At 51.6% G+C, this 57,671-nt stretch carries 47 protein-coding genes and 3 pseudogenes; 27 read left to right on the plus strand and 23 right to left on the minus strand.

What is annotated here, in order from left to right; all coding sequences use genetic code 11:
* The first annotated feature begins 1,113 nt into the window (after positions 1-1,113).
* The 3 genes from ACCW76_RS18540 (at position 1,114) to ACCW76_RS18550 (ending at position 5,295) form a co-directional block, all read left to right on the plus strand.
* Positions 1,114-2,316 carry an AAA family ATPase gene (locus ACCW76_RS18540; protein ID WP_045816856.1) on the plus strand — a complete coding sequence of 401 codons (1,203 nt, stop codon included), beginning with the start codon at positions 1,114-1,116 and terminating at the stop codon, positions 2,314-2,316.
* A 35-nt stretch (positions 2,317-2,351) separates the two neighbouring features.
* Entirely contained in the window at positions 2,352-3,287 is a 936-nt protein-coding gene (locus ACCW76_RS18545) for a ParB/RepB/Spo0J family partition protein (protein ID WP_045816889.1), read from the plus strand.
* Positions 3,288-4,242: 955 nt separating this feature from the next.
* Complete coding sequence (locus tag ACCW76_RS18550) at positions 4,243-5,295, plus strand: RepB family plasmid replication initiator protein (protein ID WP_045816857.1); 1,053 nt, start codon at positions 4,243-4,245, stop codon at positions 5,293-5,295.
* 1,185 nt (positions 5,296-6,480) lie between these two features.
* Here ACCW76_RS18550 and ACCW76_RS18555 read toward each other — a convergent pair.
* The 3 genes from ACCW76_RS18555 to bdcA form a co-directional block, all read right to left on the minus strand.
* Positions 6,481-6,906 (minus strand): hypothetical protein, encoded by a 426-nt coding sequence (locus ACCW76_RS18555; protein WP_436339669.1) that lies wholly within the window; start codon positions 6,904-6,906, stop codon positions 6,481-6,483.
* 73 nt (positions 6,907-6,979) lie between these two features.
* The gene (locus tag ACCW76_RS18560) at positions 6,980-7,408 is read right to left on the minus strand and encodes an NUDIX hydrolase (RefSeq protein ID WP_436339672.1); all 429 of its coding nucleotides are present in this window, start codon (positions 7,406-7,408) and stop codon (positions 6,980-6,982) included.
* Positions 7,409-7,706: 298 nt separating this feature from the next.
* Positions 7,707-8,420 carry an SDR family oxidoreductase gene (gene bdcA, locus ACCW76_RS18565; protein WP_045816860.1) on the minus strand — a complete coding sequence of 238 codons (714 nt, stop codon included), beginning with the start codon at positions 8,418-8,420 and terminating at the stop codon, positions 7,707-7,709.
* 77 nt (positions 8,421-8,497) lie between these two features.
* On the opposite strand from bdcA, the gene ACCW76_RS18570 reads away from it, so the two are divergent.
* On the plus strand, positions 8,498-9,088 hold the full coding sequence (locus tag ACCW76_RS18570) for a TetR/AcrR family transcriptional regulator (RefSeq protein WP_436339674.1): 591 nt from the start codon (positions 8,498-8,500) through the stop codon (positions 9,086-9,088).
* Positions 9,089-9,225: 137 nt separating this feature from the next.
* Here the strand turns inward: ACCW76_RS18570 and ACCW76_RS18575 are convergent, their stop codons facing one another.
* On the minus strand, positions 9,226-9,993 hold the full coding sequence (locus ACCW76_RS18575) for an AraC family transcriptional regulator (protein WP_436339676.1): 768 nt from the start codon (positions 9,991-9,993) through the stop codon (positions 9,226-9,228).
* 107 nt (positions 9,994-10,100) lie between these two features.
* Here ACCW76_RS18575 and ACCW76_RS18580 point away from each other — a divergent pair, with 107 nt between their 5' ends.
* The 7 genes from ACCW76_RS18580 (at position 10,101) to ACCW76_RS18610 (ending at position 13,578) form a co-directional block, all read left to right on the plus strand.
* Positions 10,101-10,889, plus strand: a complete 789-nt coding sequence (locus tag ACCW76_RS18580; RefSeq protein WP_436339677.1) for a sulfite exporter TauE/SafE family protein — start codon at positions 10,101-10,103, stop codon at positions 10,887-10,889.
* A 96-nt stretch (positions 10,890-10,985) separates the two neighbouring features.
* Positions 10,986-11,195, plus strand: a complete 210-nt coding sequence (locus tag ACCW76_RS18585) for a hypothetical protein (protein WP_436339679.1) — start codon at positions 10,986-10,988, stop codon at positions 11,193-11,195.
* Positions 11,196-11,271: 76 nt separating this feature from the next.
* Positions 11,272-11,670, plus strand: a complete 399-nt coding sequence (gene fos, locus ACCW76_RS18590) for a fosfomycin resistance glutathione transferase (RefSeq protein ID WP_045833569.1) — start codon at positions 11,272-11,274, stop codon at positions 11,668-11,670.
* Between the two features lie 413 nt (positions 11,671-12,083).
* The gene (locus ACCW76_RS18595) at positions 12,084-12,359 is read left to right on the plus strand and encodes a hypothetical protein (protein WP_045816865.1); all 276 of its coding nucleotides are present in this window, start codon (positions 12,084-12,086) and stop codon (positions 12,357-12,359) included.
* A 212-nt stretch (positions 12,360-12,571) separates the two neighbouring features.
* On the plus strand, positions 12,572-12,817 hold the full coding sequence (ycgZ, locus tag ACCW76_RS18600; protein WP_045833570.1) for a regulatory protein YcgZ: 246 nt from the start codon (positions 12,572-12,574) through the stop codon (positions 12,815-12,817).
* A gap of 144 nt (positions 12,818-12,961) precedes the next feature.
* A complete protein-coding gene (locus ACCW76_RS18605) occupies positions 12,962-13,255 on the plus strand; it encodes a hypothetical protein (RefSeq protein ID WP_436339681.1) in 294 nt (97 codons plus the stop codon).
* Positions 13,256-13,314: 59 nt separating this feature from the next.
* Positions 13,315-13,578 (plus strand): biofilm development regulator YmgB/AriR family protein, encoded by a 264-nt coding sequence (locus tag ACCW76_RS18610; RefSeq protein WP_045816867.1) that lies wholly within the window; start codon positions 13,315-13,317, stop codon positions 13,576-13,578.
* A 27-nt stretch (positions 13,579-13,605) separates the two neighbouring features.
* On the opposite strand, the gene ACCW76_RS18615 is transcribed toward ACCW76_RS18610, so the two are convergent.
* Positions 13,606-13,806 (minus strand): hypothetical protein, encoded by a 201-nt coding sequence (locus ACCW76_RS18615; RefSeq protein WP_045816868.1) that lies wholly within the window; start codon positions 13,804-13,806, stop codon positions 13,606-13,608.
* A gap of 474 nt (positions 13,807-14,280) precedes the next feature.
* Between ACCW76_RS18615 and ACCW76_RS18620 the strand changes: the two genes are divergently transcribed.
* Positions 14,281-15,348 carry a hypothetical protein gene (locus tag ACCW76_RS18620; protein WP_436339683.1) on the plus strand — a complete coding sequence of 356 codons (1,068 nt, stop codon included), beginning with the start codon at positions 14,281-14,283 and terminating at the stop codon, positions 15,346-15,348.
* 576 nt (positions 15,349-15,924) lie between these two features.
* Here ACCW76_RS18620 and ACCW76_RS18625 read toward each other — a convergent pair.
* On the minus strand, positions 15,925-16,323 hold the full coding sequence (locus tag ACCW76_RS18625; protein WP_045816870.1) for an H-NS family histone-like protein: 399 nt from the start codon (positions 16,321-16,323) through the stop codon (positions 15,925-15,927).
* A 527-nt stretch (positions 16,324-16,850) separates the two neighbouring features.
* Positions 16,851-16,988: pseudogene (locus ACCW76_RS18630) on the minus strand (HipA domain-containing protein); the annotation flags it as partial.
* Between the two features lie 229 nt (positions 16,989-17,217).
* On the opposite strand from ACCW76_RS18630, the gene ACCW76_RS18635 reads away from it, so the two are divergent.
* The 4 genes from ACCW76_RS18635 to ACCW76_RS18650 all read left to right on the plus strand — a co-directional run bounded on the left by ACCW76_RS18635 (position 17,218) and on the right by ACCW76_RS18650 (position 21,787).
* Complete coding sequence (locus ACCW76_RS18635; RefSeq protein WP_436339685.1) at positions 17,218-18,447, plus strand: MFS transporter; 1,230 nt, start codon at positions 17,218-17,220, stop codon at positions 18,445-18,447.
* 26 nt (positions 18,448-18,473) lie between these two features.
* Entirely contained in the window at positions 18,474-19,535 is a 1,062-nt protein-coding gene (locus ACCW76_RS18640; RefSeq protein WP_436339686.1) for a sugar phosphate isomerase/epimerase family protein, read from the plus strand.
* Positions 19,536-20,687: a Gfo/Idh/MocA family protein gene (locus ACCW76_RS18645; RefSeq protein ID WP_436339687.1), complete on the plus strand. Its 1,152-nt coding sequence runs from the start codon at positions 19,536-19,538 to the stop codon at positions 20,685-20,687.
* 119 nt (positions 20,688-20,806) lie between these two features.
* The gene (locus ACCW76_RS18650; protein ID WP_436339689.1) at positions 20,807-21,787 is read left to right on the plus strand and encodes a LacI family DNA-binding transcriptional regulator; all 981 of its coding nucleotides are present in this window, start codon (positions 20,807-20,809) and stop codon (positions 21,785-21,787) included.
* Between the two features lie 4 nt (positions 21,788-21,791).
* Here the strand turns inward: ACCW76_RS18650 and ACCW76_RS18655 are convergent.
* Positions 21,792-22,097: pseudogene (locus ACCW76_RS18655) on the minus strand (sugar phosphate isomerase/epimerase family protein); the annotation flags it as partial.
* Between the two features lie 54 nt (positions 22,098-22,151).
* Positions 22,152-22,588, minus strand: a pseudogene (tnpA, locus tag ACCW76_RS18660) (IS200/IS605 family transposase).
* A 44-nt stretch (positions 22,589-22,632) separates the two neighbouring features.
* Between tnpA and ACCW76_RS18665 the strand changes: the two are divergent.
* A complete protein-coding gene (locus tag ACCW76_RS18665; protein WP_436339690.1) occupies positions 22,633-23,793 on the plus strand; it encodes an RNA-guided endonuclease TnpB family protein in 1,161 nt (386 codons plus the stop codon).
* Positions 23,794-23,956: 163 nt separating this feature from the next.
* Here ACCW76_RS18665 and ACCW76_RS18670 read toward each other — a convergent pair whose 3' ends face one another.
* The 11 genes from ACCW76_RS18670 to ACCW76_RS18720 all read right to left on the minus strand — a co-directional run bounded on the left by ACCW76_RS18670 (position 23,957) and on the right by ACCW76_RS18720 (position 44,039).
* Positions 23,957-24,367, minus strand: coding sequence for a sugar phosphate isomerase/epimerase family protein (locus ACCW76_RS18670; protein ID WP_436339692.1), 411 nt, complete (start codon positions 24,365-24,367; stop codon positions 23,957-23,959).
* Positions 24,368-24,576: 209 nt separating this feature from the next.
* Complete coding sequence (locus ACCW76_RS18675) at positions 24,577-26,322, minus strand: ABC transporter ATP-binding protein (protein ID WP_436339693.1); 1,746 nt, start codon at positions 26,320-26,322, stop codon at positions 24,577-24,579.
* Entirely contained in the window at positions 26,319-28,034 is a 1,716-nt protein-coding gene (locus ACCW76_RS18680) for an ABC transporter ATP-binding protein/permease (RefSeq protein ID WP_436339695.1), read from the minus strand. Before ACCW76_RS18680 ends, ACCW76_RS18675 begins: the two co-directional genes overlap by 4 nt.
* A 46-nt stretch (positions 28,035-28,080) precedes the next feature.
* Positions 28,081-29,178: an ABC transporter substrate-binding protein gene (locus ACCW76_RS18685; RefSeq protein ID WP_436339697.1), complete on the minus strand. Its 1,098-nt coding sequence runs from the start codon at positions 29,176-29,178 to the stop codon at positions 28,081-28,083.
* Between the two features lie 15 nt (positions 29,179-29,193).
* On the minus strand, positions 29,194-31,320 hold the full coding sequence (locus ACCW76_RS18690) for a TonB-dependent siderophore receptor (protein WP_436339698.1): 2,127 nt from the start codon (positions 31,318-31,320) through the stop codon (positions 29,194-29,196).
* Between the two features lie 150 nt (positions 31,321-31,470).
* A complete protein-coding gene (locus tag ACCW76_RS18695) occupies positions 31,471-31,776 on the minus strand; it encodes an isochorismate lyase (protein WP_436339699.1) in 306 nt (101 codons plus the stop codon).
* Positions 31,777-31,785: 9 nt separating this feature from the next.
* Positions 31,786-32,535 (minus strand): thioesterase II family protein, encoded by a 750-nt coding sequence (locus tag ACCW76_RS18700; protein WP_436339701.1) that lies wholly within the window; start codon positions 32,533-32,535, stop codon positions 31,786-31,788.
* Positions 32,535-33,602 (minus strand): hypothetical protein, encoded by a 1,068-nt coding sequence (locus tag ACCW76_RS18705; RefSeq protein ID WP_436339703.1) that lies wholly within the window; start codon positions 33,600-33,602, stop codon positions 32,535-32,537. Before ACCW76_RS18705 ends, ACCW76_RS18700 begins: the two co-directional genes overlap by 1 nt.
* Positions 33,595-39,000 carry an amino acid adenylation domain-containing protein gene (locus ACCW76_RS18710; protein ID WP_436339705.1) on the minus strand — a complete coding sequence of 1,802 codons (5,406 nt, stop codon included), beginning with the start codon at positions 38,998-39,000 and terminating at the stop codon, positions 33,595-33,597. Before ACCW76_RS18710 ends, ACCW76_RS18705 begins: the two co-directional genes overlap by 8 nt.
* Positions 38,997-42,392, minus strand: a complete 3,396-nt coding sequence (locus tag ACCW76_RS18715) for an amino acid adenylation domain-containing protein (protein ID WP_436339707.1) — start codon at positions 42,390-42,392, stop codon at positions 38,997-38,999. The genes ACCW76_RS18710 and ACCW76_RS18715 overlap by 4 nt, the downstream gene beginning before the upstream one ends.
* Complete coding sequence (locus ACCW76_RS18720) at positions 42,393-44,039, minus strand: (2,3-dihydroxybenzoyl)adenylate synthase (RefSeq protein ID WP_436339709.1); 1,647 nt, start codon at positions 44,037-44,039, stop codon at positions 42,393-42,395. It lies immediately after the preceding gene.
* Positions 44,040-44,341: 302 nt separating this feature from the next.
* Here ACCW76_RS18720 and ACCW76_RS18725 point away from each other — a divergent pair, with 302 nt between their 5' ends.
* Entirely contained in the window at positions 44,342-45,250 is a 909-nt protein-coding gene (locus ACCW76_RS18725; protein WP_436339710.1) for a helix-turn-helix domain-containing protein, read from the plus strand.
* Positions 45,251-45,342: 92 nt separating this feature from the next.
* On the opposite strand, the gene ACCW76_RS18730 is transcribed toward ACCW76_RS18725, so the two are convergent.
* A complete protein-coding gene (locus ACCW76_RS18730; RefSeq protein ID WP_436339711.1) occupies positions 45,343-45,630 on the minus strand; it encodes a DUF1330 domain-containing protein in 288 nt (95 codons plus the stop codon).
* A complete protein-coding gene (locus tag ACCW76_RS18735) occupies positions 45,630-46,310 on the minus strand; it encodes a GntR family transcriptional regulator (protein ID WP_436339713.1) in 681 nt (226 codons plus the stop codon). The genes ACCW76_RS18730 and ACCW76_RS18735 overlap by 1 nt, the downstream gene beginning before the upstream one ends.
* Positions 46,311-46,830: 520 nt before the next feature.
* Between ACCW76_RS18735 and ACCW76_RS18740 the strand changes: the two genes are divergently transcribed.
* The 6 genes from ACCW76_RS18740 (at position 46,831) to ACCW76_RS18765 (ending at position 53,363) form a co-directional block, all read left to right on the plus strand.
* Positions 46,831-47,433 carry an amino acid synthesis family protein gene (locus ACCW76_RS18740; RefSeq protein WP_045816877.1) on the plus strand — a complete coding sequence of 201 codons (603 nt, stop codon included), beginning with the start codon at positions 46,831-46,833 and terminating at the stop codon, positions 47,431-47,433.
* Entirely contained in the window at positions 47,405-48,232 is an 828-nt protein-coding gene (locus tag ACCW76_RS18745; protein WP_436339715.1) for an alpha/beta fold hydrolase, read from the plus strand. Before ACCW76_RS18740 ends, ACCW76_RS18745 begins: the two co-directional genes overlap by 29 nt.
* Positions 48,233-48,235: 3 nt before the next feature.
* On the plus strand, positions 48,236-49,177 hold the full coding sequence (locus ACCW76_RS18750) for a flavin reductase family protein (RefSeq protein WP_436339716.1): 942 nt from the start codon (positions 48,236-48,238) through the stop codon (positions 49,175-49,177).
* On the plus strand, positions 49,174-50,211 hold the full coding sequence (locus ACCW76_RS18755; RefSeq protein WP_436339717.1) for an LLM class flavin-dependent oxidoreductase: 1,038 nt from the start codon (positions 49,174-49,176) through the stop codon (positions 50,209-50,211). The genes ACCW76_RS18750 and ACCW76_RS18755 overlap by 4 nt, the downstream gene beginning before the upstream one ends.
* A gap of 11 nt (positions 50,212-50,222) precedes the next feature.
* Positions 50,223-51,689 carry an aldehyde dehydrogenase gene (locus ACCW76_RS18760; RefSeq protein ID WP_436339719.1) on the plus strand — a complete coding sequence of 489 codons (1,467 nt, stop codon included), beginning with the start codon at positions 50,223-50,225 and terminating at the stop codon, positions 51,687-51,689.
* A 276-nt stretch (positions 51,690-51,965) separates the two neighbouring features.
* Positions 51,966-53,363: a purine-cytosine permease family protein gene (locus ACCW76_RS18765; protein WP_436339720.1), complete on the plus strand. Its 1,398-nt coding sequence runs from the start codon at positions 51,966-51,968 to the stop codon at positions 53,361-53,363.
* Between the two features lie 493 nt (positions 53,364-53,856).
* Here ACCW76_RS18765 and ACCW76_RS18770 read toward each other — a convergent pair whose 3' ends face one another.
* Positions 53,857-54,879 (minus strand): aldo/keto reductase, encoded by a 1,023-nt coding sequence (locus ACCW76_RS18770; RefSeq protein WP_436339722.1) that lies wholly within the window; start codon positions 54,877-54,879, stop codon positions 53,857-53,859.
* Between the two features lie 105 nt (positions 54,880-54,984).
* Between ACCW76_RS18770 and ACCW76_RS18775 the strand changes: the two genes are divergently transcribed.
* The 3 genes from ACCW76_RS18775 (at position 54,985) to ACCW76_RS18785 (ending at position 57,115) form a co-directional block, all read left to right on the plus strand.
* Positions 54,985-55,896, plus strand: coding sequence for a LysR substrate-binding domain-containing protein (locus ACCW76_RS18775; RefSeq protein WP_436339724.1), 912 nt, complete (start codon positions 54,985-54,987; stop codon positions 55,894-55,896).
* Between the two features lie 348 nt (positions 55,897-56,244).
* Positions 56,245-56,490 carry an antirestriction protein gene (locus tag ACCW76_RS18780; RefSeq protein ID WP_436339726.1) on the plus strand — a complete coding sequence of 82 codons (246 nt, stop codon included), beginning with the start codon at positions 56,245-56,247 and terminating at the stop codon, positions 56,488-56,490.
* Positions 56,491-56,554: 64 nt separating this feature from the next.
* A complete protein-coding gene (locus tag ACCW76_RS18785) occupies positions 56,555-57,115 on the plus strand; it encodes a JAB domain-containing protein (RefSeq protein ID WP_436339727.1) in 561 nt (186 codons plus the stop codon).
* The last annotated feature ends 556 nt before the right edge of the window (positions 57,116-57,671 follow it).

Below are 57,671 nucleotides of genomic sequence, written 5' to 3' on the forward strand. Positions count from 1 at the left end.
CTTCATGGGGATGTCCTCATGTGGCTTATGAAGACATTACTAACATCGCGGTGTATTAATCAACGGGGAGCAGGTCATCCCCCCGATAACTCAGGATAAGATCTATCTAAAGAAATTATTTTTCTCAAGTTTGGAGCTGTATATAGATTTAAACATGCGTTTATTTGTAGATAGAGATTGACGTGGCCAGGGAAACAAGAAGCTGTTCGTTGTATCAATATCCTCCAAATAATGTGAGATGCAGTATCGTGAACTTGAGAACGCTAGTGAATGTGTAAGTGACAATGTATTAAGTTACATCCTGATAAGCTAACTATGGTTTCAGGAATTATGCAGATGTTCAGTTATCACAACATGTCGCATTACGTTTAAGTTGCAGTGTTTTAATCAGTTAAACCAGAACAGAATCTAAGTTCATTTTGTTGATCAATATGTAGTGCCATAAACAAAACATAAGGTTTTAAATTTAATAGCTCCACTTTTACTGAGCTATTGAGCTATTGAGCTATTGAGCTATTGAGCTATTGAGCTATTGAGCTATTGAGCTATTGAGTATGAAAGCATCATTTATATCTACCAATGTTAAAAACGTTCGCAGCAGGGAGCTAACAATTTATGGCTGGTGCCGGATGTCATCATTAAAAATGAGCAGAGGGAAGGGAAGGGAAGGGATAACACATTTTATCCGGCAATTCGTAAAGTGGTAAGCATAAGCGTTTTCACTGTGATCAATAAATACCACCTCTATGTATAACAAACCTCTTGCAGTTAAAGATGTGCAACTTCATCCCGGCGACAAGGCATTCTTGCTAACCCATTCAATTTCTGATTGAACCTATCCCAAGATTATTGCAGATAACCCGAATTAACGCCTTTTGTTTAAATATCATGCTAAATACGCTAGGGTAGGGGAGTTGGCTATAACACCACTCGCAAGGATTTGTCGGACCAAAAAAACAACAACATCTATGTGTCTGATTTTATTTAAATATATACAAACACCGCAAAATCACCCAATCATAAAAAAATCCACTTTTATTGATTTTTACCTAAAAACTGGCATGCGGAATCTTTTTTAGTACAATACAACAAATCATTATTATTGAGGTGCTTATGAAGCGTGATTACGGTGACGTGTTTGACATCGCCAACCGTGCGAATGGCATGCTGCACGGACTCAGCAGCCATATCGAGCAGCAGCGTCAGGAATTTAATCAACAAGGCTACTACCATACTTTTACCCGTAATGCCGTTGCTAACTTGCCTCTGCTGAGTAAGCATGCGGTTGCCGCAGCCATCAGTGAGATGGAAGAGGGGGGTTATACGTTTGGCAGAAAGCAGACGGGCAGCACATCTCAATATGCAATGAGCATTCAGAACGTTGTCGATATTTACAAACACCGCAAGGTGCCTAAATACCGCGACAAACATAAAGACCCCTTCGTTGTTTTTGTTGTGAATCTCAAGGGCGGCGTATCCAAAACCGTCACGACCGTGACCCTCGCTCATGGTCTGCGTGCTCACCCAGGCTTATTGCATAATGATCTGCGAATTCTGGTGATTGATTTGGATCCGCAGGCTTCCAGCACCATGTTTCTCAGCCATACCAACAGTGTCGGTTCCGTGCTGGAAACGGCTGCACAGGCGATGCTGAACGATGTCAGCACCGAGCAACTGCGTGAGCAGTTTGTGAAACCCACAGTGATGCCAGGCGTCGATGTGATGCCCGCCTCGATAGATGATGGTTTTGTCGCCAGCGACTGGGATGCACTGGTAGCGGAAAATTTACCCGGCATCGCACCATCGGAAGTCCTGCGCCGCAACGTCATTGATCGTCTGGCTGAAGATTACGATTTCATTTTTATTGATACCGGCCCACATCTTGATGCATTTATGCTCAATGCCATTGCCGCCAGTGACTTACTGCTCACGCCAACACCGCCGGCGCAGGTTGATTTTCATTCAACCATGAAATACCTGACGCGACTGCCCGAGATGCTTGAGCGGATTGAAAACGAAGGGATAGAGCCGAGATTGAAAGCGAATATCGGCTTTATGTCGAAGATGACCACCAAACATGACCATATTACGTCTCACAGCTATGCTCGTGAGGTGTTCACAAAATCGATGCTGGATGCGGTATTACCCCGCCTGGATGGTTTTGAACGCTGTGGTGAGTCATTTGATACGGTGATCAGTGCAAACCCAACTTCATATCCCGGCAGCGCCGATGCACTCAGAAAGGCGAAACAGGAAGCAGAGAATTTTTCACGCGCTGTATTTGACCGCATTGAATATATCAGGAGTACTAAGTGACCGAACCCAAATCACTCAAGAGAATTGGCCGCACCATGGGCCAGTCTCAGATGTCGAGCTTTATCAACAGCGGCAATCAGTCACGCGTATTTACCCTGAAATCCGGTAACACGGCGACATTCAGCCGCCAGCTTATCCCCAGCGGTGAAGTGGAAAGCAAAACCTTCGTGGATGCACAGGTGAATGGACGCGATCAGTCAGCACTCACTGAAGAATCAGTGAAAGACATCACGCGCACCATCGAATTGCAACAATTCTTCCCGGCGATTGGTCGCCTGGTGGATGGTCGCATTGAAATTATGGATGGATCTCGTCGTCGCGCGGCTTGTCTGTTTGCCGGGACGGGCCTCGAAGTTCTGGTGACCGAGGATGAAATCGATATCAGTGATGCCCGCCAGCTGGCAGCTGATATTCAGACTGCGAAAGAACACAATCTGCGTGAATTAGGTCAGCGTTTCCTGATGATGGAAGCCCAGGGCATGAACAAGACCGAGATTGCTAAAGCGGAAGGGATCTCTAACGCGAAAGTGACACGTGCTTTTCAGGCCGCATGGGTTCCTGCAGAGTTTATCGAGTTAATTCCGGTCGTTTCCGACCTGAGTATTCCGGACTATAAGCTGCTGCTCGATGTGGCAGAAGAAGCAAAAGCGGAGGGTGTCGCGGTCAAAGAGGTCGTCGCTCAGGTAAAAGAGCGAATGGATGACGATCAGGCACTGCAAAAGCTGGCTTCAGATGATCAGAAAACCCGGATCCTGTCGTTTTTCACCACCGCTAAAAAGCAGCTGGTGAAGCCGGTCAAAAACAAGAGCGTTACCACTGAGAAGTTTGGCCATTTTTCAGATCGTACCGCTTACGCTAAACGCAAAACTAACGCAGAAAAGCGTCATGTGCAGTATGAGTTCCATCGTTTGCCTGCCAATACGCTGGAAGAGATCGATATTGCCATCAAGGCGATCCTCTCTAAGCCCTGAATGGGTTCCAACTCCTAAGCAAGTCTTAAAATGGGCGTGGTTTACACGTCCTTTTTTTGTTGAATATCGTTGTATTAATCGTTTGGTCTTCGGCATTCCGTTGCAATATGTACCTCTAAAGCGCTTCAGCAGCGTTCTAAGCGATTTAAGTTCAATTCTCACACCTCACCAGATTAATCATCTCAACGTGCTACAGACACGCCACAGGCTGTAATAGCGAGCGTTTGAACTAAACCATGTTCAAAACCAAAGTCGCGCCCATGCAAGGCAGGAAGTTATACAGATTGATCCTTTCTCGGGATCGACGTCCAGAATTGAATGAAATCACCGTATTCCGTGTGAAACTTGCATAACAATCTTATTTATCACTGCTTTTTATCCCCTTTATCCACAGGCTCGATCCAATTATTCGATCATAATGAGATCCCATTGAGATCAAAGAAGATCCCGGATCGCTACAGGCCTTGATACCACTGGGCTGAAAGGGCCTTAATAACCGCTATAAAGAGTAAAGTAACCGCTGTAGAGAGGAGAATAACCGATGAAAAGAGTGAAATAACCGATGAAGAGAGTGACTGATAACCGCTGTAGTGAGCAGGCAAGGACAGAAGCTGTGCGTAACTGATCTCACTGTGTATAACTTTAATTCCCTGTCACCTGACTGGCTGGATATCAACCGGCGTTATCCGGGAAAGGTTATCCCCATTATTCACTGACCCGATCCAAGAATAGATCAACTTAAGATCATATAAGTTCCTAACAGATCCCCACTTCACTTAAAGCCTTGTACCACAAGCCCTAAAGGGGGGTTGATAACCGCTATAAAGAGTAAACTAACCGCTATAGGGAGTAAATTATCCTCTATGGAGAGTAGTCTAACCGATGAAGTGAGTGCTAGTATCCGCTATAGAGAGTAAACGCGCGATGTCCCTGTGTATAAACCGGATCCTCGAAAATGTCGGAAAATGAGCTAAAAAACAACAAGATAGTTGAAGCCTTTTCAGAAACAGATAAACGAACTGGCGAACTGGTTGTACTTACTCCCAACAGAGATAACACTGTTCAACCCGTTGCCTTAATGCGACTGGGCCTGTTCGTTCCTACGTTAAAATCGACCAATAACCGTAAAAACGACACGACAGCCGTCACGGATGTCACAAACGAACTTAAGTTACTGTCGCTCGTTAAATCAGAAGGTTATGAGAGGATCCGAATCATTGGCCAGCGACTCGATATGGACAATGATTTCAAGACGTGGGTCGGGATCATTCACGCGTTTGCGAAGTACAACGTCACCAATGACAAAGTGGTTTTGCCCTTCGTCGAGTTCGTTAAACTGTGTGGTATTCCTTCATCCCGATCTTCAGCCAAGCTGAGAGAGCGACTGGAAGCCTCGCTGATCCGCATTGCATCAAATACCATCCAATTCGGCACTGCAGACAAAGATGAACTCTACGTCACTCACCTTGTGCAGTCCGCTAAATACAGTGTTAAAAAAGATACGGTCGAGCTGCAGGCTGATCCCAAACTCTTCGAGCTCTATCAGTTTGATCGAAAGGTTTTGCTGCAGCTGCGCGCCATTAACGCGTTGGCGCGCAAGGAATCTGCTCAGGCGCTGTATACTTTTATCGAAAGTCTGCCTCCTAATCCGGCGCCCATTTCCATGGCACGCCTGCGCCAACGTCTGAATCTGACATCCCGTCCTATCACGCAAAATGCTACCGTGCGCAGGGCGATGGAGCAGCTTAAAGACATTGGCTACCTTGATTACACGGAGCTCAAACGCGGTAGCTCCGTGGTATTCCACATCCATTATCGCCGGCCAAAACTCAAACCTGCAGAGCTGCCACTCAAGCTCCCGGATATTCTCGAAGATGAGCTGGAACTTGATGATCCTATCGAGACCAATGATGTTGCAGCAGCCAGCGAGCCGCAGGGTGAAATGGTGATGTTGTCAAAAGCGGAGTTGAAGATCCTCGAGGAAATCCGCAAAGGTAAAGTGAAGTAGCCTCCCAATGCTGTCCTCATTTGATAACCGCTATAGAGAGTAAATACTCTCTATAGCGGTTATATGCTGCTGCAATTCACCCCGTTCACCGCCCACATTCACTACGAGTCAGAGATTTGTGACCCAGTAACCACTATAGAGAGTAACCATGTACTCTCTATAGTGGTTACTGGAAGTTGCTCACAATTTGCTTCTCTTTCAGTTCAAACGTGCAACTTGACTGCTTTCAGTGTGATAGAAGTAAGGCGTCTTCTGGTGAGCCCTTGTGCAATGATCCAGGATCGACCTCATATTTCAACAACCACTATAGAGAGTAGATACGTACTCTCTATAGTGGTTGTTCGATAAAAGTGACGTTATCACTTCTATCTTATTGAGTTGCTTGAGGATTATTGAGGGGATGTTTGTTGAAATTACCATCTGATTTATGTGCGACAGCGCTTTCAAATCCACATTTATTACTTATTTATCATTGAGTTATGCATAATCTCTACCAAATGCGACTCTCACTTGATTAGCTATCCACTATAGAGAGTAGTCACTCACTACAGTGGATAGCATTGCTGGTTGCATGAATGAGCGGTTTAACCAGAGATCCTGCTATCAGGCACGCTATTGAGGGGGATTTTGCATCTTTGAATAACCGCTATAGGGAGTGATTTTACTCTCTATAGCGGTTATCGGTTTTTTACTAAGTCAATATAACTATATAATAGTTATGGTTTATTTTGATTTATTGATTGATTTGATAACCGCTATAGAGAGTAAACTTTTAAAGGGATGCCCTTAGCGGAACACCCCGGTGATCCAACAGGGATCGCAGGATCGTTGGTGAACAGGGGGCAGGATCAAACATCCACTATAGAGAGTAGAAGTAACCACTATAGAGAGTAACTACTCACTACAGTGGTTATGTTCCTTCTACCCCCCTGGTGGTTACTAACCTCGCAGGCCTTGCTAATAGTGGAGTTAGTGATTGCTAACATCAATATAAAGATACGAACGTTTATGTACGGGAACCACGCATCATCCAGGGGGATTTGGCTATGAGAGGTGGACTTACTCTATATAGTGGTTGTTTCACAGGATCAACTTGCACCACGCGATCCTGATCACACATAGATCCCCTGCATATTGTGTTTGTTGTCTCTCATCATGACTGGCTGACCAAATGATGGGCAGGATTTACACCCTTGCTCTGTGCTTGTCCGAGTGAAGCTGAAAAATATAGACCGCCGTTAATGGCACGATCATCAGTGTGATTAACAACCAATACAGGATGTCGACCAGGCTTCGTAATCGAAAATTTAAACCATCAATTTTCTGCCAAAAATGTGCAGGTGCAATCCAGAGTCCAATGCGTTCAATGGCAACTTTGGCGAATGGAAAAAGGATCACCGTGATAACCAGTGGAGCATAGAACCACAAGGGTGAGCGGTCCTGCATAAAATTGATCGTCAGGATAAAGGGATAAAAACAGCCGGCCAGGGCGTTCTTGATGAAAGTCAGGCTGCGGAGGTACGTTAAAAAAGGGCTGTAATGTTTAACTGCATCAGTGGGTGTCCGCTGCGCCGGGTTACCACCGCGCGGTCTTTTCTTACGTCGTGACATGATAGGGCATTGGCTTCCTTGCTAGCGGCCAGGGGACTTGTTCCTGAATGGCAATAGGTTGGTGAACGTGGACTCAGTCCGCGCTTTGGCCCGCGTTCATTATTAGTGGGAGTATCTGCTGACCGGTGAGCGGCGCTAATGGCAGCGAAGCATCATCGGATGGATGGAACCAGGTGATCTCTTCAATCTCTGCGGCTGGCGTAATCATTGAGGTGGGGGCAAGAACCTTGAATATTTCAGCGATAAGCGTATGTCCTGGCTCATTCGCGGCTGTGTCGGTGAACTGACCTACATATTGCGTATCCTGTTCGGTGACACTGATTTGCAGTTCCTCTGTGAGTTCACGGATCAATGCAGCCACCGGTCGTTCAGTCGATTCGATTTTCCCTCCAGGCTGCATGAAATAGCGCGTATCGCGCTTGCGAACCAAAAGCATGCGCCCCTCCGCATCGATCATGATTGCTGCCGCAATGCGGATAACCTTGTCTGCGTTCATCATCATCCTCTCGTTGTTATCGCTTCGCCTTCAAACCAGGTTGGTGGAAGGGAGGGAGGAGTATAGCCTGGTTGAGAATGATTATTAATTACATGAGTAATAAATCTGTCCGCTTTACATCGCTGCGGCCTGTGAAGTGGATATCAGCCCTGAGGGTAAATGAATGTCATTCTCAATTATCAATGACTGCGACCCGCGTGATCCATTCCTACTGAAACAAGGGGAGCAGCCAGTGATATTGGCATTCAGCGACGTCTTTGTATCTAGCCCACTTCACATTGCCACACTTATCGCTATCGTCTTCCTATGCGCCAAATCCGCCATCAATCGTGTGCATGGCACCGGTCACAAATGAGGCTTCAGGACCGGCAATCCATGCAACCATTCCGGCCACTTCTTCAGGCTTACCGTGGCGCTGGATGGCCATGAAACTGTGCATAAGGTCTTTCATCGGCCCCTCTGCCGGATTCATATCCGTGTCGACAGGACCCGGCTGAACGACATTCACCGTAATTCCGCGTGGTCCAAAGTCACGGGCCAAACCGCGCGCTAATCCCTGCAGGGCCGATTTGCTGACGGCATAGGCTGCGCCTCCTGGCATTGGCATCCGGTCTCCGTTAACGGAACCGATGACGATAATGCGTCCCCCTTCAGGCATCTGACGGGCGGCCTCCACAGCAGCATGATAGGGTGCGTGAATGTTGATACGGAACAAATGGTCAATTGCATCACTTTCCAGCTCTAACGCATCACCAAATATCGCGACGCCTGCATTGACCACCAGCACATCAAGAGGCCCGGAATCGCGCACCAGTTTCGTCACGGCATCGCGATCGGCGCTATCCGCCTGGACAGCTTTACTGCCTGTGTCTTCGGCCAGTTTTTCTGCCACCTCACGCGAGCCAGCGTAGCTGAACACCACTGAAGCACCGTCGGAGGCAAAACGTCGCACGATTGCCGCACCAATACCCCGACTGCCGCCTAACACCAGAACCGATTTGTTGGTAAATACCGCCATTAGTGAGTCCTCAATTGTATTGTAGTGGTCATTACAATATTATTGAGCCAGTGAGGTTGTCAAAGGATTATGTAGTGATGACTACAAAAATTAACCGTACGCCAGGCCGCCCACGCAAGTTCGATGCGGAGCGGGCGGTGTGTATTGCGCAGAATTTGATTCATTCGAGTGGTTACGATGTGGTGAGTGTGGGGGATCTAACCAAAGCTTTCGGCATCAATCCACCCAGCTTTTATGCGGCTTTTGGCAGTAAACTCGGGCTGTACCGGCTGGTGCTGGATCGTTACGCTCAGGATGGGGCTATCGGTCTAAAGGCGCTGTTGCGTCATGACCGACCGGTGGCGGAGTGTCTTTCTGCGGTACTGGATGAAGCCGCAAGTCGCTATGCTGCCGATCCGGAAGCGACCGGATGCCTGGTTCTGGAGGGCATTCATTGCGACGATCTCTCTGCGCGCGAGGTGGCTTGTGGTTTTCACACGGCAGCTGAGAAGATGTTCCATGCCTATGTTGCCGAGCGCTACCCAGAACAGGCCGTGCGGATAACCGATTTCATGGTGACGATCATGTCGGGCCTGTCTGCTCGCTCACGGCAAGGTGCCAGTGCGGAGCGTTTGCGTGAGACAGCGCGTTTGGCCGGTCAGATGCTGGCTCAGTTGCTTCCGGTGTGATGAGGGTTTTGCTGTGATTGCTGGTGCAGTTGAGAAATGGACTTTCGTTTTGAACTCAAAGCCGATGGGCGTATGAATCGTAACGCTTGTCTTGCCGGAACCCAAGTGCCTGATGGGGATAACTAACGGAACATATCTTAAGCGGGATGATAAAACGAAGGTGGCTGGCCTGTTACACGGCGGAACATCGTCGCAAAAGACGAACCATTGTCATAGCCCAGCGATAAAGCGACCTCATTTACTGGCTTGCCCTTAATGAGCAATGACAGCGAGCTGACCACACAGGCTCGCTGACGCCAGGCAGAGAATGTCATGCCGGTTTGCTGCAGGAAATGGCGGCGAAAGGTGCTGGCACTCATATACATCGCCACGGCCCAGCGATTTGCGGGATCGTGGATGGTAGGAGCAAGCAGAAATGCCTGGCACAGCGCCAACAATGCGGGTTGTTGCGGCAGGGGAATGTCAAATTCTCGCGCAGGCATCGCTGCCAATTCAAGTAACAGCAAATTGATCAGCGCGCACTCGCGGTCACTGTCATAAAGCAGTGGCAATTCTACTGCGTCCAACAGCAACTGACGTAACAGGGGGGATACACTGATAACTTCGCAGCGAACACGGTCGCTTATGCATGCTGCGCAAGCGGGCGTGATATACAGACTTCGCGTCGTGACGCCGACAAATTTCACGGCATGCTGAGTTTCAGGGGGGATCCACACCGCATGCTGTGGCGGAACGACCCATTCTCCGTCATGGGTGAATACATGCATCTGACCCGTCGCGCCATAAAGTAATTGGGCCCGGCGGTGCTGGTGGGGAGCCAGCGTAAAACCATGGGCATAATCATTGCCGATCGCGACCACATCACGATCAGCCCAATCGAAATCGTCAATGCTTACATTACGCACTTCAGCTCCTCCTGACCGATTTGCAAGGGTAATTGAGCGCTACGAAAATGTGAAGTCAGTCATTTGGGAGATAGGCTATCTGTCCATTTTCGTAACGGAACATTCCCTTGAACGATATCCTCATTATTGCACTCGCAGGTTTTATCACTGGCATTACAACGGTGATGTTTGGCTTTGGTGGTGGCTTTGTTGTCGTGCCCTTTGTTTATCAGTTATTGCGCCGGCAGCCTGACATGGCAGGGGATGCGATGCATATCGCTGTCGCCACGTCGACGGCAGTCATGATCTTTAATGCTGGATGGGTCAGCTATCGAAACTGGCGCGCGGGAGCCATTTCAGTTCAGGCGTGTTTACCCCTTCTTTGGTACATTGCAATCGGCGCAGTGGCCGGGTCCTGGCTCGCCGGGCGATTAAGCGAAGAATGGGTTCGTTCACTTTTCACCCTCTATATGATGGTCACGATTGGTGATTGCCTGCTGCGCAAAGGGTTCTTCAGAGGTAGCACGCCGCGACGGCTTTCAAGACTCACAGTGACAGGCGGCGGGATACTCATCGGCGCTATTGCAGCGATATTGGGTGTGGGTGGAAGCGTCATGACGGTACCGCTGCTGCGGCGGCATGGCTATGCAATGCGTGAATGTATCAGCGCTGCCAATCCGCTTTCGCTGCCAGTAGCGCTTTGCGGCGCCTTAATTTATGCAATCGACGGCTGGCAACAAATCCCGGCAAAGGGTTTCCTGGGGTTTATAAGCCTGAAAATAGTGCTGCTACTGGTGATCACAGGACTTGTCGGCATCCTGACTGCACAGAGATACATTCCTGCCGTCCCGGATGTCTGGCATGCGCGAATATATGTGCTGCTACTGAGCATTGTGCTCGTGGCAATGGTGCTTTAACTGGATTCATTTTTGCAATGTAATAAAGCGCGCTACTGCATTTATGTTACAAAGGGCGATGTCTCATCTCTCTTAAGGTTAGCAAAGGAGTCAGTCATGTCTAAGCCAAACGAATACGCTGCAGGAAAAGCCATTTGCAATGAGATTGGCGGCGCGGTGCTGGAAGTTCTGAGCAGAAAAAATGAGTTTGCCGTTCAGTCACTGATTAATGTCCTGCAGGAAGCGCAACAAGATGGCCATCACTATGATGTCGAGCGTGAGCAGGGCATGGAGATGGCAATACGAATTCTGCAGAAGTTTGCTTAGCGACTCGCGTGACAAACGCTTTCCTTCCCAGCGCCTGTGCTAAATTAGCGCTACAAATTCTTGTTTTGAGTTCAACATGCTGACCGGACTGAATCACATCACCCTTGCTGTAAGCGATGTCTCTGCGAGTTTCAATTTTTATGTTGAGACGCTGGGATTCACTCCCCGGGCGCAATGGAAGAACGGCGCCTATCTCTCATTAGGTGAACTTTGGCTCTGCCTTTCACTGGACACCCTTTCGATTGGAAAAGATTACACGCACTATGCCTTCAGCATTGAAGACGAAGTGTTTGATGCTTTTACTGAGAGGCTGAAATCTGCAGGCGTCATAGAATGGAAGGTTAACAAAAGTGAAGGAAAATCACTCTATTTCCTCGATCCGGACGGCCATAAGCTGGAACTCCATGCAGGCGATCTGGAAAGCAGATTAAACGCCTGTCGGGCACAGCCGTATGACGAGATGACGTTTTACTGAGGAGAGAAGGCGCAGCCCGGAGTCATTACGTTTTGGCAGCGTCTCTGACGCCAGGCCACTCTCTGCCGCTACGACTAACCAAAAACACCCGCATACGCGCCGAAAGAGCACAGCCCGCAAAGCGTGATGGATAGTAATGTCGCAGAAATTGCGTACTTATTCATAATTTACCGCCTGAGAAATAAATGTAACCTTAGCCTGAGCCTGGCAGTGATTCACAGGATGTAAACCCTGCGAAGATCATTCAGATAAATCTATTGGATGTTTATAATCCCAGAACTGGCGTGTGTTGATATCAACAGATTGGCATCACTAAGCCTGAGCATCATGCCGCTTGGTTTAACGCAAATATCTCATCAGCTACAATAGATCCTGAGGACTCAGCGTAAGCCCGATTCTCAGGAGGTAATACAATGGATAATTCAGACAAAATTTTAGGCGAGGCTGCTTATCAGATTCTTGCCCGCCGTGAAAAAATCAGTGTTATACAATTAAATCAGGAACTGCATCGCATGGCCGAAGAGGCTGATACGCCAGAGCGTAAACAAGCCGTATTAGCTGCGATTGACTGGTTGAACGATTATCGACAGCCCTCGTCAGAAGATAAGCGCAGCCGCTCACCCTTGCGGCGTATGAGTGAGAGCTCAGATAGCATTACGCTATCGCCAATTGAAAATGTGAAAAAGTAGCCTGGGTTTTCAACACCATTACACTTTACCCATCAAAATGCTTGTGAGAACAGCGATTAAGATATTTCTGTTTCGACAGGTTATTTGTCTCCCGAGAGCACTTTTTGCAAAAAATCAGGCCGCCGTTATTGAATATATTTTTGTACAGTTATTTCCAATACTGTACAACTTTATCAGGCCATTTGCCTGGCCCAACATGAGAGGGTAAACACATGCGTCAGAATGGATACACTCCGAATTCGTCGGAAGCGATTGCTCAATATTTTAATAAAGCTTCTCTGCCCTCACAGCAAGAAACACTAGGTCAAATCGTGGTAGAGATCCTGCGTGAGGGCAAAAATCTGAATCGTAAATCTCTCTGCACCAAATTACTTCGCCGTCTGGAAACGTCAGCCAACGCTGAAGAAGAACATCACTATCATCAGCTTATTGGACTGCTTTTCGACCGCGAAGAGTAATTCCTTTTAAAGCCATAGTTGTACAACATGACCGTTCTGGATGTGCATGGCATATGAATGACTTTTGGCTCAGTGGCGGAATTGCAATTTGCAGTTTGTTTACAGTAAAAAATTGCCATGCAGATGCCGTTATCAGAGAAGTATATGAACAGAAGTGAACGCCAGCAGTTAATAGATGAAATCATCGGTGAAGCCACTCTGGCTCTGCTCCAGCGAGCGGGGCCTGTCTCTTTCCATGCACTCATCGAACAACTTCAGGTTATGGAAGGCCAGTCAGATGATACTTACAGGCGGCAATTGATCGCCCAGACCATTGCCGAGGTAAGAAAGAGCATTACCGAGGGAGAGCGGGCCAAACAACAAAGAGCTGAGGGAATCAATTCAGTCCAGTACCTGTACACGGACTCGCATCACTCAGGCAATAACAGAAAACACTGATTTTCAGGTTGATGGCAACCCTGTTTAATCCATGACAACATAAAACTCGGAAACAAATCATGCATACATCAGAAGACATTTTTTCTGCGCTTGCCGATCAGGAACTGGCTGAACGTTTCCGCCAGGCGGGTCCGGGTTTGAAAGATGAGGCCGCGGTGTTAGGCGCTATCATTCGTAATGTGTTGGCCTCGGAAGGACAGATAACGAACAAAGCCATTATCATCAGTTTAATCCGGGCACTGGAATCCGCACAGGATGATGCTGAAGCCCACACACTGCGTCAGACTCTTGAAATCGTCGTGGGCGTAACACCGGATGATTGATGGCTGATTTTTCATAAAGCGCGTCAATCAGTGCATCATTTTTGAAAGCAGGCGGATAAGGGTTTCGTATTTCTCTTTTAAAACTGAATCCGCTTCATTGTCTTTAAGTTTTTGCAGGGCCTGAGAAATCTCGTGTGCCTCAAAATCTAAGCCTTCCCGAATAAACCCTGACACAGTGGCCCCTAGCAGCGCTAATATCTCTTGTGTGATCTGCCCATCATGCTTCACCGCGACTCCACACTCTGTATAAAAATACAGTGTGGCATATCTATCTCACGCCTGAAACCCTTAAATAATTGAATGGCAGCCATTTCTGATTTTTAATTAATAGGTTATGGTCCCACTGTGTTGTAAATATTGAACTTATTCGTTATTAACGCTGCGCTTATAAAGTTTACAACTCTCCACGCCAATTCCAGCATTAATTACCTGAAATAATCACTTAAAGATAACTGCAACGTTTGATGCATTGACTAACCTGCAGTTGCAATTCCTCCCGTAAAACTTTCCCTCAAGGCCTCCTGGACATAGCGTTCAACAAACAGAAGGGGAGATATATTTAAATTTCATTTGCGTCAAAATTAATAATGATTATCATTCTCATAATGGCGGAGTTGAAATTGGCCCCATCCTCAATAAAGCCAATTAAAACCTGACACAGTATGTGATGAGTTCACCCCCCAGTTTAAAGATGGAGTGGTTATGAATGGAGAGAGCAGCACCAATCTGCACGTAGTGAACCCACAGACGGCCACCGCTATCGTTGCGTCATCACAACATGATGTTTGGCAACGTGCAGGGCATCAGGCTGCGCAGCGGTTACCGGCAGCTGCCGCGATCGCTGCTCTGGCGGCTTTTCAGACTGAGAGCGAGTCAATGGCACCGTTGATGATCTGGCAACGTCTGCATGAGCTGTCGTTTGTCTCTGCTCAGGGTTGGCTGATTGCTGATGCGCGTCAGCAGGCAGGCGTTGCCGACTGTTATCAATTTCTGCTGGAAAAATGGCACTGCATTCTGGAAGACGAAGGGATCGTGGAGCAGCGCGAGCAGCATTGGTTTGCCAGTGAATGCGCGCCCAGTCTGCACTCCATCGAACAACGTATCGACGATGGAAAAATTCGTCTACGCCGCTGTCTGGAGTGGCACGCTGAGGGAGAAGCCTTCCTCAACACGTTATTCGCAGACCCGCAGTCTCTTTGCGAGGTGATGCGCTATCCAAAGTTGGCACAGAACCCACTTTCATCGCATAAGGGCCGCCTCCTTTATGCCGCGATGCAGCCAGGTAGCATGTTGACGGAATACCTTGGTCAGATAGCCGCCTCACTGCTGCAAACGGCGACGCAAGGGAGTGATTGTCCGCAGGTGATGGAGATGGGTGCAGACACTTGCCATGATGACCTTCATCAGTTGCGGGATAGGCAAGGTTGTCCATCGGCACAGCTGGATGCCGTGCTGGCAACCGGCTTGCTACACACAGCTCATTGCCTCGATGACATTCTCCACGGCATCTGGCATGCATTAAAACCTGAGGGTGTACTGATTGTGGTTGAATCCACAGAGGATTCGGCGCTGAGATGGATAACCGCTGCTACGGTGCTGCAACAGGCAACAGAAGGGCACTCTCAGCCGGTTACGCTGTCTCTTTCACGTGAAACCTGGCTGCAGGCATTTGTGCGTCAGGGCTTCCTTCTGGTCGGTGATTGGCCTCAGCCGGGAACGGCACTCTCGTTTGCTGGTCAGCAAGTGTTTATGGTGCAGCGGCCCGGTTGAAGGAGTGATTATAGTGACTTCGTGTTTAGAATAACCACATTCCATCTTTCCTGGAGGCTCTTATCGTTCTGCGATAGATCCTCTGATTTTGATTAAGACCGAATGAATATCCTCGCTGGGCACCCCGATAAAACTCAATGCGCTGCGTACGCATGATTGAAAATCGGCATGGACAAAACGTGGTGAGGCAACACGATATGACTGCAGGCATAAGAAAGCACGTAATCAACTTATTAATAGGGTAGTGATGCGATCGCTCAAACTCGCAAGCCGTGCGATAGTTTTAATAATTTCGGCGCAGAGAGCTCATGCATTTAACCTGGCTTGAAGGCGAACTAAACCTGACAAAAAAACGCGTCATGGATGACCCTTCACTATTGCGTGTCGGTATAGTCACTCAGGGATGGGCGTTGTGAAGTTAACAATGACAATAGTTGATAGTTAACCCCGTCATTATTTTAATTTGGGGACTCATCAAGCGGGAAAGGGTGATGATATCAATCAGTGTTTATTTTATGGTGGGCTTAACACCCACCATAAATGTTCGATAACTCAAATTAAACGGGGAAAGCCCGATTAGATAAGAAAATCATCGAGAGATTTGCCGGCATCCACAGCGGCTTTAATCACTGCTGGCGTGCGACCCTGACCGGTCCAGTGCTTCTCAACACCTTCTTCCGTGTATTTATATTTAGCCGGACGTGGTGCACGTTTAGCGCGAGTTTTACCGGTTGGCGTTAATGCTCCCAGCAGTTCATTAGGGTCAATCCCATCTTGCAGCAGCAGTTCACGATATTTAGCCAGTTTTTCTTCTTTTTCACGCACGGCAGCTTCGCTAGCGTTGTTTTCTTCACGGCGCTCTGACACGACGACAGTGAATTTTTCCAGCATTTCTTCCAGATCTGCAAGCTGCACTTCACGTGCCTGCGCGCGAAGCGTACGGATATTGTTTAACGCTTTAAGTGAATCACTCATGAACTTCTCCTGAATATTTTGTCGCTGAACGAAATAAATTAAGTGGTGCAGTAGATAACAAATTAGGGAAGAGTATATCGATGTTACTCTCTTGGCAGAAGTACAACACATCAGATATCAAGAATAAAGCCCGGAAAGTGTCAATTTTTAGATATTTCTCAAAGTTCCGGGTTGTGGCCGGTGTTGAGACGTCGATAATTGACCACTGAACGCTATTTTAATCATCAGCGATTTGAGTATTTGGTTATATTTTTAAGTATGCAGGCTCAAAAAAGTTATGTTACCCGGTCACAACGTTCGTCACGACCCACCTTCCGGGAAAGCAAATGTTAATAATGACTTAATTAATGATCGGGCATAGCATTCCACCTTTGAAGTCACTTCACGATGCGCCACTGCTAATCATTTAATGGTCTGTAAGAGAGTAATGGCGGATAGTGTCGCAATGTTTGCCTGGTGAAAGGATGCTCGTGCGGATTTAAGACAGAGAATATCACGCAAGTAAGATGTTTATGTTTTTATGCGTGTCACTCTGGAAGAGTCAGATCGTAAGCCGGTGAGACTTGCCACTTTTCATTTTTATTGAGTGTGAAAGCGAAATTCCTCTCATGATCATCCTGGTTGTTCATGATGACGTTAAATACTCTACGACGGGCCTGGACTTCACGCTGTTTTGCGGAACGCGCCTATAGAGGTACGGTTGTTTTCAAATTCGAACAAACTCATCGTTAAGCGGTTTAGTCCTCAGAGGGTTTTCGTGGTCCCCCAAGCCTGTCACCAATTCTCCCTTTCCACCTTAGTCAAAATTTGTGATCAACCACTATGAATTCAATTTTGTAATCGATTACTTTTTATTTATCTACTTTTGTAATCGATTACTTTTGGGGGTTGGATATGGTTGCTGCGACACAAGGCACCGCGCAAGACCAGGCAATGCAGCGTATGCTGGTCCCACGGCTGTCACTAATGATGTTCCTTCAGTTCTTTATCTGGGGCAGTTGGTCGGTCACGCTGGGATTGGTGATGACCCAGCACAACATGTCCTTGCTGATTGGTGATGCTTTCTCGGCAGGCCCGATTGCTTCCATTCTTTCGCCGTTTGTTCTCGGTATGCTGGTGGACAGATTTTTCCCTTCGCAAAAAGTGCTGGCGGTAATGCATCTGGCCGGTGCGGTGATTTTGTGGTTCGTACCCCAGGCGATGATCGCCGAGAACGGTGCGCTGCTGAGCGGCTTACTGTTTGGCTACACGTTGTGCTACATGCCCACGCTGGCGCTGACCAATAATATTGCCTTCCACAGTCTCGCCAGCAGCGAGAAGAGTTTCCCGGTGGTGCGTGTATTCGGCACCATCGGATGGATTGTCGCTGGTTTGTTCATCGGGTTCACGGGGATTGCTTCCAGCGTCAGCGTCTTCACGGTGGCGGCGATTTGTTCCGTGGTACTGGCAATCTACAGTTTCACGCTGCCGCATACACCCGCACCCGCTAAAGGCCTGCCATTCAGACCGCGCGATCTGTTTTGTGCGGATGCGTTTGCTCTGCTGAAAATCCGTCACTTCTTCATTTTTTCGCTCTGCGCCACGCTGATTTCAATCCCGTTAGGTACTTACTACGCCTACACCGCCTCCTGGCTGGCCGATGCCGGGGTTGAAAACGTCAGCTCACTGATGTCCTTCGGACAGATGTCTGAAATCTTCTTCATGCTGGTGATTCCGCTGCTGTTCCGCCGACTGGGCGTGAAATACATGCTGCTGGTCGGTATGTGCGCCTGGTTTGTGCGCTACGCCCTGTTTGCCATGGGCATGGGCGAAGAGGGACGTGCGCTGATTTGGCTGGGGATTCTGCTGCACGGCGTCTGTTACGACTTCTTCTTTGTCGTCGGCTTCATCTATACCGACCGCATTGCGGGCGACAAAGTCAAAGGACAGGCGCAGAGCATGATTGTGATGTTCACCTACGGCATCGGCATGCTGCTGGGTTCGCAGATCTCCGGCGCGCTCTATAACCACCTGGTCGCGGGTCAGGTATCGGCCGCGAGTTGGGGCATGTTCTGGTGGATTCCGGCGATCGCGGCTGCCGTGATTGCCGTGCTGTTTATGTTCACATTTAAGTACCGCGATTAAGTGTTGGTTGTTACTGGAGGTGGTTTTTGAAAACGTTAAAAGGTCCGGGCATTTTCCTTTCACAGTTTATCGGCGCCGATGCACCGTTCAATTCACTGGAAGGATTAGCGAATTGGGCATCCTCGCTGGGCTTTCAGGCATTGCAGATCCCGTGCAATCACCCGGCAATATTTGATCTGCAACGCGCGTCCACCAGCCAGACCTACTGCGATGAGGTGCTGGGATTGCTGAAGCAGTATGGATTAAGCATCAGCGAGTTATCGACACATCTGGAAGGGCAGCTGATCGCCGTGCATCCCGCGCATGATGCCGCTTTTGATAATTTTGCACCGGCACACGTCCGCGGCAAGCGAGACGCGCGCACGGCCTGGGCAACTGAGCAGGTTAAACATGCTGCAGCCGCCTCCAGCAAGCTGGGGCTGACTGCCCATGCCACCTTCTCCGGCTCGCTTGCCTGGCCCTATGTCTACCCGTGGCCGCCGCATAACCCACAATTGCTGGACGAGGCCTTTAAGGAACTCGCCCGTCGCTGGCAGCCGGTGCTGGATGTTTATGATCAGCATGGCGTGGATGTGTGTTACGAATTACACCCGGGTGAAGATCTGCATGATGGTGTCACCTTTGAGCGTTTCCTTGCGCAGGTTAACCATCATCCGCGTTGCAATATCCTGTTTGATCCCAGTCATCTGCATCTTCAACACATTGATTACCTGCAATTTATCGATATTTATCATTCGCGTATCAAGGCCTTCCACGTCAAAGATGCGGAGTATCAGCGCAACGGCCGCAGCGGGGTTTATGGCGGCTATCAAAACTGGATCGATCGCGCCGGGCGTTTTCGTTCGCCAGGCGATGGGCAGATTGATTTCAAAAGCATTTTCAGCAAACTGGCGCAGTACGACTTCAACGGCTGGGCGGTGCTGGAGTGGGAATGCTGCCTGAAAGATGCGGAAACCGGTGCACGGGAAGGCGTCGAATTCATCCAGCGACATATCATTCCGGCCGCCAGCCGTGCCTTTGATGATTTTGCCGCACAAGATGACAGCGGCAGTATCCGCGTACAACTTGGACTTAAGGAGGAGTCGTAAATGATTAATGTCGGCATTATCGGCAGCGGATTTATCGGTCCCGCGCACATTGAGGCACTGCGGCGTCTGGGCAACATCAATATTGTGGCACTGTGCGACTCAACGCTGGAGAAAGCACAGGTCCAGGCGGCGAAGTTACACGTGCCGCACGCTTATGGTGACGTTGTCACCTTCTTACAGCATACGAACCTGCATGCTGTGCACAACTGCACGCCGAACCACCTCCATGCCGCTATCAATAAGCAGGTTTTACTGGCCGGTAAACACCTGTTCTCGGAAAAGCCTCTTTGTATGACGATGGACGAAGCCCGTGAATTAGTGGCACTGGCTGAACAGGCCGGCGTGGTAAACGGCGTAAGCTTTGTTTACCGACAGTTTGCCATGGTGCAGCAAGCCGCCAGCATGGTGCGCAGTGGCGAAACAGGCCGCACCTTTGCCGTCCAGGGCAGTTACTTACAGGACTGGATGCTGGAAGAGACCGATTACAACTGGCGTGTGGATGCAGATAAGGGCGGCGCATCGCGCGCGGTGGCAGATATTGGATCTCACTGGTGCGACACTATCCAGTTTGTCACTGGCCGCAAGATCGTGTCGGTCATGGCTGACCTCGCGATCGTCTGGCCAACACGCAAAGCTAATCTGGCCGGTCAGGCCACCTTCAGCGCGCAGGCGCAACAGGCGCAGTATCAGGATTGTCCGGTGAATACGGAAGATCTGGGCTTCGTGCTGCTGCGTTTCGATGATGGCAGTAAAGGCTGTTTAAGCGTGTCTCAGGTGGCGGCGGGGCGCAAAAATCGCCTCTATCTGGAAGTGAACGGCAGCCAAACCTCGCTGGCGTGGGATCAGGAAGTGCCACAGCAGTTGTGGATCGGTCATCGCCATCAGGCTAATCAAACGCTAACGGACGATGCATCATTGATGAACCGCGATGTTGCCACCCGTGCCCGCTTTCCCGGCGGACACATCGAAGGCTGGCCAGATGCTTTTCGCGCCATGATGCAGCAGTTTTATCAGGCGGTAGAGAAGGGTGAGATGCCCGCGCAAGGTGAACGACACTTTGCTGACTTCAGCGACGGCGCGCAGGTGATGGCCATCGTTGAGGCGATCGTACAAAGCCATCGCGACCAACGCTGGGTCGACGTCAGCCTTTGAGACGCAGGCGCGTTCCGGCGCGCCAGATCTCCCGTATCAGTCATCCCACCTAACTTATTGTCCCGCGTCGATTTATGGTAGCCTGCAATTCAGAAACTGACGCAGGAAGTTGAGTCATCATGTCCATTCAGAAAATCGCGAAGCTGGCCGGTGTTTCCGTGGCCACGGTGTCACGCGTGCTTAACAACAGTGACACCGTAAAGGATAAAAACCGGGATAAGGTGCTGGAGGCCATTAAAGCCAGCAACTACCAGCCAAATCTGTTAGCACGCCAGCTGCGCACGGCGCGGAGCTCAATGGTGCTGGTGCTGGTTTCTGATATCTCCAACCCGTTTTGCGCTGAAATTGTGAAAGGTATCGAAGAGCAGGCAGAACAGAACGGCTATCGCATTTTGCTGTGTAACTCCGGTTCCGACATCAATCGCTCCCGCTCAAGCCTGCAACTGCTGGCAGGCAAAATGGTGGATGGCGTGATCACCATGGATGCTTTCACCACGCTGACGGAACTGACACAGCTGATTGGCAACATGCCCTGGGTGCAGTGTGCCGAATACGCGGATGCCGGCGACATCTCCTGTGTGGGCATCGATGATGTCGATGCTTCGCGCCAGCTGGTGGCGCATCTGGTGGCCAGCGGACGTAAACGTATTGCCCTGATCAATCATGATCTGAGCTATAAGTACGCCCAACTGCGTCAGCAGGGCTATCAGCAGGAGCTGGAACAGCGCGGTCTGTCCTGGCAGGCGGTGAGTTACGCCAGTGATTTAAGCTACAATGCGGGTAAGCGTGCGATGGCAGCGTTACTCAACGCCTACACGCAGCCTGATGCGGTATTTGCCGTATCGGACACGCTGGCGGCTGGCGCGATGGCGGCTATCCAGTCTGCGGGATATCAGGTTCCGCGGGATATTGCCGTTGCCGGCTTTGATGGCTCGGAACTGGCTGAAATGATCTCTCCACCGCTGACCACCATCGCGCAGCCATCGCGCGATATTGGTCGGACTGCGTTCAGCCTGCTTCTGCAGAAGATTGACGATCCCCAATCGCAAACTGAACGCGTCATGATGGACTGGCACCTGATCGTGCGTGCCAGTGCCTGATCGATTAATGCGGCAGTTTTTCCAGCGCCGCCCGCAGATTCTGATGTGAAGTGGTGATAATGCTCCAGGCATCCTTCGGCTTGTCGTGCTCGATGATAAACCACTTCACGCCGCTGGCTTTGGCGGCAGGCAGAATAGTGTTCCAGTCCAGCAAGCCTTCGCCCAGCGGCGCAAAATTCATCTCATCGTCGCGGATGCCAATCGACGCATTATCCTTGGCGTGAATCGCATAGACCCGTCCCGGATAGGCTTTCAAGATGCGCGCCGGATCCTGGCCTCCGCGTGAAACCCACGCCGCGTCCATCTCCAGTTTAGCAAATGCCCCGTAAACCCTCGCCCAATCGGGCGGGGATATAAGGGGGAGCTAATCAGGGGTTTTCTGCGAGGCTACGTAAGCCTTCAATGTTTCAATTTTAGCGCCGCCAGCACTACAGGCGAAACAGGAGCGTGACCAGAGCACCCTGCTAGTACTCGCCTTGCGTAAATTTGTATTCAGAATGCGCACACGGCGGCTACTGATCGACTTCAAATTATTCACCAGCACACTAATAGACAGTTTCGGCGGGTACGCTATCAAAACGTGAACGTGATCCGCTTCCCCGTCCATTTCTAAAATCTCAATTTCCCGCTTTTCCGCGGTGCTTTGAACGCTTCCCGTATCTGCTGGATCATCATGCCGTCGTAAATCTTACGGCGGTATTTCGTCGTAAATATCAGATGCACGACCCGTTTACTGACGCTATGGCGGCGTGAGAGATAACCCGCAAATGTCTGGTTATGTATAGCCCATTGAACACGCATTCTGCCGCACGTAAAGTGAGCGACAATTCGCTATGGACCTGAAAATGAAGAGAGCAACCAAAGTACGCATTTATCCCACCGCAGAACAAGCCGCATTCTTAAATGCGCAGTTCGGCGCGGTGCGCTTTGCCTACAATAAAGCCCTTCATATCAGCCGTCATATGTACCAGCATCACGGCGTTTCCCTCAGGCCAGTCCGTGATATAAAGCCGTTGCTGGCCGTGGCGAAGAAGTCACGTCGCTATGCCTGGCTAAAAGAATATGACTCTCTGGCGCTCCAGCAAGCGGTCATTAATCTGGACCGGGCGTTTGCTAACTTCTTTCATAAACGGGCCGGATTCCCCACTTTCAAAAGCAAACATGGCAGGCAATCCAGCTACCATCCCAACGGGAAGGTTTTAACAGACGCTATCCAGTTGCCGAAGTTGAAGCCTGTCCGGGCGAACATCCACCGGGAGATTGTCGGCAAGGTTTCCAGCATTACGATCACCCGCAACGCGGCGGGCAAATACTATGCTTCGATACTCGCAGATGATGGGCAAGAGGCAGCAGCAAAGCCGACTTACATCACCACCGTAGCGGGCTATGATCTGGGGCTATCGCACTACCTGATCGACAATGACGGCGGCAGGGTGGCGAACCCCCGCCATCTGGTCAACGCATACCGCCGCCTGCGCCGTGACAGCAAGGCGCTATCCCGTAAGAAGATGCGCAGCGCAAACCGCTGCAGGGCTCGCTTACGCCTTGCCGCGCAACACGAACGGGTAGCCAATGCCCGCGCTGATTTCCAGCACAAACTTTCCAGACGAATTATCGACGAAAACCAAGCGGTGATTGTGGAAACGCTGAAATCGGCAAACATGATGAAAAAACGTCGACTTGCCCGTCATATCGGGGATGCGGCCTGGTCTGGATTTGTGGCTAAACTCGCCTACAAAGCGGAGTCGGCAGGGGTTCACCTGGTCAAACTGGATCAGTGGTTCGCCAGCTCAAAAACGTGCCATTGTTGCGGTCACAGGATGCCGGAAATGCCGCTAAAGGTGCGCGAATGGAAATGCCCCGGCTGTGGTGCCGATCATGACCGTGATATTAACGCGGCGATCAATATCCAGCGCCAGGGCATAACAGAATTAATGGCGGCGGGTCACGTCGTCAAAGCCCATGGAGGCTTGCGTCAGTCTGGCTCTGTGCCAGTAGCAGCCTGAGAAGTGGGAAGCCTCGCCGTTTACGGCGGGGAGTAGTCACATTTTCTGCCCGTGAATGATTGAAGATGATCTTCAGCGCGGTCACGCCATCGTACTTCTTCATTTCGAAATTGTGATTGTGGTAAGCGAGTTGGATGCCGTCTTTACGCAGTTTCGCACCGAGTTAATCCAGGTGTTGTGCATAGTCTATCCAGGCTTTGGTGCTGTCCGGGCGATCTTCCGGTTTAATCCATGGAACCACGATGGTGTGATTACCCACCGCTTTATTGAACGCCACGGTCTGCGCGTAGTCGCTTTCCAGTGCCGTTAATTGCACGTGAGATGAGGTCACGGTCAGGTGATTTTTATCCAGCAAGGATTTCAGCTCTTTGGCTTCCAGACCATGGGTGCCTACCAGTTCAACGTGCTCGAAGCCCGCTTTATGGGCCATGGCGAACTGTTCAGCTGGTGTGCCGACATGACTTAAGGTGTACATCTGAAGTCCAATTTCATCTTCAACGCCCGCTGCTAACGCCTGTGAAGGCACAGCACTAAGCATGGAAAACATCCCCACCAACACCATCAATTTTTTCATCTTTATTCAGCCTCTTATGATAAGTAATCGATTACAAATTAGCTTAAAGTAATCGATTACAAAATTTTCAGTGCTGGTTTTGTGATCTGTGTTCAGATTATGGGGCGATCAACTTCTAAGAGAATTGTGACGCCAGATTTTGAGGCGCACCAGGGTCATTATGAGGGTGTACGTGCTACTGAACCTTACAGCACGTGATATGCGAGTGCTTACTTAGTATGTGGATTCTCCAGCAATGCTGAAAGAGATGTGCCTTCAGCGGTTAACGCATCAAAGCTGCCCGCTGCTGCGATTCGTCCGTTGGCGAGCAGCAGAATGCGATCGGCGGATTTCAGCATCGGTATACGATGCGCGATCATAATAAGGGTGCGGGTTTTGGGAAGAGACTCAAGGGCGGCAAGGATAAGGCGCTCATTTTCGACATCTAAACCTGCAGAGACTTCATCCAGTATTATCACCGGTGCGTCACTGACTAAGGCTCGTGCCAAAGCGATACGCTGCCGCTGGCCTCCTGACAAGTTTTCGCCTCCTTTTGTGCAGATGGTTCGATAGCCCTGTGGCAATGCGCTGATAAATTCATTCGCACAGGCGGATTTCGCTGCCTGCTCAATCTGGCTAAAGGTGGCATCGGGGCGGCCCAGGCGAATGTTGTTCTCAATGGTATCGTTAAACAGCCAACTCTCCTGCGATACCCAGGCAATCTGCTGTCGCAACGTCTTCAGGCTAAATGCCGACAGGTCTGTGCCATTGAGTGAAAGCGTACCTGATGTCGGATCGTAGAAGCGCAGCAATAAATAGGCGAGGGTAGTCTTACCGCTGCCTGACATACCCGCGATGGCCACTCTTTCTCCCAGTTCAATGGTGAAGCTAAGGTTGTTCAGCACCGGGGTATCGCTTTGCGGGTAACGAAAACTGACGTTGTTAAATTGCAGTCGATGCCCCTGGGGGGTTATTAACGCCTGGCCGTCATGAACCTGTTCAGGTAACTGCTGAAGTAAAAAGATGCGCTCGGCACTGGCTCTCAATGCGCCCCATTGCCCACCGACCTGCAAAACTTCCAGCAGAGGAACGATTGCCGCGGCGCCGATACTGAGGATAAACGGCAGCCAGGCGAGCGGCAGGCCCATGTGGTGATGGGTGTAAAGACTGGCCACTAGCAATGTAATCAGCGAAAGCGCCATCAGGCCATCCCGCAATCCCTGCTCCAGTCCGCTACGCGCCCCGTATTTGCGTTGCGCGTTGTTTAATCTGGCGTTGGCCTGTTGCAACGTCAGGCTGTAACGACCTTCAGCACCAAACATCTGAATGTCTCTCCAGCCCTGTGCGAGTTCGGTAATATGGCTGTTTAACTCGCTTTTGCTCTCTGCAACGGCCTTTCCCTGTCTTTTAGCCCATCGCGAGCTAAACAACGGCGCCACGACAATCATCAACACACAAGGCAAAAAAATCACGCACAGCCAGGGGCTCACGAACAGCAATATCACGAGGGCAATCCCAGGCATCAGAAACGCGGTGAGATAGTCCACCAGCATGTGCGCATAAAAACGCTCCATAAGCTCGGCATCGCTGGTGGCTGTCGCCACGACATCTCCCATACGATGTTGATTTGAATGTCCAGGTGTGGCGCGAGCGATGCCATCAAAGATACCCATTTGCAGCGTTTCAATCAGTGCGAAGGCCAGGTCATGTGATAACCACGCCAGAGCCCAGCGGGCCAGGGCGGTCAACACTACGCAGAAGGCTATCACAACGAAATATAACCATAGCGTATCGGGCGATGAACCGCTGAGCACCAGGGTGCAGATCCAGCCCGCGATAATCATGCAGGTGAAGGCTGTGCATTGCGCCACGATCCCCGCCGCCAGTGTGGAGAAGAGTCGGGATTGATGTGCCCTGAGGGGGGAGAACATCGCTCGCCAAAGTGATGGGGCAACGGGAGGCGTGTTGGTGTTCAAAAGATTGTCTCCTGCGATTGAAGCAGCGAAGCGTAATAGCCGTTTTCAAGACTCAGACTCGCGGGTGAACCTTGTTCGATGATGTCACCGTCCTGCAGCACCACGATGTGATCGGCTTGCGCAATCGTGTTCAGCCGATGCGCAATGCTAATAAGCGTGCAATGACCGCTGAGTGATGAGATGACCCCTTGGATGGCTGCCTCGTTGACCACATCAAGATTCGAGGTGATTTCATCCAGAATGAGAATGGGGGACTGTTTGAGTAGTGCGCGCGCGATAGCCAGTCGTTGCCGCTGCCCGCCGGACAACAGCCCGCCATTTTCACCCACCAGTGTATTCAGGCGCTGAGGCAGTGATTGAACCCATTCTGCCAACTGCGCCTGCTGCAATGCCTGCCAGATTTCCGCTTCAGTGACGTCAGGGCGGCCCAGCCGTAAATTTTCAGCCAGGGTGCCGTCAATTAAGAAAACCTGCTGCGACACCCAGCTGATACGACGACGAAATGCGGCAATCGAAAGCTCACTGATCGGCTCATCCCCCAAATAAATTGCACCTGATTGCGGTGCGATAAACCGTGCGATCAGCTGGAACAGAGTGGTTTTGCCCGATCCTGAAGGTCCGATGAAGGCGGTGTGGCGATTCTCTGCAATGGTCAGCGTCAGGTTATTGAAAAGCGGCTGTGACTGGCCCGGCCAGCGATAAGTGATCGCCTCTAAACGCAGCGTGTTACCAACCGGCATCGGGTGGGGAGAGTCAGGGTCGTGTAGGTTGGCAGTGGAGGCGGATAATTCCTGTATTGCCGGGCGAATTTCCTGCGCGGCCCACAAGGTATGGAATACCGTTTCCAGCTGAAGGATAGGGCGAAAAGCCTCCCAGGTGATAAACAGCGTCAATAGCATCAGGGCGGGATCCACGGCACCCTGCATCGTGCGCCAGGCGTTTATGATAAGGAGCCCGGCGGTACCGAGTAGCGATACGAAGCGAGTGATACCGCCACGCATCATCGTCACTCGCAGGGTTGTCATGGATTCGCGGCGGAGTGATGCCGCGTGGTCAGCTATTTTGACGCGAAAGCGTGGCACAGCATTACAGGCTTTGAGTGTCAGCATGCCGCGTAGCGCATCCATAAAATCCTCTGCAAACTGCTGCATGGCGGCAAATACACTCACAATATGCTGACGTTGCTGACGCATAAACAGATGATCGATCACCGGGCAGGCCACCATAAACAGCAGCAATATCGCGCCCGAGAACAGGTCAAAACTGGCCAGGGTCACCACCGTGACGGCACCGCTGAGTAAAGCCAGTAGCAGTGCGGGCAGATAGCGGCTGTAAAATCCTTCCATCACTTCCACGCCTTCGACCAGCGTGGCCTGTAATTTTGCTGCAGAATGGTGTTGCATGACATCAAAGCCAGGTGTCAGCAGAGGGCGAAACAGCTGCAGACGCAAACGGGTACGCACATTTGCAGCTAACTGCTCGGTTTGCATGGCCCTGAAACCCATCAACACAGCCCTGAGCAATGCATTTCCCATCAGCATCACCACCAGCATCATGAGCGTATTCGATGTGGATGCATTCAGCTCCATGATCCATTGCGTGAACAGCAGTGCCTGCAGCAGATAGCTTACGGTAATCAAGATGCCTGACAGCAGGTTGATTGCGAGCGCGGGCAGGATCTGCGCTGTCAGAAGCTTTGAGGGTGATTTCATCGTGGTTTCCCCGAGGGCAGCGCAATACAGCGCTGCCCTGCAGTGCTTATTGCACGGGCAGTGCCGTCCAGAATGTGCCCTTTAGCGGCACCGACAACCACTTGCTGGTCAAGGTGTTTAGCGTCGCCTCAGGATGCAGATCAGCAAACAGCGCGGGATGGAACATTTTCGCCATGGCCTCGATCCCGACGAAATAGAGCGGGCTGTCGAAGAAGAATAACCAGACACCACCTGTATGCCCGACTTTCACCGCCGGTAAATGGGCGATTTCTGGCGCGGTCAGGAGGTGCTGACTGCTCTGGGCGACCTGCTTTGCATCGGCTCCGGTGCCGATTTGTAATCCGTCGCGGCTCACGGCGGAGCCACCGCCCATCAGATAAAAATCAGGGTTACGTGACAGGATGTATTCCGGGTTCAATTTGCCGATCGGCGCGCTCAGCATGTCGGCGCCAATGTTATGTCCACCTGCCGCAGCAATGAAATCGCTCATATTGCTGGGTCCTGAGGTAAAGCAGCAATCTCCTTTACCCGGATTGAGATGGAAAAATACCGAGGGACGCGTGCTGACATTTGCCAGGCGTTTTGCAACCTCATCCATATGCTGTTGCCAGTACGCGATCACCTGTTCGGCCTGTGCCTCTTGGCCGAGTAACTGACCGAGCATCTTCAGGCTTGGCACAGTGTTCACTAGCGGTTTACGGAAGAAATCAACAAACACATAAGGGATGTGGGCCGCATCCAGAGCATCGAGCCCCAGTGGAAGCGGTCCATACAGGGTGAAGATCACCAGATCGGGTTTAGCCGCGATCGTCGCTTCCATAGAAAAGGTGCCACTGTTCATGGTGCCCAGCACTGGAATGTCACTGGCCGCGGGATACTGTTTTTTTATCGCCTCCCAGGTAGCAGGTGAGTAGCGCTGGAGATCGTCTCCCCAGCCCACCAGATTATGGAAAGGATCTTTCTCCAGCAGCGCCAGCGTAATGATGTGGCGACTTTCTCCCAGCACCACGCGTTTTGCTGGTCCAGGCAGAGTCACTTTACGCTGCAGCATATCGGTGACCGTGATCGCTGCCCACGCTGAAGAAACACTGCACATCAGGCAGAGTGCGCACAGCAACATTATCAGGTTGGATTTTCTCATCATGATGTTTTCCTTAACTTACCAGCGATAGGACAAGGTGGCGATTAACGAACGGTCATAACCCGTGGTGCAGGTGGTAGTTGAGCAACTGACCCAATAATGTTTGTTAAGCAGGTTATTGGCGTTGAGCGCCACATTCAGCCCATGGAGATGAGGATTGATCTGGCCCAGATCGTAGTGAATGGCGGCGTCAACCAGGGTGTAGTCCGGTACTTTGATGGTGTTGTTGGTGTCAGCCCAGGTCGAGCCCACATAGCGTACACCTGCGCCTAAGCCCAATGAAGCCAGCGGGCCACTCGCAACGGTGTAATTGCTCCAGAGAGAGGCCATATGCTCGGGCATGGCGGTGGGCGTTTTGCCTTGTGCACCGGCCACCGTGGTCTTGCTGGTCTCAAGATTGTTCCAGCTGTAACTGGCAATCAGTTTCCAGTCATCGGTAAGGTTGGCGGTGGCTGAGGCTTCGATTCCTTTCGAGGTAACCTGTCCGGTCTGAATTTTGTTCAACGCATTGTCGGGATCGGTGGTCTGCACGTTGTCCTGCGTCAGGTCGAACCATGCCAGCGTAAACAGCGCATCGAACTGCTCTGGCTGATACTTCATACCGACTTCCCACTGTTTACCGGTGGTGGGTTTGTAGGCGTCACCATAGAAATTAGTGCCCAGGACTGGCGCAAATGAGGTGGCATAACTGACATAAGGTGCCACGCCGATATCCGTTATCCAGCTTAAGCCTGCCCGCCAGGTGAAGCGCTGATCGTCCTGCGAAGTGTAAGTGTCGTTGAGACGGTTTTTGGTGTTCACCACAGCCCAATCCTGACGCGCAGAGAGGTCAAGGTTCAGATGCTGGAACAATGCGAGGCTGTTGGAGAGGTAAACGCCGGTTTCGTTAGCATTCTGCTGCGTGCTGGTATACGGCGAAGTTGTCGGGAAGCGACCGTTGCCGGTCGGCTGGTAAATATCAATGCTGCTGGCCCGGCCATAGTTCAGATAGTAATCCTCCCCGGTGTGGCGGAACGACACGCCCGCGACGCTGGAACCGTGTACGGGCCCTGCATCCCACTCGGTCTTCAGGTTGTTATCGGTGGCGAAGACTTTCCCTTTAATACCGAACTCATAGGCCACGCGATTCAGCGTTCGCATGTCCGCCGCCAGCGACGCGCCTGAAAGCGTTTGCGTCATCAGGTCGGTTTCGGTGTAGCGACTGGCGGAATGGAAGGTCCAGCGATCGCCAAAATGGTGGTCCAGTTCGTAACCCAGATTGCTCTGAGTCATATGATTATCGAGATTGGTCCCATCAAGATAACTGTTGCGGTTGACCTGCCCGTTAGGGTTGCTGAGCAAGGTGCCATACAGCGGCAGGTAAGGGCGTGGCGGGCCAAATTTATTGCGGCTAACCGAGGCCAATACGGTCAATGAGGTATCGGCATCGGGGCGCCAGGTCAAGGACGGTGCCAGGTACAGGGTGTCATCCGGGACGTTGTTGAATTGGGTATTACTGTCACGCCCCACACCCACCACGCGATAGAGCAGTGTTTTATCATCGTTGAGCGGTCCGGAGCTGTCGAACTGGCCCTGCATGCGGCCATGATTGCCGGTCTGAATGGCAACTTCATGTTGTGCATTTAACGTGGGGCGCTTGCTGATGGCGTTGATGATACCGCCTGGCGATCCTGCGCCGTAGAGGAAACCATTGGGGCCACGCAGCACGTCCAGTTGTTCCAATCCGTAAGGTTCGTAGCGTACGTAGGACTGCTGAGTGGTGGATCGCAATCCATCCAGCAAGGTTCCGTTCAGTGTTGAGTCAAAACCACGGATGTTGAAATAATCGAAGCGTGAGGAGATCGCGGAGGTTGAGGCATACACTCCCGGCGTGTACTGCAGGGCCTGAGTGGTGCTCTGCACGTTACGATCGTCCATTTCGCTGCGGGTAATCACCGATACTGACTGGGGCGTGGCGAGAATGGATTCATTGGTGCGGCTTGCCGTCGTGCTGGTCTGTGCAACGTAGCCTTTTTCTGGTGCCGTTTTGCTGTCTGCCGTGACTTGCAAGGTATCTTCTGCCAGCGCGCAATGGGCATTGATTAACAGCGCCAGACAGGTAAGGGGCGTGGTCCAGCGCGCCCAATTTTTATTATTGTTTTCCAAGGTATTCTCCACAATAGAAGCGACTTTTTTGTCGGCTAAAAGTGTGTCAGTGAGAATGTGGACAGACAATCAGCAACACTTTTGCTTGCCGAACTCTTTCTTTAGAAAAACATGCAAAATGAAACTTCCCGGTGTGGCCGGGAAGTCAATTTAGGATCTGTGCTGATTCTGCTGCCAGTAGGCGGTTTGCGTTTCGATATACCAGGGGATGATGCGATGGAATAAACCGATGACAAAGTGTGGATCTAATCCTTTCTCCAAGGCCCACCTCTGACGTTCGCTCAGCATGCGCTCAACACGATCGGGAGCAGGAATACTTTCCAGATTAGGTTTAAATTGTGCCGCTGACAGAACGTACTCCATTCGTTGCTGCAACAGGGACACGATGTGGTGATCGATAGCATCAATTCCGGCGCGAATCTCCATCAGGTTTTTACACTCATTAGCGGCGATCACAGAAGCTCCTTACGGCATATCCGGTGTGTGTGAAAAAAGTCTTTGGCACAGTTGATGTAATATGGCCTGCCAGTGCGTCGTCAGGTAGAAATGGTCTCCCGGCCAGCTGTACAGCCTGAATTCGCTGGACGTAAATTTGCTCCAGCACTGCGCTTCATGCAGAGTGACTTCGCTATCCTCTCGCCCGTGCAATACCGTAATCGGAGAGGAAAGCTTCTCTGTAGTGGTGGGCTGCCAGCGCTCTATCAATGCATAATCATGTCGCAATTGCTCCAGCACCAACTCGCGTAGAGCCGGGAATTCAAACAAGGACGCGGGTGTCGCCGAAAAACGTGCGACCTCAGCGATTAACTGTTGATCGGACCCCAGATGGAACTGAGATTGCCGCATCACATCAGGGGGTGTTTGCCCGGAGATGAACAAATGAGAAACCGGCTGCCTGCATTGCTCTAATGCCAGTGCCATTTCCCAGGCGATTATTGCGCCCATGCTATGCCCCAGGAGGATGCACGGCCTTTTGGGTAAGGCGGTGACTTCTTTTATCAGCAACCTGACCAGTTCAGCCATGTCTGTCAGCGGTGGGAGCTCCAGTCGGTCCTCTCGTAGAGGTAATTGCAGTGCGCGTAAAATCACGCCCTCAGGCAGATGGGCCGCCCAGCGCTGAAAATAGCTGGCGCTGCCGCCAGCATGAGGAAAACACAGAATTTCGCTGCGTGGAGCGGGGCAACAGTTAAGTTGTTGCAATAGCGAAGCATGCATCAGATTGCCCCTTCTTCATGACTTGTTAGCGAGGGAAGTTCGAGCCAGCAGAAGTTCTCCAGCTGTCGCTGCATAAATTGCAGAGTTGCTGTGGCGGGTAAAACATCGGCTGCAAAATGCAGGCCGGGATGGATTTTGCCTTGCACCATATTTAATGCGGTAAAGGTGGTTACGGCTGCGGTTAACTGTGCTCCAGAAGAACATTCAATCACACAGGCCCGGCGCTCAAATATCCCCTGGCGCTCACCACTGGCCTCAACGGCGACCAGATGCTGTGGCTGCTGTCCAACACATGCCTGTACACTTAACGCGACTAAATCCTCTACAGCGCGCGCATCACGCTTAATGCGCTGGCTGAGCCAGTGCACGAGCGCTTCAGAAGAAAAGAGGTTGTACCATGTCAGGTCAATATGAGGATGCGCTTGCCCAATGCGCTGCCACTCACTGGTCATAAAGGGATACGCCATGGCGCTCGCCCGTGCCAGAGGCAGCTGGATGCGAGCCCCACCCGGACAGTGCTGCAACTCACCCTGACGGAGTGCTACTCCTGTGACGCCATAACCGTTATCCAGGCTGGCAAGAAAATCGGCCGCCCCGCCTTGTGAGAAGGGCTCGCAACTCAGCGCATAGCCCTTGGCTTCGTAGAGACGGTCAAAAGCGGAAAAAGCGCTTCGCAGCAGCAGTCCGGATAACCCCGGAAGCATGCCCGCAGAGAGAACTGCGCACGGAGAAGCTTTCTGCGTGTTTTGCAGTCGTGCGAAGAGCGGCTCATCCCCGCCAGGATCGAGATAATCACAATCCAGCGCCGCAGCCGCTCGTGCGACGCGATCGCCAATCAGGTGACCGGGTGCTGCGCAGTTAATGATTAATTGAGCACCCTGGCAGAACTGACGCAACGCGCGCTCATCGAACAGATCAACACGCTGGTATTCCACATCGGGATGACGTTGGACAGGGAGTTGCCGGCTTCCGGCACGCAGGTGACCCACTGGAGCCAACTGCGCTATAACCTGTTCACCAACCGCGCCGCGCGCACCGAGGAGAGCAATGACCGGCCGATTAATCATTGTGCTCTCCAGCTGAAAGTGCCAGTGCATTCAGGATGTAATGGCAATTTTTGCTGTTCAGGCAGCTGAAGTGATCGCCTGGGATATCGTGGATATGTAGTGGCAGAGTAGTGTGTTGCTGCCAGAAAGTGGTCATCTCCGTATTCATGCCGGGCAGCACCTGCATTTCTCCCAGCTGACGCAGGAAAGTCACAGGGTGATCGTAAGCCTGGAGAGGATGACCGTTTACCGCCAGCAGGCTGTGACGAATCAGTTTAAATTGTTCTGCCACGCGTGCCGGCGTATTCAGGTCGCTATCGCCTAAGGCACAATGGCGGCGAATAGCTTCCAGTCGTGTATCGGGACTGCGACTGGCTAACGCAGTAATCGCTTGCGAACCCGTATCCTGTTTACCGAGCGAGAAAGCGGCGAGTGAACCTTGCGGAATGACACCTGGCGTTTCCTGGAGTATGTCATTGATCAAACGCTGGAAAGCCTGTTCATCGTCGGGATATCCCAGGGCTCTCGGGTCAGCCTGGACGACACGCGCAAAGATATACTCAGCCAATAAATCATCGTCGATGCGGAATGGGACTGGGTAACTGCTGATGATACTGAGTTGCGCTATCTCTTTTCCTGATGCGTGCAGAAGAGAGGCGATTTCCTGCGCCAGCATCCCTCCGAGACAATAGCCAACAATGTGTAGCGGAGCCGAGTTGATGTCCTGAGCGATAACTTCGACAGCTTGCTTTGCCAGTTGCGCAATGCCGCTTTCCGCTGGCTGAGCAAGGAACTGTTCCGGCGTATTCAGTGCCAGGCCCAGAACGCGCTGGCGCTTGTCGATTTTTTCCAGCATCGCGCGATAAGGGGCCAGCGTGCCGCTGCCATCGTGAACCAGCAGCAGCGTCGTGGCGCTCGCCTCTCCGGGCTGAATTTCCTGCAACATGTAGTGAGAGGCCTGCGGCTGTCTGAAACGTTGCGCTAGCGCAGCCAAATCTTTCTCATTCATCATGGCGCGCAGCAGCGTATCCCAGCGCCATCCCGATGCTTGCGGTAAGGTAGCGCGGAGTCGACTTACGACCTGCGCCACCAGCAGTGAATCTCCGCCCAGTGTGAAGAAATTATCGTGACGACCGACGCTGTCGATTTTGAGCACCGACTGCCAGATTTTGGCAATATCTTTTTCCAGAGCACTGGCGGGTGCTGCAGCAGTCGTTGAACGTTCTGTCCTTTTGGTGGGTATCAGTGACGCCAGCGCCCGGCGGTCAATTTTCCCATTAGACGTTAAGGGCAGGTGATCGAGCTGGTGGATCTCATCCGGTAACATCCACCCAGGTAGCCATTGGCTTAGATGGTGATGCAATTCATCTGGATGTAGGGTGGCTTGATGAGTCTTAAATCGTGCGGCAAATACATGCTGCCCCAAATCGTTCAACGCTAATGCCTCCTGCGGCGCGATAACAATTTCCGTCGCGCCCGCCTGCTCCAAATAGTGATGCCATTCATTAACGCTAATAAATGTGGTGCCCTGTTCAAGACGGCAATCTTCAAAGCCGGTTAATCCCTCTTTGAACTCCATTGATGACATAATCTGATAGCTGTTGCTGGTGGCTTCGATAAACACCAGCCAGCCGCCGGGAACCAGAATTTCCTTCAGTTTCGCAATAACATCTGCCGCGTGACGTGAATTGTGCAATACGTTTGCGCACAGAATGACATCGCGTGACGCAGGCTCAATACCTTGCGGTAGTGCGGGCTGATTAATGTCATAGAGGCCGTAGCGTACCCAGGGCCACTGGCTGAAGCGCTTTTCCGCCTCGTTGAGAAAGTAGTTGGATAAATCACTAAACAGGTAATCCACCGGGAAGGCTGCCAGCGCGGGAATGAGGTCGAGGCTGGTTCCACCAACGCCCGCACCGACCTCCAGCAGACGTAGCGTTTCACCGTTCTTTTCGCGTGCAATCTGGCAAATGGTGGCACAGACCAGCGCATTGACCGTGCGGCTCACCAGGTTATCGCGATAGGCTGCTTCGGCTACATGGGTCTGACCCTCCGGGAACAGTAAATCCAACGGGTCTGCTTCATTGCGCATCAGTGCCGGTAACGCCAGATGGCTGTCATGCATATAGCGAAGGATGGCCGCTCCCCAGTTCACCTTGTTCCCCAACTGGTGGAGCGTCTGCCAGCGCTGCTCTACGTCGTGCGAAGTGATCTGGCGCTGTGCAACAAAGTGCTCTTCATCGACCTGTTGTAAAAAGCCCTGCTGCGTCAACGCGCGCAGCCAGCGCCCAATCAGGCGTTCATGGCGTGAAGCCACCGCGCCGCTGCTGATCAGGTCATTCAATGCTACCGGGTCTTTTCTCGCACTGGCAAACTGCGGCAGACTCAACAGTGCCTGAGCCATTGCCAGCAATGACACCTCTTCAATGCCCTGTGCCAATTGAAGGACGGCCGCGCGATCCAGTTGGCTGGCAATAGATTGCGCCTGTTGCGGCAGGATGTGTCCAACCTGTGAGGCGTTCAGGGCACAATGCCGCTGTGCTGCGGTCACAAAAGCCACTAAGCGTTGCGTACTTTGTCCGCGATCCATCACCAGCACATTGGCGGAGGCAACATCAGGGTGGCGAATGAGCGTGCTTTCAATCTCCGCCAGCTCAATACGGTGACCACGCACCTTGAGTTGATCGTCCTCCCGTCCCAGAAACTGCACATTGCCATCCGTCAGGTAGGCACCCAAATCACCCGTGCGATAAAGTCTCTCACCACTCACGGGGTGCGTGAGAAAGTGCTGCGCGGTTTTTTCCGCATCGCCGGCATATCCCAGTGCCAGACCGGATCCGCCAATATACAATTCTCCCGCCACGCCGTCTGGAAGCTCACGCATTGCTGCATCCAGCACATAGATGTGCTGGTTAGGCAAAGGACGGCCATAAGGGATGCTGACCCACTCTGCGGGGACGGTGGTAATCGGATATATGACTGACCAGATTGCGGCTTCGGTCGCGCCCCCTAAGCTGAAAAGCTGAGCATTCGGCAAGAGGTCTCGGGTGCGGGCAGGAAGGTCGACCGGAATCCAGTCCCCCGAGAGCAGCGCTGCGCGCAAAGAAGGGCATTGGGTGTCGCCATCGCTATGCAGATAGTCCACCAGCATGGCGAGTTGCGCAGGCACTGAGTTCCATAATGTGATCTGATGCTCGCGAATCAGCTGGGTTAGCTGCCAGGGATCGCTACGGTATTTTGGAGCCGGGAGTACCAGTGCGGCGCCGGTAGCAAGGATACCGAAAACATCGTAAACCGCGAGGTCAAAACTCAGGTTGGCTAATCCCAGCAGACGGTCATGTTGCGTGGGTTGCAGTCGCTGATTCATCGCTTCCAGGGTATTGCGTGCTGCCTGGTGGCTGATCATCACGCCTTTTGGTTCACCGGTTGAACCTGAGGTATAAATCACATAAGCCAACGACGCTGGGCTGACCTCCGGCCAGAAGGCAGGCATGCGTGTGGCCTCAACGCGATCAGTGCTGATCATCGCGTATTCATCTGTGTTGAGATGATAAGTACTGTGCGCCAGAATGATATCCGGTTGTGCCAGGCTCAGCAGCCACGCCTGGCGTTTATGGGGTAAAGAGATGTCCAGTGGGATCCACACTGCGCCCGCGCGCATCACGGCCAGCACAGCGATAATCTGGCGCACACTTTTCTCCAGGGCGATAACCACCCGTCCACCGGGTTGGATACCCTTCGTGATGAGACACGCGGCAAGCGCATCGGCTTCTGCTATCAATTCTTGATAACTAAGCTGTTCATGCGTGTCCATGACGGCCAAAGCAGAGGGCGTTTTTTGCGCCTGTTGCCAGATGGGGGTGTGCATCAGGCCTTGCGGCAATGGCATATCTGTCTCATTTAGCGCCTGATGGCGCTGACGCTGCGCCAGAGGGAGGGGGATGGTAATGGGCTGTTGCCAGTCCTGACGGTTATCGCATAAGGACAGGATAGTTTCCCTGAACGCACTGAACATTTCTGCGGCAGTCTGCGGTTCCAGCGTGCCTTCTCGAATATCCCAGTTGATATTCAACCCGGTTTCGCCTGGCGCGATTTGGCAATCGAGTGCAACCTGCGGCGTTTGGGTAATGCTGTAAGTTTGCTGTGCACCCTGCAGTAACTGAGCGCAGCAATCCATTCCACTGCTGATGGCACAGGTGAAGGCCACCGGATAGAGTGCGGCTTCACGTCCGCGCCTGCGCGCAATCTCCCGCATCACATCAATGCCCGTGAACGCGTTGTGGTCAAGGTCACGCCATAATTGATCCTGTAACGCAGTGGCTTGGGCAATCAGTGAGTGCTGCGGCATATAGTTCACTTCAAGTAACTCCACCGCACTGAAATCGCCGATCACCGCGTCAATCGACGGATGCAGGGGCTGGCGTTGCATCATGGTCAGGTTCAGACCAAAGTGATTGCCGGCTCCCCATCGCTGCAAGGTTGCGGCATAGATCGTTGCGAACAAAGCGCTAAGGCCTGTGCCATGATCGGCGGCTTTCTGACTGAGTTGGGTGAACTGATCAGGCGGCAACACAAAACCTTCACGATAAAAGCGAGCTGTCACAGGCAGTGTGCAAGAGGGTAAGAGGGGCGCAGCGGGTAGGCTATCCAAACGTGTGAGCCAGTAGTCTTTTGCGTCCTGAAAGGCGCGGTTTGAATCCCGGCGCTGGCTGTTTATCACATAATCCCGGAATGTCACTGTCGGCGCTGTTATGTTTTCGCCCTGATAGGCCGCGTTTAATTGTGCGAGCAGCTGTCGTGCGCTCTGGAAGTCACAGACCAGCAGGTTGAATGAAATATGCAACACGGCACTGTCTTGCATCTTTGTCACATTGAGACCGATTAATGGCCAGCAATCGGGCTGACTCTGATAATGGCTAAAGGCTTCTCTTCGCTGCAGCAAGCGTTGCTGCTGAGTGGCCAGAGAATGAGAGCGAAGGTCTTCGACCGAAATCATGGCTTTGGGTACGTCCTGGAGTGTTTGCTGTGTGCCATTTTCATAGACCACCGTACGCAACATATCATGTGCAGCAATCAGCGATTGCCACGCTGCCTGCAGACGGGGTACGTCCAGTTCGGTAAAGCAGAACTCAAGATAACCGTGACAATCCACACCACCATAGGTAAAGGCTTCATTGCGGCCCATCAGGTAGGCGGATTGCAATCCGGTGAGCGGATAGGGTGCAAAACGGTTGTTGCTGTCCTCTATCCAGTCGGGTGTTGCCAGCGCGTGGAGCAGATCGGATTTGTGCTGGCGCAACAGAGCAATTCTTTCTGCTGTCATCGCGCCTGCAGGAGCACGATATCGGAGTGCATCACCTTCACACCATAACGTTATGCCGGCCGCTTTAAACTCCTGGATTAATGTGGACAAATTCATAGTGCTCCCTCTTCAGTCGTTATGACGGCAGGACAAATTGATTCAATGAAATGGGTGAGCGCCAACAATGTGGCGTGACTCAGGAACTGGCGCAGTGATAGCTGGATACCCAATGATTGATTGATACGGTTTACCAGCCTCATGGCTTGTAAGCTGTTGCCGCCCAACTGAAAGAAGCTCATCTCAGCATCCAGTGACGGCAGATCCAGCACTTCCAGCCAGTAATGGCGGAGCTGCGCCTGCAGCGGGTTTTCTTCAGTGGTGACCGTGCCGGGGGACTCGACTTCAGTAGAAGCGTTGATAACCCGGCGGCTTAATTCGGCTCGGTCTACCTTTCCATTTGGCGTAAGGGGCAAATCTTCTGTCACTAAAATGCGTTTTGGCACCATGTAAGTGGGTAGCGTTGTGGCCAGCTGTTCTACGAGTGCAGAGGTATTTATGGCGATATGCGAAGTCACTACCGCAGCAAGCTGGTGGTTAACCACGAGACAAAATGCCGCTTTAACGCCACTTAGCTGACGTAAAGCCGATTCGATTTCAGCCAGTTCAATACGGTTACCATCGAGTTTGATTTGGGTATCCTGCCGTCCCAGAAAATGCAGCAGCCCTTCAGGCGAGTAAAAGCCGCGATCGCCGGTTCGGTACCAGCGCTGGCCATCATGCTGCACAAAGCGTTGCGCCGTTTGTTGCAAATCGCCCACATAACCGCGAGCAAGCCCCTCGCCGCCAATCCATAACTCGCCGGGTACCCAATCAGGACAATCGCATTCGCATTCATCCATGACTCTGAACTGCTGGTTGGAAAGGGGATAGCCGTAAGGCACACGTTCTCTGACATCAAAGTCTGGTGTGATTTCGAAGGCGTTTGACCAGATAGCGGCTTCTGTTGCGCCGCCCATGGCAACGATACGCACCGCTTGTAACAGCTTATGCCTGAGGCGTTGTGCAAGGTCGGGGGCAACCCAGTCTCCGGATACCCATACCAGGCGTAAATGAGGCAGAAACGGTGTCTCTGAGTTCGTCAGTAGCAGCATTTCCATCAGGGCTGGTACCGAATTCCAGAGCGTCACGCGATGCTGCTGCGACAAGCGTCGCCACGTATCCGGATCGCGCCGCTCATCCTCGCGGGGCATCACGATGGCGCCACCTGCTGACAGCAATCCAAATATGTCGTAAACCGACAGGTCAAACTCCAGTCCGGATAGCGCCAGGACACGGTCATCGCGATTGATGTCAAAACGATGATTTAAGGTAGCGATAGTGTTCCAGGCGGCTCGATGTGTGACAGCCACGCCTTTGGGTTCACCCGTTGAGCCTGAGGTGTAGATGATATATGCCAGCCTCTCGCCCTCTCCTGGTAACGGCGCAGGCAAAGATTCAGAGGATGCATTAAACCCATGCTGCTGTAGATCATAAACGGCGATCGTTTCAGGCCAGCTCTCTGACAGTTGCGTGATCACACAGACGACTTCTGCTCTCTGGCAAATCAGGGCACGGCGGGCGAGGGGATGATGCATCGCCAGTGGCACCCAGCTCGCGCCAGCAGCCAGAACGGCCAGTACAGCAGCAATCTGTTCGCCACCTTTAGGGAGATTAATCGCGACGCGATCCTGCGGTTTAACACCTAGCTGCTGAAGACGATGTGCCATCTGTAAGGCGTACTGTGACAGCACCTGATAGCTCAGACAGCCTTCTGCGGTGAAAATGGCAGGGGCATCAGGCTGCCTGCGCGCCTGTGCGAAGAATCCGTCATGCAGCTGTGCCTGTGGCAGACTTTCTGCGGTTGCGTTAATGCGGCTACGCGTTGCCTGCGTTTCGGGCAGTAGTCCCCTCTCTGGCAGGACATCCCACTCTTGTTCAATAAGCAGATGCAGGCGTGCCAGCCAGCTGTTAAAAAGCGCGCTGACCATACCGGCTGGAAATAGGTCATCGACGCTATCCCAGTTCAGTATCAGCCCCTCGCGGGTGGGGTAACTTTGATGATCTATCCAGACCTGTGGGGTTTGCGAAATCATCCAGCCTAACTCCCCGAGCGTCTTTTCTGCTTCATCGGGAACGAACGGTTTACCCAGATTGAGGGCGAATACCACTGGTGCGCTGCGGGGAGCCGTGCCATCGGCGCGCGCCAGATCGCGTAACACTTCAACGCCCGAATAGTCAGCGTGCGTGATATCGCGATGCAATTGCGATTGTAATTGCTGAAGATGTTCGGTGAAGCTTGCCGGGCGACGGAAATCCACTTCAAGCAGCAGCAGAGAGGTGAAGTCGGCCACCATATCGGATACCGCGGGAACCAGTTCATGGCGGTTGAAGAGTGGAATGTTGAGCAGGAAATGTTTGTTCTCACTCCAGCGTGCCAGCACCTCGCAATACAACGTTAAAAAAACGATTGCGAGTGTCACCCCCTGCTTTTTGGCCTTGGTTTCAAGCGCAGCTAATTGAGGGTTTTTGACTAAATAGTCACGGCGGGTAAAGCGTGGTTTAGTCAGTTTTTCAGGTTGCTGCGCCAGTGGTAATGTGGGTGCACCCGGTAAGAAAGGTAAACGTTGTTTCCAGTAACCCTGCGCAATGTGCCGGCGTTTTTCACTCTCAAGCTCATGCCGTTGCAGGTATTGGGAAAAGTTAGCCGTGAAGGGCGCTAATTCTGGTGCATCATGCTGATAATAATAGGCTAAATCTCGCAACAGAATGCTGATACTTAGCACATCTGCGACCAGCAAATCGAGGTTCAGGTGAAGACGGCTGCTTTTACCGGGTAAGCGTGAGAGCGCTACACGCAATGGCCATCCTTCATTTATATCCGCGCAATAATGTGAATAGTCATCACGATGCTGATTAAGGCGAACAGCACATTGCTCAGCAGAGTGCGTCCGAAGATCATCAACTGAGAGCTTGAACGTCCGTAATTGAGCCGGCACATGCTGTTCTCCCTGGTCAGTAAATTGTGCACGCAGCATGGGATGCCGTTCAATCAAACGATTGCAAGCCAGGGCAAGGCGTTCCGGACACAGGTCAGCGCCCTGAAATTCTATGTAAACCTGGCAACTGTTTCCGCCCAGAGGCTGATCTTCCTGACGACCCATCCAGTAAGCCTGCTGAACCGGTGTTAATGCGAAAGGCTTGCTCATATCTGATGCCGGCAATCCCCTCTCTAATGAGGGGGTTAAGGCGCCATCGTCAAGCATGGCAAGCCAGCTGTTCAGCGTGGGATGTTTTTTCAGCGTATCAAATGAACATACCACTCCCAGTTTGCGTAGCAGATTGACCGTGCGCATTAGGCCAATTGATTCCATACCTTGCAACAGCAGTGAGCTGTCAAAGTCGATTTCTGCAACGGTTAAGCCCAGTAGCGCTGCGGTATGTTCTGTGAGTTGTGTATAGGCTGGATGCATTTATTTCCCCTCAATGCTCAGAAGGTATTCCTGTTTTAATTTAATGCGCAGTTGTTTTTTGCTGACTTTACCAACACCGGTCAGATCAAAAGCAGGCGGGAAATTGAAACGATCGGGTATTTTAAAGCGCGCGACACCTTCACCGGCAAGAAACTGGCGTAATGCGACAGCAGTGGGTGGGTGTGCATCACAAAGTAGAAATGCGCAAATGATTTCGCCTAAATAATCATCCTGTATCCCCACGATCGCTGCATCTTTAATATTAGGGTGGCGAAGTAATATATCCTCTAATTCACCGCAATCAATTTTCTCACCACCACGATTGATCTGATCTTTATCTCTACCCTCGGAGATTACATCGCCATCGAGGGTCAGGCGAACTAGATCACCGCTACGATAAAAGCCTTCATTATTAAATTTTCCGACATTTAATGACTCAGGTCCATAATATCCCCTGATGGTGTAAGGTCCGCGAGTTAATAAATATCCTACTTCTCCTACGGCGACATCTTTTCCCTCCTCATCAACCACACGTATTTCATCAGCCGGGGTCATGGGCTGGCCCTGAGTGGTTAATGTACGTAGTGACATGTCACCGGGTTTGGTAAAACAAATCAGTCCTTCGGCCATGCCAAAAACTTGTTGCAGAGCGCACCCCAGTACTGGAGTGACACGCTTCGCTGCCTCGTAGCTCATTTTCGCACCACCTACCTGCAGAGTTTTAAGCGAGGTGATATCAGGAGGGCACACTTCCGCCGCGTCCAGCCACACCATCGCCAGCGGAGGAACTATTGAGGTTACGGTGACGCCCTGCTGTTTGATTAATGAGAAGCAGTGGTCGGGAACGGTTTGGTCACTGATGATCACACGACCACCCACAAACAGCGTACCGATAAAGCCAGGGCAGGCCAGTGGGAAGTTGTGTCCCAGGGGCAGTACCGCCAGATAAACGGTTTTTCGCGAAAAATCGCAGGCTGAGATCGCAGACCGAATGTTGCAAAGATAATCGCGGTGACATCTGGGGATCAGCTTGGGCGTACCGGTCGTTCCACCGGAAAGCTGAAAGCAGACTAAATCATCAGGATGGTTCACGACCCCTGGCTTTGCTGGCGCAAGGTGGGCTTCCAGGGAAGTATGCAGAGTGCTTCCTGCTGATACTCTTAGCTGCAGGAGGGCCGGGAGATGCTGATTCACAGCATGTGTTAGCCCGATGGTTGTTTCACCTTCAAAGGTATCCTGATAGATCCATGCTTTGGCTTGCGCCGCGCGGGCAAATGACAATATCTCATTTTCCCGGTGGCTGGGGAGGGCAAATACAGGGACGATGCCTGAGATAAACAAAGCAAAAAGCGTTTCGACATAATTAATTGAATTTGGTAACTGCAATATAACTGCATCACCTTTTTTAAGGTTAAAGGTATGAAGTTTGTTCGCCAGTTGCACAGCACGCAGATATAGCTGTTTATACGTCAGCGTCTCGTTATTAAAGCACAAGGCAATATCGTCAGCATAAGTTTGTGAAATGTCTTTGATACGTTGGTCGAAAGTTTCATCATTCCAGAATCCCTCGCGTAAATAATTCTCACGTAAATCCTTAGGCCAAACCGGAATTTTATAACTTGCAGCACATGATGACGATTTTTGCATAACTTCACCTGCTCTGTGAATAATGTGTGAGGACAAAATGCAGATGACCAACGCCAAATGCTAACGGTAATATTGTTATGCCGATAGGTTATTTATGACAATCGCCAAAGTTTTAGGTGCAGAAACTAATTCTTTAGAAATTGATGAAAACCGGACCAGTTAAAATTGATTAACCTTATTTGTATTGAGGTTAGGTAGCGACGGGAATTAAATGGCTGAGTCAAAGTCATAGACAGAAATTTACAATACGCTTACAATGAGAATGATTATCAATACCAATCATCTGAACAGCAGGGATAACCATGGATTCGCACAAGCTAACCGCCGGGAAGAGCAGCCTTCGCCAGTCGGGCGAAGGTGAAGTACAGATATTGTTACGTGGTGATATTTCATTGAGCAGTGGCAGCGTGAATCCGCAGCGCGCGATCTGGCAAGATGAGCAGCTGTTTGTGGGTCTGAAAATTATCATTATTGAGAGCGGTGAATTACTGTGCCGTTTTCCTCAGCAAGCAGAGCGGCATATCAAAGGTCCGGCACTTTGTGCTGTCTGGAGTCAGGACTTAGCGCACGCAAGTCAGTGCTTACTGCCTGGTGCGAATCTGAGTTATACCGCAGTGAATATTTCTACACACTCGTTAAGTCAGCATCTTTGCGCCGACTCCATTAATACGCTTACAGCAGGTATGCATCTCGACTTATCCGCAAATCCCGGCATGCGCATTCAGACGACGCCGAAATGCCTGTGTGGTCTGAGAGCCCAATTGTTTACTAACCCACTTCAGGGGGGCGCCCGGCAGCTGTACATGACGGGCAAGGCGCTGGAGATCGTCGCTCACACGCTGGATAGTTTGGTCAGTGAAGACATAACGTTGCAGCAGTCAACGTTACGCCTGAGCTCCTGCGATATTGCACGGCTGCATGATGTGAAAAATTTGCTCGCGGAGCACATTGATGCCCCCCCCTCCATTCGTGATCTCAGTACAAAGGTCGGCCTTAACACACGTAAACTCACCGCTGGGTTCCGCCGCCTGTTTAATCAGAGCATCTACGGCTATTTGCAAACGCTGCGACTGGAAACCGCCTGGCGTATGCTGTCAACAGGGGAAGCCAGTGTCTCTTCAGTGGCCTATCAGGTCGGCTATTCGCCCGCCCATTTCTCCGTCGCTTTCCGCAAAAAATATGGCTTTGCACCTAAGGATATGCGGGGTTAGATCGCGTTTAAGCGCCCTGATTGCGTCACGTTAAGCCCGCTTGCGGACTGAGGAATAGTGTGTCAAATCAAGCCAGTGGAGTAGGGCAATACCTACGCCAGCCCATCCACAATGGTAATCATGGCTTTTGCCACGCCCTCACGCTGTTTTTTGGCTAACTGATACTCGTCGGAATGATAGCAATCCAGTGCCGTTTGATAATCAGGGAATTCAATGATGACATGCTTCTTAAATTCATCACCCTCAAGTGAGGTGGCATTTTCACCGCGAGCTATAAATTTCGCCTGATATCTTTTAAACGCAAGCGGTGCCAGCTCAATATAATTTTGGTACTGCTGTGCATCCTCAATATTGACGTGGGCGATCCAATACGCAGACATTATTTTTCCTCGGCAGTCAGAATAGTTTTAGCCAGCGTGGCAGCTTCAGAAAGATGCTGTTTAACGGCTTCTTTCGCTTGTTCAGCATTGTTTTCTTCAATCGCTTCATAAATACGCGACATACGTTCAAAACCCGCCACCTGACGCTCAGGGCTGCGCAGGGTCAGTGCGCGCAGTCGGCCGATACGGCTGTTTAGCCGTTGCACGATTTCCCACGCAATATGATGTTTTGCAATGGAAAACAGCGCTTCATAGAAAGCCTGAGACGCTTCAACGCGTTCGATGTCATCATGATCGTGCGAGGCTTTAGCGATGCGCAGTAATCTTTTGTGCAGGTTTTTTTTATCACTGCTGGTGGCTATTTTTGCGCAATCCTTCGCCGCTTCAGATTCCAGCAGCATACGAATATCGTAAATCTGCTCAGCAACGTCCCAGGTTAATATTGCAACAATCGGCCCTTTTTTCGGCAGGTTTTCAATTAAACCCTCCGCTTCCAGATAACGGATCACTTCGCGCACCACGGTACGGCTTACACCCAGCTCATCACAAAGTGAACGTTCAACCAAACGGTCGCCGGCTTTAAAGTATCCCGAAATAATGGCCTGGCGAACTTTAGCCAATGCCAGTTCACGCAACGTTACGGGCGTATTTTCAATTTTTAGGGAATGACTCGCATCCATAATCGTCTCTTCGTTGAAATGCAAAAAATTCAGCCTGAAGTCAATGTCATGTCTTGCCAGCGTTTTAACTATTAGCACTGTTTCTGTTCTGAAAGCAACGCCGCCTTTACTCTCATTGCCACCACCGTCTATCGATTCCTCACCGACGCGCCAGTTGAAATCAGCGTTAGCTCACAGTTTCATCATGCAGCCGGGGCACGAAATAAAAATATCCTTGAGGAATAATCAAAACCACGTGAATTCATACCGTTATAAAACGACTGCTCCGATAGGTCGTGTGATTTTTATGACCTTAGTCACACTCACTTCGCGTCTCAAACAGCCCATTACGCATTGCCCTTTTAATCCCCATCCCCCCAGTCACGGCGGGGATTTGCGTCGACAAAGCATAGCAAAATCTCCGGCAAATTTTAATACCGTATGATGGTATACCATGTTTTGACATGCCAAAAGTCTCAGTGTTATATCCTTTCCCGACACACCAGATTAACAAACCGTTAACTTGAATGAGGCTCTAACCATGCATCCAGATATACGCAAGACGTTCGTTACCACCGAAACCATCTACTCTGACGGCGGCAAAGCGGCCACCACGCCGCTGGTGATGATTGCGGCGGCTGCCGTGGTAAAAAATCCGTGGGCCGGTGAAGGCTTCGTAGAAGACCTCGCACCGAAGATTCGCGAGATGGCGCCAGTACTGGGCGAATTGCTGACTGGCTTGATCGTGAAAGAAGCGGGCGGCGGTGACAAGGTGGTGGCTTACGGTAAAAGCGCAGTGGTGGGCTTGAACGGCGAACTGGAACACGCCTCAGCGCTGATTCACACCCTGCATTTTGGTAACCATTACCGCTCTGCAGTGAAGGGTAAAACCTATCTGGCCTTTAACAACACCCGTGGTCCAGCCAATACACCGATTCTGGTTCCCATGATGGGCACTGATGATGAGGGCACTCGCGAGCACTACCTCACCATGCAGTTCAACATCAACGATGCACCATTCGCAGACGAGATTGTGATCGCGCTGGGCGCGGCACTGGGCGGCCGTCCGCATCATCGTATCGGCAACCGTTATCTTGACCTGAAAGAGTTAGGCCATGACCAGAAAAACCCAGCAGCTATCTGAGTTAGGTCTCCAGGTCAGTTACCTGGAGGCTGGACAGGGCACGCCGCTGGTGTTGATCCACGGTGTCGGCATGAATGCCGACGCCTGGTTCCCACAAATGGACGTGCTGAGTCGCTATTTCCGTGTGATCGCGGTGGATATGCCTGGCCATGGCGAAAGCAGCGGTTTTCGTCATCCTGCCACCTTAAAGGATTACGTGCAGTGGCTGGCCCAGTTCTTACAGACACAGCCCGAACGCAGTTTTGCCATCGCGGGACACTCAATGGGCGCACTGATCACCGCAGGTATCGCTATCGATTATCCGCAGTGGGTGAATCACGCGATTGTCATGAGCGGCGTGTTTAAGCGTAACGACAGCGCGCGCAATGCGGTGTTGAAACGCGCCCAGGAGTTAGCGAGCGGCAATGTCCGGCTCGATGCGCCACTGGATCGTTGGTTCAGTGATGACCACCACGAACAACCCCTGCGTCAAAAAGTGGGAACGTGGTTGCAACAGGTGAATCTCGACGGCTATGCACGCGCCTATCAGGCGTTTGCGGCGGGAGACCGCTTCTATTCTGAGCGCTGGAATGAAATGCAATGTCCGGTGTTAGTGATGACCGGTGAACTGGATGCCAATTCGAATCCAGACATGACACGCCAAATGGCCCAGGCAGCACGGCAGGGCCAGGCAGTGGTGGTCGCTAACGCTAAACACATGTTGAACCTGACGGATGCAGACCGGGTGAACGAGGAAATTTTGTCGTTCCTCAAGCCGGTTGCTGCCGCCGTCACGCAAAAAGAGCCTGTAAAGGAGTAACTTATGGACGCAGATAAACGCAGACAGTTACGTGACGCCTTTGGCGCCTTCATGACCGGTGTCACCGTGGTCACCACTAACGATGCACAAGGGCAGCCGATTGGCTTCACCGCAAACTCGTTCTCGTCGGTGTCACTTGACCCCGCGCTGCTGCTGGTGAGCATCGATAAGCGCTCCGCGAATTTTGAGAACTTCACGCAATGCCCGCACTTCGCCATCAACATTCTGGCGGAGCAGCAGAAAGAGACATCGAATATCTTCGCGCAGAAAGTGGCCGATCGATTCTCGCTGGTGAAGTGGCGTAAAGGCGAGTTCAACACGCCGTTGCTGGATGAGAGTTCAGCCTGGTTTGAATGTGCGATGCATCAGGTTATCGATGCCGGTGACCATGCGATTCTGATCGGTAAAGTCGAGCAGTTCGATTCCTGCGGTACGCCGGGCCTTGGCTACTATCGTGGTGCCTACTTCACGCCTTATCAGAATGCGGAATCCCTGATTGCCGGTCCTAACGTGGTGGTCAGCGCGTTGATTGAATCAGCGGGCCAGGCGTTAGTGGTGAAGAAAGAGAACGGTTATGGGCTGCCATCGCAAACGGTCAATAACCGCAGCGTCAGTGAGACGCTCAACCTGTTGTTCACCGGGCTGAATATTGAAGCTAATCCAGGCTTTGTCTACTCCATCTGGGAAGATCGCCAAAAGAAACAGCAGCATATCGTATTCCTGTGCGCGCAGCCGACGGGCAGCACCTTGCCAGCGGTACCGCAGGGCGAATGGGTGGATGTCCACTCGCTGGCGCAACTGCCGGTGCCGGACAGTGCGCTGAAATCACTGGTCGATCGTTTTATTCGCGAAAATGCGGTGGGCAATTACGGTCTCTATTACGGTGACGAAATCGAAGGTTCTGTGCGTCACTTCTTCACCGCGTCTCATCAGGAGGTGGTATGAAACTTTCCCTGTTCCTGCACATGGAACGCGTGTCAGCCAATGACGCGCAGGACAAGCTGTACGATGAGATGATGGAGTTGTGTGAAATCGCGGATAAAGGCGGCTTGCACGCTATCTGGACCGGCGAGCACCACGGTATGAATTTCACTATCGCGCCGAATCCGTTTATCAACCTAGTGGATATCGCCAGCCGCACCCAAAACGTCCGTCTGGGCACCGGCACGATTATTGCGCCCTTTACCCATCCGATCCGTCTGGCGGGTGAAGCGGCAATGACGGACCTGATCACCAAAGGGCGTCTGGATTTGGGGATTGCACGCGGCGCGTACTCCTATGAATACGAGCGCCTGATGCCAGGGATGGATGCCTGGGAAGCAGGTCAGCGGATGCGTGAGTTGGTGCCTGCAGTCAAAGCGCTGTGGAAAGGCGACTACGAGCATAAAGGTGAGTTCTGGAATTTCCCGTCCACCACTTCCTCGCCGCAGCCAAAACAGCAGCCGCATCCGCCAATCTGGGTGGCCGCGCGTGACCCGAACAGTCATGAGTTCGCAGTGAAAAACGGTTGTAACGTGCAGTGTACGCCACTGCATCAGGGCGAAGAAGAGATCACGCGTCTGATCACCACCTTCAAAGCAGCCTGTCAGGAGTATTCACCTGAGCAGCCGCTGAAAATCATGCTGCTGCAGCACGGTTTTGTGGCCGAAGACGAGGCCGATGCACAGCAAGCGGCAGTAGAACTTAATCGCTTCTATAACTACTTCGGTGCCTGGTTCAAGAATGAGCGCCCGGTGCAGCAAGGGCTGATCAAGCCGTTGAGCGAGGAAGAGATCGCCGCGAATACCTATTACAGCGTGGAAGGGATGCGAAAAAATCTGGCGATTGGTAATCCTGATCAAGTGATCGCCCGCCTGAAAAACTATGAAGCGATGGGCTACGATGAGTACGCCTTGTGGCTGGATAGCGGCATGACCTTCGAGCGTAAGAAAGCCTCGCTGGAACGCTTTATTCAATACGTTGCACCTGCATTTCACTAAGCGGAGACGTCATGGAATCTTTCAAACTCTACATCAACGGCCAATTTGACGCCGGGGCGGCGACTTTCACCTCGTTGAATCCGGCCACCGCTGAGCCGTGGGCCACGATTGCCGAAGCACGCAGCGAGCAAACCGATCGCGCAGTGCAGGCGGCGGCCCGGGCTTTTGAATCCGATGCGTGGCGCGGCTTAACCGCCGGTGCGCGCGGCAAATTGCTGCTGAAGCTGGCGGATTTGATTGAACGCGATGCCGCCAAACTGGCCCGTCTTGAGACGCTCGATACCGGGAAAATCATCCGTGAAACCCAGGCGCAGATCGCTTACGTGGCGGAATACTATCGCTTCTATGCCGGGCTGGCCGACAAGATGGACGGCGCCACGCTCAGCATCGACAAAGCCGACATGGAAACCTGGATTAAGCGTGAACCGGTAGGTGTGGTTGCCGCGATTATCCCCTGGAACAGCCAGCTGTTTCTCTCCGCGGTGAAAATCGGCCCGGCGATTGCGGCCGGCTGTACGGTGGTGGTGAAGGCGGCTGAAGTTGCACCGACGCCGCTGCTGGGATTTGCTGAACTGGTGCATGAGGCCGGTTTCCCTGCGGGCGTCATTAACGTGATCACCGGCTTCGCGGAAGGTTGTGGCACCGTGCTGACCCAGCATGCGCAGGTCGATCACATCGCCTTTACTGGCGGTGCAGATACTGCACGTCACATCATTCGCAACAGCGCGGAAAACCTCGCCAGCACCTCGCTGGAATTAGGCGGCAAGTCACCGTTTATCGTGTTCGCTGATGCCGACCTGGAAAGTGCAGCCAATGCGCAGGTGGCCGCCATCTTCTCTGCCTCAGGACAAAGCTGTGTCGCGGGCTCGCGTCTGCTGGTGGATGAGCAGATTAAAGATGCCTTCATTGAAAAGCTCACCAGCAAAGTGCGCGGTATTGTGATTGGTTGCCCGCAACAGCAGGAGACGCAGTTTGGTCCACTTTGTACCGAGCGGCAGAAAAGCAATATCGAGCAGGTCGTGAGTCGCAGTATTGAGCAGGGTGCGCGTCTGGTGATCGGCAATCAGCCGATTGATCGACCGGGGTTCTATTTCCCACCCACCATTTTGGATTGCAGTGCGGTGCCAAATGCAGAAAGCGTGGTGCAGGAGCTATTTGGTCCGGTCTTGTCGGTGCTGACTTTTAAAGATGAAGCAGAAGCGATTCGTTTAGCCAACGGTACAGAGTATGGTTTGGCGGCCGGTGTATTCACCCAGAACCTGACGCGTGCCCATCGTGTCACGCGTAAGTTGCGCAGCGGCGTGGTGTGGCTAAACACCTATCGCGTGGTTTCACCGCTGGCGCCGTTTGGCGGCTACGGTAAGTCCGGTTTCGGTCGTGAAGGTGGCACAGACGCCGCGTTGGAATACACCACCACCAAAACGGTGTGGCTGCGTACCAGCGATGAGCCGATTAGCGATCCCTTTATTATGCGCTGATGGGTTAAGGTGCGTATAAATGCGCACCTTGCGGGAATCTGGTTTGCATTTATCAATGCGCACTCTACCAGAAATAACGTTGGAATTTTCAGTGTCGTTATTTATAACGACCGTTACTTGTACAGTTGTTAAGCATTAATTAGCACCGGGAGTCTTACCGCCAATTCTTTAATAAGAAGACGAAAATGCATTCGTCGGGATGGCTGTGGCTTTTTTTCGCGAGGAAAGTTTTACCCACATTAAAAAACAATCCTACTTTGAGAATTGGAGGGTACGGTGAATACACAACCACGTCAGAGTCAGATTATAGAAAATAAGTCGGTGGATTATGTTCCGGAATCGGAACGCCACGGTAAATCGCACAGTTTATTTACCTTGTGGTTCTGTACCAACATTGCACCGCTGGCGGTCGTCAGCGGTGCGATTGCCACCGAAACGTTTCATCTGAATGTTATTTCTGCGTTAACCGCGATTATTGCTGGTCATCTGTTTGGCGGGATCTTCCTTGCATTGACCTCTGCACAAGGGCCGAAAGTCGGTATTCCACAAATGGTGCAGAGCCGCGCGCAGTTTGGTCGTTACGGTTCGCTGCTGGTGATTAGCTTTACGACGGTGATTTATCTCGGGTTCTTTATCTCGAATATTTCGCTATCCGGTAAAGTCATCAACAACGTCTTCCCATCGATGCCGGTAAGCAGTGCCACGGTTATTGGCGCAATTCTTGCCACCGCCATTGGGATCGTTGGTTACCATTTTATCCATCGCATCAATAAAGTCGGTGCATGGATTATGGGTGCGGCGCTGATTTTGGGCCTGGCATTGATGGTGTCACAACCCTTACCGGCAGATTTTTGGTCTCGTGGCAGCATGAGTGCCGCAGGCTGGTTCGGCACCTTCTGTATCGGAGCGGTATGGCAAATCAGTTTCTCGCCTTATACCTCTGACTATTCGCGCTATCTGCCCGCCAATGTCGGTATTGCACGCCCGTTTATTGCCACCTACCTGGGTGCGTGTGGCGGGACTATTCTGGCCTTTATTTTCGGCATGATGGCGGTCAATATCGCGCCAACCAGTGATGCCATGATGTCAGTGCGCCACGCCACTGGCTGGCTCGGACCCATTCTGATGGTGTTGTTCCTGGTCAATATTATCTGCCACAACTCAATGAATTTGTATGGTGCGGTATTATCACTGATTACGGCAGTACAAACATTCCGCCCACACTGGACGCCGGGTGCGACGGTGCGATTAGTGGTGTCATCACTGGTATTAGTGGGAAGCGTGTTAGTCGCCCTGGCAGCATCACAGAACTTTGTTTCGTTCTTTATTAACTTGATTCTGGCATTGATTGCGGTATTGATTCCGTGGATTGTGATTAATCTACTGGATTTTTATTATGTGAATAAGCAAAAGTATGACGTTGAAGCGATATTTCGTGCAGACGGCGGACGTTATGGATTGCTGAATACCCAGGCCTTGCTGGTCTACTTCGCCGGAATTTTAGTGCAGGTGCCCTTTGTTGAAAATGCATTCTTTTCCGGTCCCTATGCGAATTTAATACCGGGTGTGGATGTTTCATGGATTATCAGTTTCGTGGTGACGAGTGTCGCGTATCCTTTACTTCATCGTAAAAGCGAGTCAGGTCTGGTCAGTACCCGGAAAAGTAAGGCGTGAGGAGAAATACTATGTGGTAAACGCGTTAAGGATTAATTTACGGAAAGGAGTCCACCTGGCTCACTTAAAAACGCTTAGCGCTCTAGCGGATCGTTTTTTACTTTTCATACCGGCATTTATGATGCCGGTACCTGTTAAAGTTTTTGACACATTGCCTATTTCAAGCTTTCATCAAGGAGAAATTTTCTCAGCGCGGCAGCAGCTTTATCATATTGGAACTCCAGTCACCATAATGAGTACTGTAACTTATCAGCAGCTTTAATTATTTTACGCGTCTGCTTGGCGGTGTGAGTTCAACCGATGGATACAGCAAAGTGCGGGGCAGACCCTTAATGAAGATAAGGTTGTGATGTATTCATGCCAGAACACATGATCCGCGGCCAGGACAGGGGGCAACGTCACGATATTTTCTATCAGCATTGCCCCTTTTAAACACATCTTTTCTGGTCGCTGCATGAAAGCAGCTTTAGCTCATAAGTTCACAATTCTTAAGTTATATACGGTCCTTATCATGGAAAAGCTGCATCCAGTAAGGATACGGAATAGCAGGCTGAGAAAGAATGTTAAGTTTTTGCAGTTGCTCGTCGGAGAGCACTAGAGTCTGCGCCTCCAAATTCTGCAGCAGCTGCTGTTCATTCTTCGCACCGATGATCACCGTGGTGACCTCCGCACGACTCAGAAGCCATGCATGTGCGACCGTGGCTGCAGAGCAGCCCATTTCCCGACCGATAGCAATCAGTTCATCAACTATGGGGTCGACACGAGCGACGTCTACCGGTGGAAAGTTAAGTTTCGAACGTCTGCCTTGTTGTTTATCATCCTCATGCTTCATCGCATATTTTCCACTGAGGTAGCCGCCGCTGAGAGGGCTCCAGATCATCAGTGCGTGATCGCCTTGCTGTGCTGCCTTCGCGACATCAAATTCAATATCACGGCACGCCAGCGAGTAATGAACCTGATTGCTGGTAAAACGGGCCTTGCCGTACTGTTGTGAGAAGCCATCAGCTAGCACCATTTCAGCCGCGCTGAAGTTGCAGGCGCCGATATGACGCACCTTGCCCTGCGTGACCAGATCATCGAGCGCTCGCAGTGTTTCATCAAGCGGAGTGAGGTTATCGCGATCGTGCAGTTGCAGCAGATCAATATGATCGCGCTGCAGTCGCTTCAGACTCTTTTCCACCGTGCGAATGATATGCGAACGCCCCAATCCGACCTCATTCGGACCAGAACCAGTCCTTAAGCGCACTTTGGTTGCCACCATCATTTTGCTTTCGTCTACTTGCAGTGCTTTCAAAGCCTGACCCAAAACCGTCTCAGACTGGCCCTGCGAATAGACGTCAGCGCTGTCGACGAGGTTGATGCCATTCTCCAGTGCGACGCTGATGATGCGCTTTGCTTCATCAACAGACAGGCCGGCAATTGACGACCAAATACCTTCACCACTGCCAAACGTCATCGCGCCAAGGGTGTAGCGTGATGCCCGTAATCCTGAACGACCAAAACGAACGTATTGCATGTGTTTTTCCAGACCTCCTGAGTGAGGGCCACACTCTAGAGTCATTGAGTCCATGCGTATAGAATGTAGAATACGAATTCATTGTTCTGTTAAAGCGAATAATAGATGCGTTTTGATCAGCTCAGTTCTATGCGGCTATTTGTCCGCATCATTGAAACCGGCTCCTTTAATCGAGCAGCCAGCCTTTCGGGAATCTCACCTTCAAACGCGACCGCGCGGATTGCGCGACTGGAAGCACATCTCGGCACTAAGTTACTGGGCAGAACCACGCGAGCAGTGGCTGCGACCGAAGCGGGGCAGCGCTATTACGCAACATGCAAACGCTTGTTGACTGACCTGGAAGAAATTGAAGCTGACCTGCAAGGTGCGCAGCAATTGCTGAGCGGCAAGGTGCGGGTGAGCGCAAACGTCTCCGTCGCACGCGCTGTTATCCTGCCGCGTTTGCCGGAATTGATGCGCCAGTATCCTGATATCCATCCAGAAATTATTCTCACCGATCAACGCAGCGATTTTGTTTGTGAAGAGATTGATTTCGCGATTCGTATTGGCGGTCTGGAAGATCAGGATCTCCATAAGCGCTCATTGGGGTTCCCGCTGAGGATGAACGTGGCATCCCCTGAGTACTTGCAGCAATACGGAGAACCTGAAACGACTGAAGCATTGGCTGAACATCGCCTGATCGACTTCTTACTCCCGATGCCAGGTGAAAAACTCGGGTGGGAATTTGAAAATAACGGCGCAGTCAGCACTTTATGGCCGGCAGCGGTTGCATCCGTGGGGGATGCAGAGGCACGTGTACAACTTGCTATCGCTGGCGTAGGAATTGTGCAGAGCCTGAATTTCATCGTGGCATCTGCATTAAGAGACAACAAGCTGGTCCGCATCCTGACCAATCTGGAAACTCAGGCACCTGAAGTCAGCTTGCTCTGGCCGCGCAATCGTCATCTTCCTGCCAGAACCGAAGCGGTGATGCGCCTGTTCAGCGAGTGGGTAAAAGAGGCGGTGGAAGTGAAATGATTTCTAGTTCATGAATGAACTAATGAGAGAAAGGAATTACCAATCTCCAAATCAGACCATACTCGTAACACTGGAATAGGATCGTTCCAAAAGAAACGTTTAAAAACAGAAACCTTTAATATTTGTTTGCAGACTATCGGTCATAACCCTTATAAGACATCAGGTCTGCGTTCCAGCCACTTTCAAACCCAGTTCTCCGCAATTCTGTATTCAGCTAATCGTCAGACGGTACGCTCACTGCACTGTCTGTACTCAATAACAACTCTGACTGTATCCTTCTTCATTACTGCACGGTTTCAAATCCGCCCACTTGCTCCAGGATGGCTGCGTACGATCACATCCAGCGCGGTGAGAATAGTCGGGTTCGTTCGCTTCTTTGAAAAGATACCGTCAAATTTCTATCGTGGCGAAATGTCAGCTGAGGCGGCGGGGATCACCGCCATGCTCTACACGCTGAATCACCTGGCCTGGCACCTGTGGGAACGTAACAGCAGCGATCCGCTGATTGATGCGCTTAACCAGCGCGCCGAAGCACTGAAAGCCTATGCGGCTTTGCATGAGGAAGGCAGCGCGATTTTCCGCGCCATTGACTGATTTCCGGTCTGCCCGTGAACCGGGCAGGCACAACCAACACTTCAAATCTTACTGGAGAAATCATATGTCACTTCCTGACGCCAACGGCACCACCCCAGAATCACAGTTTGAATCTGTCAGCGATAACCTGCGTTTTTTCAGTCGTCCCCACGTGCGCGATGCGCAGGGCAACTATGTCATGGCAACGGATACCCAGATCCTCGCCGAAGCGGTGCTGGCAATCGACTATCGCTATCCCACGGGCACCATTTTCGAATCCTCGGACGCATCGAAAACGTTTTTCCAGGCAAAGCTTTCCGGGCGCGATCGTGAGGTGTTTGCCGTCGCGTTCCTCAATTACCAGCACCAGATGCTGGCTTACAGGGAAATCTTTGAGGGCTCTATCACAAGTGTTGAGATTCATCCCCGTGAAGTGGTTCGCCTGGCGCTGGAGCTGAACGCCGCCGCCGTGACCCTCAGCCACAATCACCCCTCATTCGTGGCCGAACCCTCTAAAGCGGATATTGCTATCACCGCGCGCCTCAAAAACGCACTGGAGCTGGTGGCGGTAAGAGTTATCCATCACATCCTCGTGGCGGGGAATGAAACGGTGTCGCTGGCAGAGCGGGGACACGTGAACTTCTGATTTATCGCCTGAACAATCCAGCAGGCCGGGGGCCACTCCGCCTGCTTTTGGCGCGCTTAACGGCGGGCGGCCCTGCGGGCCGGAGTGCGACTGTGCTGAAACACCGGTCATCCCCCTACGCCTACATATTCTCTCTTCAGGATGCTGTCTCTCTGTCTTCTCTCTTATATGTCATTGGCTTTGATTCTTATTCATAATGAGGGTGATCAGGCTTAGCAGCTGCGTTACCGGGTTTCTCTTTACGGTTTTCTGGGTCACCGGCAAATCAATGCCCATGTCCCCCTCCGGCTCCCCGGCGGGCCGGGTCGTCAGCCCGACTGCGCTAACCGTCAGTGACGGCAAGCTTCGCCGAACCGCACAGGAATGCGTTTCGGGCCTTTCGGCTAGGGTCTGAGGGCAAAAAAATCTGACATCAGCCGCCCAGTTAGTGCCGGGAGGATTGTTAACATTACCTTCTTACGCTGCCCATGCTCGCGTAACGGTACCTATGACAGACAATCATCTGATATTTGTTCCGTGAAACCTTCGCAGAAGCCTTCCACGCTATATGGCCTGA

Source organism: Pantoea sp. C8B4 (genome assembly GCF_051336905.1).
GTDB lineage: Bacteria > Pseudomonadota > Gammaproteobacteria > Enterobacterales > Enterobacteriaceae > Pantoea > Pantoea rwandensis_B.

Coding starts and splice junctions, on each gene's coding strand:
- ACCW76_RS18715 (WP_436339707.1), bottom strand. CDS start 42,392: ATGCATCCAGCCTATACACAACTCACAGAACATACCGCAGCGCTACTG.
- ACCW76_RS18710 (WP_436339705.1), bottom strand. CDS start 39,000: ATGAATTTGTCCACATTAATCCAGGAGTTTAAAGCGGCCGGCATAACG.
- ACCW76_RS18760 (WP_436339719.1), top strand. CDS start 50,223: ATGGAATCTTTCAAACTCTACATCAACGGCCAATTTGACGCCGGGGCG.
- ACCW76_RS18705 (WP_436339703.1), bottom strand. CDS start 33,602: ATGATTAATCGGCCGGTCATTGCTCTCCTCGGTGCGCGCGGCGCGGTT.
- ACCW76_RS18745 (WP_436339715.1), top strand. CDS start 47,405: ATGACCAGAAAAACCCAGCAGCTATCTGAGTTAGGTCTCCAGGTCAGT.
- ACCW76_RS18560 (WP_436339672.1), bottom strand. CDS start 7,408: ATGATGATGAACGCAGACAAGGTTATCCGCATTGCGGCAGCAATCATG.
- ACCW76_RS18625 (WP_045816870.1), bottom strand. CDS start 16,323: ATGAGTGATTCACTTAAAGCGTTAAACAATATCCGTACGCTTCGCGCG.
- ACCW76_RS18555 (WP_436339669.1), bottom strand. CDS start 6,906: ATGTCACGACGTAAGAAAAGACCGCGCGGTGGTAACCCGGCGCAGCGG.
- ACCW76_RS18605 (WP_436339681.1), top strand. CDS start 12,962: ATGAACAGAAGTGAACGCCAGCAGTTAATAGATGAAATCATCGGTGAA.
- ACCW76_RS18735 (WP_436339713.1), bottom strand. CDS start 46,310: ATGGATGCGAGTCATTCCCTAAAAATTGAAAATACGCCCGTAACGTTG.
- ACCW76_RS18545 (WP_045816889.1), top strand. CDS start 2,352: ATGGGCCAGTCTCAGATGTCGAGCTTTATCAACAGCGGCAATCAGTCA.
- ACCW76_RS18785 (WP_436339727.1), top strand. CDS start 56,555: ATGTCACTTCCTGACGCCAACGGCACCACCCCAGAATCACAGTTTGAA.
- ACCW76_RS18750 (WP_436339716.1), top strand. CDS start 48,236: ATGGACGCAGATAAACGCAGACAGTTACGTGACGCCTTTGGCGCCTTC.
- ACCW76_RS18650 (WP_436339689.1), top strand. CDS start 20,807: ATGTCCATTCAGAAAATCGCGAAGCTGGCCGGTGTTTCCGTGGCCACG.
- ACCW76_RS18595 (WP_045816865.1), top strand. CDS start 12,084: ATGGATAATTCAGACAAAATTTTAGGCGAGGCTGCTTATCAGATTCTT.
- ACCW76_RS18755 (WP_436339717.1), top strand. CDS start 49,174: ATGAAACTTTCCCTGTTCCTGCACATGGAACGCGTGTCAGCCAATGAC.
- ACCW76_RS18550 (WP_045816857.1), top strand. CDS start 4,243: ATGTCGGAAAATGAGCTAAAAAACAACAAGATAGTTGAAGCCTTTTCA.
- ACCW76_RS18670 (WP_436339692.1), bottom strand. CDS start 24,367: ATGAAAAAATTGATGGTGTTGGTGGGGATGTTTTCCATGCTTAGTGCT.
- ACCW76_RS18740 (WP_045816877.1), top strand. CDS start 46,831: ATGCATCCAGATATACGCAAGACGTTCGTTACCACCGAAACCATCTAC.
- ACCW76_RS18770 (WP_436339722.1), bottom strand. CDS start 54,879: ATGCAATACGTTCGTTTTGGTCGTTCAGGATTACGGGCATCACGCTAC.
- ACCW76_RS18610 (WP_045816867.1), top strand. CDS start 13,315: ATGCATACATCAGAAGACATTTTTTCTGCGCTTGCCGATCAGGAACTG.
- ACCW76_RS18700 (WP_436339701.1), bottom strand. CDS start 32,535: ATGCATGCTTCGCTATTGCAACAACTTAACTGTTGCCCCGCTCCACGC.
- ACCW76_RS18665 (WP_436339690.1), top strand. CDS start 22,633: ATGAAGAGAGCAACCAAAGTACGCATTTATCCCACCGCAGAACAAGCC.
- ACCW76_RS18680 (WP_436339695.1), bottom strand. CDS start 28,034: ATGAAATCACCCTCAAAGCTTCTGACAGCGCAGATCCTGCCCGCGCTC.
- ACCW76_RS18585 (WP_436339679.1), top strand. CDS start 10,986: ATGTCTAAGCCAAACGAATACGCTGCAGGAAAAGCCATTTGCAATGAG.
- ACCW76_RS18720 (WP_436339709.1), bottom strand. CDS start 44,039: ATGCAAAAATCGTCATCATGTGCTGCAAGTTATAAAATTCCGGTTTGG.
- ACCW76_RS18730 (WP_436339711.1), bottom strand. CDS start 45,630: ATGTCTGCGTATTGGATCGCCCACGTCAATATTGAGGATGCACAGCAG.
- bdcA (WP_045816860.1), bottom strand. CDS start 8,420: ATGGCGGTATTTACCAACAAATCGGTTCTGGTGTTAGGCGGCAGTCGG.
- ACCW76_RS18570 (WP_436339674.1), top strand. CDS start 8,498: ATGACTACAAAAATTAACCGTACGCCAGGCCGCCCACGCAAGTTCGAT.
- ACCW76_RS18540 (WP_045816856.1), top strand. CDS start 1,114: ATGAAGCGTGATTACGGTGACGTGTTTGACATCGCCAACCGTGCGAAT.
- ACCW76_RS18685 (WP_436339697.1), bottom strand. CDS start 29,178: ATGATGAGAAAATCCAACCTGATAATGTTGCTGTGCGCACTCTGCCTG.
- ACCW76_RS18635 (WP_436339685.1), top strand. CDS start 17,218: ATGGTTGCTGCGACACAAGGCACCGCGCAAGACCAGGCAATGCAGCGT.
- ACCW76_RS18620 (WP_436339683.1), top strand. CDS start 14,281: ATGAATGGAGAGAGCAGCACCAATCTGCACGTAGTGAACCCACAGACG.
- fos (WP_045833569.1), top strand. CDS start 11,272: ATGCTGACCGGACTGAATCACATCACCCTTGCTGTAAGCGATGTCTCT.
- ycgZ (WP_045833570.1), top strand. CDS start 12,572: ATGCGTCAGAATGGATACACTCCGAATTCGTCGGAAGCGATTGCTCAA.
- ACCW76_RS18775 (WP_436339724.1), top strand. CDS start 54,985: ATGCGTTTTGATCAGCTCAGTTCTATGCGGCTATTTGTCCGCATCATT.
- ACCW76_RS18645 (WP_436339687.1), top strand. CDS start 19,536: ATGATTAATGTCGGCATTATCGGCAGCGGATTTATCGGTCCCGCGCAC.
- ACCW76_RS18725 (WP_436339710.1), top strand. CDS start 44,342: ATGGATTCGCACAAGCTAACCGCCGGGAAGAGCAGCCTTCGCCAGTCG.